Here is a 57,671-nt window from a genome sequence, read left to right as displayed (position 1 = left end):
GGTTGCTCCGGTTGCAGCATAGGCTACTCCATAAGCCCGGCCGATCATATAGTAGCCTCCAACACCATCGCTTAATTCAAAGGAACCGTCTTCATTCTTCCAGATAATGATGTAAGTCATATCTTCATAGGCAGAATCTGATACGCCATTTCGAATAACCGTGGATACATATACTCCTGAGATATCATCTACCAGGTTGCCTGTATTTGCTACAATCACTCTTCGGGACGCGGATGCAGGATATCCATCTACATTAGTTGCGGAATACTCTATGTTGTAAATGTCGATTACATCGGTATTCAATGGTTGTCCGGTGAATAGTCCGTAGGATGTAGTAGTGACTGGTGTGGGGCTGCCATTTTCCGTAGCTGTAGCTCCGGGTTCAATATATTCCTCGCCTACTTCCAAAAAGATGTCTTGATCTCCTTCCAGTTCAATAACAGCAAAGTTCGTTATGTCTGATACGCCGCCTGTACTTTCGCTTTCACATCCGGTGAGAGCAAGTATTGTGATCAGGCATATATATATAATTCTACTTTTCATCATTTTTAGCTTTTAATTATCCCACCAAACCGGCACAGTGAGTTCCACTGACTGGTCAGGTGCGTTTTGATTTCGGGTTAATTCATCATTTGGCCAGGGGAGTCTTTTAGGGAAAACACCTCCGGTAAAGCCGTTGACAGAATAGGCAAATTGACCGGCTACATAATTTTCATCAGATTGATCAACGCTGGAGGTCATCGGTATTCCGGTTCTGTTATGTTCGAAAAATGATTCAAAACCATTCCCGGGGAAGCTCGCTAACCATTTCTGCGTTATAATGGCGGTAATCTGATCGTCCATGCTACCTCCGTCAGGAAATGCATAGGCGCCGCCTGATGCGATCATGTCCGTTGCATCTACACCCCATTTTTCAAAATTGGCCATCAGTGCCGCATCATACATTGCCTTAGCTCCGGCTCCTCCACTGTATCTCACCAAGGCTTCTGCCTGCATGAGCATGCTGTGTTCAGCAGAGATGAAATAAACCGGAGTGGTGGCCGAAAGATTCACAACAGAAATTGAGTTGGGAGCGGTGGTACTTTGATAATCGCCCTGATCAAGAGGATTTCCCGCTCCATAATATGCGTCCAGTCTCGGATCATTATTCGTTGACATGTAAGAATACATAGTTGTGCTCGCACGAAGATTTGTCGCTGTATTCAGCTGTCTGCGATCACTCTCGTAGAGTGGATTGGAGCGATTCGCTTCATCGATGAACTGCGTCATAGCAGCATCTTCCATAAGGAAGTTGTTATTGGTCGATTGAATACCGCTTTGAGCCACTCCGGGTCTGATCTCGGTTTGACGAAGGAAGATTTTCAGTTTCAAAGTATTCGCGAACTGCACCCACTTTGACATATCGCCTCCGAAGATGAAGTCATCGTTTAGAGGAGGGTTGCCTTCCGAGGCGCTGAGATTGCGTGATAAAGCACTATTGAGATCTGAGATCATCAGATCATAAACTTCTTCCCCGGAATTGAATGCGGGGGCAAAGTTGGTGATATCATTGGCTTCTGAGTAAGGAATCTGGTCGTACCAGTCTGCCAGAATCTGAGAAGCATAAACTTCAAGGCAGGTGGCGACGAGATAATAGTTCCAGTTGCTTGTCTCCTCGGCTATTCTCTTTATGTTTCTGATGTCGCCCAGTGCATCATACATATTGTTCCATGCGCCCTGATAACTCGAAGGGTTAACCTGGTAGGAATCGATGTTTCTGTATTGGTTCGCAGCGTTACTCTGTGTCCAGAATTGAGACCACATACCGCCGATGATCGCGAATTCAGCACCTTGTGCTCCGGCTACTCCGGCAATGGCAGCTGGGAGTTCTGTTGCCGGTTCTATGCCATCAGGTGAAAGTAAATCCGGATCTCTATTGATATCCATTTTATTCTCACAGGATGAGAACAGGAGTATCACAAATAGTATCGTCAGATATATATAATTTTTCATTGTTCTTGTTTTTGATGAGTTAGAATGACAATTTTAAGGATGCTCCATAGGTTCTCTGAGCCGGGTTAGCGGCAAATTCACCGAATTCACTCTGAAGATCACTACCGAAAGTGGTAACCTCAGGATCTACATAAGGATTATCTGCCGGTGTCCAGAGAGCAAGATTCTTACCATATATACTAATGGAAGCACTGCTGAGACCTAGAGATTCAACGAATTCATAGGGAACATTGTATGAAAGTGAAACATCTCTTAAGCGAACAAAGGTCTTGTCGATCATGTGGGTATATTCGATCGCCGGATGGCTACCGGTTCCCCAGAAATTGGTCACCTGATCATAAGCTACAGCAGTAGTGTTTTCAGAATAGGTGCCATCCCCGTTATCAACGACTGAATTCGGAATAATGAACGGATTTCTGTCATTATAAACCGTATTAGGAGCATTACCCACAAACTCCATCAAACGCTTCGTATAAGAATACATTTTTCCTCCTTCCTTCCAATCGACACTGAAAGAAAGATTGAAATTCTTGAAGGTAAAGGAGTTTCTGAAACCCATCACGAAATCTCTCTGAGACGTTCCCAGATATTGCTCTTCATCCGATTGAGTGTAGAATCCGGTATTCGGATCTACGATATACTGACCTTCATCATTCGTTGCAGGACCGCGGAATCGGAATACACCAAGTGGCTGTCCTTCTTCAGCATTGAAAGTGATATTGTATGCTGAGTTGATCACGAATCGGTCGGTACCTCTAAGGTCTGTGATCTCATTCTCATTCTTGGTGAATGTATAATCAAATTGCCATTTAAATCCATCGGTTCGTATCGGAGTAATTCCCAAAACCAACTCAATACCTTTATTATTTACATCGGCATAGTTACCGGTGATGTTGAGATAACCGGTTGACCGTGGCAGCAATTGATCCATTAAAAGGTCTTTCGTATCCCGGTTATAATAGGAGGCATCTAATGTGATTCTGCGGTTGAACAGGTTCGCTTCAACCCCGATCTCATATTCGGTGGTGATCTCCGGTTTCAATTCACTGTTTCCGAGTAGTGAACTCAATTCAAAAGAGTTTACACCGCCCAGAGGCATATTGATCTGTCCGAAATAAGCTCCTGCGACCCCTTGTACAAGTGTTGATTCTGTACGGTAGGGTTGTGTGTCATTACCAACTCTGGAAATACCTCCCCGAAGTTTCAGGAAAGTTGCACCAGAATCCAAAAGGATCGCACTACCGGTTGCGGAAGGATAAAAATATGAGTTCTTACCGATCGGAAGGGTAGAGGTCCAGTCATTTCTGGCGGTAAGGGTTAGGAAGTATCTGTCCATGAACCCAAGTGTTGCAGTAGCATACAGACCTAATGTTCTTCTAAGTGAGTTGGATTGAGTGACTACCGGTGTTGTGGCACTGTTACTGAGCTCATAGTAATTCGGAATATCGAGGTCGGTAACAGAAGCACTGAGTTCGTCAAATGATCTTTGGTTGTAGTTCATACCGACCGCCGCACTTAAATTAAAGAGCTCTGTAAAATCATGATCATAATTAATTGTAAGGAAGGTGTCGTATTGTCTGCGTTCAATCTGATACTCCGTAACACCCCCAAATACTTCCTGTGTGCCCAGAAGGTCCTGCGGAGAGCCGGGAAGATATTCTACGATGGCACCCCAGCTTTTACGTTTAAGGTTTTCGATGTCAGCACCGATCTGCCAGACGGCTGAGATATCATCGGTGAAATTGTAGGAGAAATTAAGGTTTCCAAAAACACGGTTACTTCGAATTTTGGTTCCATTCTCATTGAGAACCCAGTAGGGGTTGGATGCATAAGGTGTATAAAAGTAACTGTTGTTGTTGAATGGATTATTGATATAATCTTCCATGTCGATGATGCTCACATCGACTGGTACTTGCAGTAATTCCTGCATAAATGTATTACCCTCTCCGGCCGCATCACCTTGCCCGGTATTTACTGCATTCTGGTCACGGGTGATATAATTGGCACTGACGCGAACGGCAAATTTTTCATTGTGTATTCCGGAATTTAAGTTGAACGCTTTCCTGTCGTACTTATCTGCATCCGTCGGAATTACACCATCACTGTTCGTATTGGTAAAGGTCAGGGAGAAATCAGAGTTTTCACTACCCCCACTGATACGGAAGGAATTGGTGTATATATTTCCGATCTCATAGAAATCCTTTACATTATCAGAAAGGGCAACATAGGGTTTTACCTGTTGCGAGTTATTGTATATCTGCCCCCATGGTCTTACCTGACCGGTAAAGGCAGGACCCCATGAACCATTTTCATTACTGGCGCCGAGTCCGCCAGTCGGTAGCGAAGAATACCCTACTCCGTTCCAACCTTCACCAAATGTTGTCTGTTGTTCCGGAACTCTTGAGACCTGGAGATAGTCAAGAGAGGAGGTGAAGTCGACTCTGATCTTTGCGGCGTCTTTACCTTTTTTTGTAGTAATAATGATTACCCCGTTTGCTGCTCTGGAGCCGTAGAGAGCTGTTGCAGAGGCTCCTTTAAGAACGGTCATGGATTCAATACTGTTAGGGTCGAGATCATTAATACCGGAACCGGCATCGAATGTTCGGTCGACAGCAGCGCCGCTGGAGCTGTTGGAAGCATTTGTGATCGGGGTACCGTCAATCACATATAAAGGTGAATTTGAACCGGTAATAGAGGAAAATCCTCTGACGATCACTTTGGAAGAAGCCCCTGGTTGTGCAGGTGCTGTGATATCTACCCCGGCCACTTTACCGGAAAGGGACTCAAAAGGGTTGGTATTGGTAACTTCCGTGAGGTCTTCACTGCTAAGGTTAACGGATGCATATCCTTGTGAACGGGGAGTAGCCTTAGTACCGAGTATATTACCCGTTACTACCACTTCTTCCAGTGCCTGGGCATCCTGAAAGAGTTGTACATTGATGACATCCTGAGCACCAACGGTACGTTCTTCTGTTTTCTGGCCTACATAGGAATAAACCAATACGTCACCTACAGCAGCGTCGATAGAATAATTACCGTCAAAATCTGTTTGGGTACCCGTAGAGGTTCCTTTGATAAGGATGTTGGCCCCCGGTAATGGAATGTTACTGTCGTCAGTAACGATACCGGTGATGGTTTTTGTTTGTGCGTACGTAGTATGCACTATTAACACTAGTAGCAGTGTTAATAATCCACTAAAACTCGTTCTCATTGTTAAAATATTTGAATTAGCTATTCATAAATTTCCTAATAAGATGTTAACAATGCAACTTTTTTTAGCTAAAATATAAGGTTAACTAACAGATATACAGGGTTTTATAGGACTGGGATTACATAGCGGGGTTTATTTGCTAGTTATATATGTAAATTTCCTTCCGGTGTATAAAGCACACTAAATCAAAGAATTATGATAATTATTGAATTTTTGAGGCTAACATTAAGTTTTGGGGAAGAAATGCATAGATAATGGTGTTGGATCGCTGTAAAAATGAAAGATTGAGTTGGTTTATAAGCATAGTGTGGGATATATAGAAATAATGATTTACTATAGGATTAAAGGGTATTGCTAATAGGCTACCTATTGATCTCCGGTGATTCAGTATTTAGAAAGCGGATAGGATAATTTTTAAAAGGTCTCTGGAATGAATTTAATTATTGGAAATTTATTTTTTTTCAACTCCCTTGAAAATTAATCAATTAAGGTTTGATTTCTTGATAAATATTTCTACCTTTGCCACCCTCAAAATGACGTGTGCAGATTTGTGAAGTGCCGTCATGCTCACAGAATCAGTGGGTTGAGATTAAAATTAAATTATTTATTGTAAAGTAAATTATGCCAACAATTTCACAATTAGTACGAAAAGGAAGAGCCACGATTACTAAGAAGAGTAAATCGGCTGCTTTGGATTCGTGTCCTCAGAGAAGAGGGGTTTGTACGCGTGTTTACACCACTACACCTAAGAAGCCAAACTCTGCTATGCGTAAAGTAGCAAGGGTTCGTCTTACCAACGGTAAAGAGGTAAACGCATACATCCCTGGAGAAGGTCACAACCTCCAAGAGCACTCGATAGTATTAGTAAGAGGCGGAAGGGTAAAAGATTTACCGGGAGTTAGATACCACATCGTTCGTGGTGCGCTGGATACCGCAGGGGTTCAGGGTAGAACACAACGTAGGTCTAAGTACGGTGCTAAACGCCCTAAAAAGTAATTAAAACTTTTAAAGACAAGACATGAGAAAAAGACAGGCTAAAAAAAGACCTCTTTTGCCGGATCCAAGGTTTAACGATCAGCTGGTAACGCGTTTCGTTAACATGATGATGTGGGATGGTAAGAAGTCGGTTGCATTTAAAGTGTTTTACGATGCTATTGACATCGTGGAAGAGAAAAAGCAGGATGAAGAAAAAACTGCCCTTGAAATTTGGAAAGATGCCTTATCTAACGTTATGCCTCACGTAGAAGTGAGAAGTCGTCGCGTTGGTGGTGCAACCTTTCAGATTCCTATGCAGATCAGACCTGACAGAAAAGTATCTATGGCTATGAAATGGCTTATCAGTTATTCCCGTAAGCGTAATGAAAAGTCTATGGCGCTGCGCCTTGCAAATGAGGTTCTAGCTGCTGCCAAGGAAGAAGGTGCTGCTGTTAAGAAGCGTGTGGATACACACAAGATGGCTGAAGCTAACAAAGCATTCTCTCATTTTAGATTTTAACCGATAACCGAGACTTTTAAAAATGGCACAAAGAGATTTAAAATACACTAGAAATATTGGAATTGCAGCGCATATCGATGCCGGTAAAACCACGACTACTGAGCGTGTCCTTTTCTATACAGGGATGAGCCACAAGATCGGGGAGGTGCACGACGGTGCTGCTACAATGGACTGGATGGAGCAAGAGCAGGAGCGTGGTATTACCATTACTTCGGCTGCTACCACCTGTACCTGGAAATTCCCAATGGAAAAAGGACAGCCGCTTCCTGATGCTAAAGATTATCACTTTAACATCATCGATACTCCCGGACACGTTGACTTTACCGTAGAGGTAAACCGTTCCTTGAGAGTACTTGACGGTTTGGTTTTCCTTTTCAGTGCGGTTGACGGGGTTGAGCCTCAGTCGGAGACCAACTGGCGTCTGGCTGACAACTATAAAGTACCACGTATCGGTTTCGTTAATAAAATGGACCGTCAGGGGGCGAACTTCCTGAACGTTTGTAATCAGGTTATCGAGATGTTAGGTTCGAAGGCAGTGCCGATCGTACTTCCTATCGGAGATGAAGCTGATTTCAGAGGTATTGTTGACCTTGTTAAGAACAGAGCCATTGTATGGCATGAGGATAACTTCGGATCTACTTTTGATGAGGTAGATATTCCTGCTGATATGCAAGAAGAGGTTGATATGTACAGAGCTCAGCTTATCGAGGCTGTTGCTGAGTACGATGAAAGCCTTATGGAGAAGTTTTTCGAAGATGAAGATTCGATTACTGAAGATGAGATTCATGCTGCGCTTAGAGCTGCTGTAACGGATATCGCTATCATTCCTATGGTATGTGGTTCATCTTTCAAAAATAAAGGGGTTCAGTTCCTTTTAGACTGTGTATGTCGTTACCTTCCTTCTCCTGTTGATAAGGAAGCTATCGTAGGTACAGATCCTGATACTGAGCAGGAGATTTCACGTAAGCCGAATGTAGAGGCTCCTTTCTCTGCGCTTGCGTTTAAGATCGCAACCGATCCGTTTGTTGGTCGTCTTGCATTCTTCCGTGCATATTCAGGTCACCTTGATGCTGGTTCTTATGTGTTGAACACTCGTTCAGGTAAGAAAGAGCGTATTTCAAGAATCTATCAGATGCACTCCAATAAGCAGAATGCTATCGATTTTATCGAAGCGGGAGATATCGGAGCTGCTGTAGGATTTAAAGATATTAAGACCGGTGATACCCTTTGTGATGAGAAGCACCCTATCGTACTGGAGAGTATGGTGTTCCCTGATCCTGTAATCGGTATTGCTGTAGAGCCTAAGACTAAGGCTGACGTTGATAAATTAGGTATGGCGCTTGCTAAGCTTGCTGAAGAGGATCCGACCTTCCAGGTTAAGACCGATGAGGCTTCAGGGCAAACGATCATCTCTGGTATGGGTGAGCTTCACCTTGATATTATCGTTGACCGTCTTAAGCGTGAGTTTAAAGTAGATGTTAACCAGGGACAACCTCAGGTTGAGTACAAGGAAGCTCTTACTGCTAAGGCAGATCACAGAGAGGTTTACAAAAAGCAAACCGGTGGTCGTGGTAAATTCGCGGATATCGTGTTTACTATGGAGCCTGCTGAAGAAGGTAAGGTTGGACTTGAATTCGTTAATGAGATTAAAGGTGGTAACATTCCTAGAGAATTCGTTCCTTCTGTAGAGAAAGGATTCAGAGAGGCTATGAAGAATGGTCCTTTGGCAGGATTCGAAATGGATGCCATGAAGATTACCCTGAAAGATGGTTCGTTCCACGCGGTCGATTCAGATCAGCTATCGTTCGAACTTGCTGCGAAATTGGGTTATAAAGTTGCTGCAAAAGCTGCGAGAGCAGTATTGATGGAGCCTATCATGAAACTGGAAGTTCTTACTCCGGAAGAAAACATGGGTGATATCGTGGGTGACCTTAACCGTCGTCGTGGTCAGGTTAACAACATGAGTGACCGTGCCGGTTCTAAAGTGATCAAGGCTGAAGTGCCACTTTCTGAAATGTTCGGATATGTTACTTCCCTGAGAACGCTTTCTTCTGGTAGGGCTACTTCTACAATGGAATTCTCTCACTATGCGGAAACTCCTTCAAATATTGCTGAAGAGGTTATTAAAGCAGCAAAAGGGGTTAATGCTTAAATCTTAAGAAAATGAGTCAAAAGATCAGAATAAAACTAAAATCATACGATCATAACCTCGTGGATAAGTCTGCTGAGAAGATCGTTAAAACAGTGAAAACCACTGGTGCAGTTGTAACCGGACCAATTCCGTTACCAACGCACAAGAAAATCTTTACTGTACTTCGTTCTCCTCACGTAAACAAGAAGTCGAGAGAACAGTTTCAATTGAGTTCTTATAAAAGACTTCTTGATATCTATTCTTCTTCATCAAAGACTATCGATGCGTTGATGAAGCTGGAGCTTCCAAGTGGAGTTGAGGTAGAGATCAAAGTTTAATGATACACCGGGACTGAAAAGTCCGGGTTACATGTCCGGAGCGTTTCGCGAAGGAAAAACGGAAAAAATACATTCAGGGTTGAAGTATTTTTGACCCTGAATTTTTTTGAATAAAGAAGTATTTAGTAACAAACCGATCTGGCCGATAATCGGATCAGGTCATTAAATTAAATTAAAATGTCTGGGTTAATTGGAAAGAAAATTGGTATGACCAGCATCTTTGATGAGAACGGAAAGAACATTCCGTGTACTGTAATTGAGGCAGGGCCATGCGTAGTTACCCAAGTCAGAACCATGGAGGTTGACGGGTATGAAGCTCTTCAACTTGGTTTCGATGACAAGGCAGAAAAACGTGCTAATAAGGCTGAATTAGGCCATGCAAAGAAAGCAGGGGTTTCTCCTAAGAAAAAAGTTGTCGAATTCAAGGAGTTTGTTGGAGAGTATAAATTAGGAGATACAGTAACTGTTGAGGAATTTGTTGCTGGAGAATTTGTGGATGTAACCGGTACTTCAAAAGGTAAAGGTTTTCAGGGTGTTGTTAAGCGTCACGGTTTTGGTGGTGTTGGACAGGCTACTCACGGTCAACATAACCGTTTGAGAGCTCCCGGATCTATCGGTGCTGCATCTTATCCTGCTCGTGTATTCAAAGGAATGAGAATGGCTGGGCAAATGGGTGCAGAGAAAGTAACAGTACAAAACCTAAGAGTATTGAAAGTGGTTCCTGAGAAAAACCTTATCGTTGTTAAAGGTTGTGTTCCAGGTCACAAAAATGCTTATGTAATCATTCAGAAGTAATGGAAGTAGCAGTATTAGATATTAAAGGAAAAGAAACCGGAAGAAAGGTAACACTTTCTGACGCGGTTTTTAGTGTAGAGCCTAGCAAGCACGCGGTTTACCTGGATGTTAAACAATATCTTGCTAATCAGCGTCAGGGTACTCACAAATCCAAAGAAAGAGCAGAGATCGCGGGAAGTACCCGTAAGATCAAGAAGCAAAAGGGAACCGGTACTGCGAGAGCGGGAAGTATCAAATCTCCGGTTTTCAAAGGAGGTGGTAGAATTTTTGGTCCAAGACCAAAAGACTACACTCAGAAATTGAATAAAAACCTTAAGAAGTTAGCTAGAAAATCGGCACTTACTTTAAAAGCGAAAGACAATTCAATAGTTGTGGTAGAAGACTTCAACTTCGAAGCGCCAAAAACTAAAGATTTCGCTTCTGTGCTGAAAGCCTTAGGGTTAGAAAGCAAAAAATCACTGTTTGTCTTGGGTGATTCAAATAATAACGTATATTTGTCGTCGCGCAATTTGAAGGGGTCTGAAGTCGTAACTGCCTCAGAATTAAACACTTACAAAATTGTAAACGCAAATAATATAGTGCTTTTAGAGGGTTCTCTGGAGCGTATTGAGTCGAATTTAAGTAAATAAGAAACCGATGAGTGTGTTAATTAAGCCTATTATTACGGAAAAAGCAACCGCTGACAGCGAGTTGAACAATCGTTATGGTTTCATCGTTGATTCTAATGCTAACAAGCTGCAGATCAAGGATGCTGTTGAAGCTGCATACGGGGTTTCTGTTGAAAAGGTTCGTACTATGAATTACGGTCCTAGAAGAAGTACCCGTTATACAAAAACCGGAATTCAGCATGGAAAGACAAATTCTTTCAAGAAAGCTGTTATTCAGGTTGCAGAAGGAGATATTATTGATTTTTATAGTAATATATAAGTAAAGACAAGAAATGTCAGTTAGAAAATTAAAACCAGTTACTCCTGCACAGCGATTTAGAGTAGTAAACGGATTTGACGCGGTTACTACTGATAAGCCGGAGAAGAGCTTGCTCGCTCCGTTAAAAAAGTCAGGAGGTAGAAACAGTCAAGGAAAGATGACCATGCGATATATCGGTGGTGGTCATAAGAAGAAGTATCGTATTATCGATTTCAAAAGAGTTAAAACAGGAGTTGAAGCTACTATTGAGTCGATTCAGTACGATCCAAACAGAACTGCGTTTATTGCGTTGATCGTTTATACAGACGGAGAAAAGAGTTATGTGATCGCTCAGAATGGTATGCAGGTAGGTCAGACTATCGCATCCGGTAGCGGTGTTGCTCCTGAGATCGGAAACGCAATGCCATTGAGCGAAGTGCCACTTGGTACTATTATATCTTGTATTGAGCTGCGTCCTGGACAGGGTGCGGTTATGGCTCGTTCTGCAGGTGCTTTTGCACAGCTGATGGCAAGAGATGGTAAATATGCTACTATCAAACTTCCTTCAGGTGAAACCAGAATGATCCTTGTAGAGTGTTTAGCAACAATCGGTGCGGTGTCTAACTCAGATCACCAGCTGATCGTTTCAGGTAAAGCAGGTAGAAGCAGATGGTTAGGTAGAAGACCAAGAACAAGACCAGTTGTTATGAACCCTGTTGATCACCCGATGGGTGGTGGTGAAGGTAGAGCTTCCGGAGGTCATCCAAGATCTAGAAACGGAATACCTGCTAAAGGCTTTAGAACAAGAGCTAAAGCGAAAGCTAGTAACAAGTATATAATAGAACGTAGAAAGAAATAAAGATTTAAAAGATGGCACGTTCACTAAAAAAAGGACCTTACGTTCACTATAGTTTAGAGAAAAAAGTTCAACAGAATGTTGAATCTGGTAAGAAGACGGTTATCAAAACCTGGTCCAGAGCATCTATGATTACTCCGGATTTCGTAGGTCAGACCATAGCCGTTCATAATGGCCGCCAATTTGTTCCTGTATATGTTACAGAGAACATGGTAGGGCATAAGTTAGGAGAATTTTCACCAACACGTTCATTCCGTGGGCATGCTGGTGCAAAAAATAAAGGAAAAAAATAATAAGTAGCCATGGGAGTTCGTAAAAAAGAGAAAGCAGAGCAAATGAAAGAGGCCAAGAAGAGCTTGGCGTTTGCAAAGTTGAATAACTGCCCGACTTCACCTCGTAAAATGAGACTTGTAGCTGATCAGGTTAGAGGTCAGAAGGTGGAAAAGGCACTTGCTATTTTGAAATTCAGTCAGAAAGAGGCATCTCGTCGTCTTGAGAAACTGTTGTTATCGGCAATCGCTAACTGGCAGGCTAAGAACGAAGAGGCTAGTCTGGAAGATGCTGATTTATTCGTGAAAGAGATCCGTGTTGACGGTGGAAGTATGTTGAAAAGACTACGTCCAGCTCCACAGGGTCGTGCGCATAGAATTAGAAAACGTTCCAATCATGTAACATTAGTGCTTGGAGCTAACAATAACACTCAAAGTTAATTAGATAAACAGTATGGGACAAAAAACAAATCCAATCGGAAATCGCCTTGGTATCATCAGAGGATGGGAATCTAACTGGTACGGAGGTAATGACTATGGAGATAAACTTGCTGAGGATGATAAGATCAGAAAGTATATCCATGCGCGTCTGTCTAAAGCGAGTGTATCAAGAGTGATCATCGAGCGTACGCTTAAGCTTGTAACCGTTACTATCACCACTGCAAGACCTGGTATCATTATCGGTAAAGGCGGTCAGGAGGTAGACAAGCTGAAAGAAGAGCTTAAAAAGATCACCGACAAGGAAGTACAGATCAATATCTTTGAGATCAAAAGACCAGAACTTGATGCTAACCTTGTTGCAGCAAGCATCGCTCGTCAGATAGAGAACAGAATCTCTTACAGACGTGCAATCAAAATGGCTATCGCTGCTGCGATGAGAATGAACGCCGAAGGTATCAAGGTTATGATCTCAGGACGTTTGAATGGAGCTGAAATGGCGCGTTCAGAGTCTTACAAAGATGGTCGTATTCCATTGTCAACATTCAGAGCTGACATTGATTATGCACTTCACGAAGCTCATACCACTTATGGTAGACTCGGAATTAAAGTGTGGATCATGAAAGGCGAGGTTTACGGTAAACGTGATCTTTCCCCTCTGACAGGAATGTCTAAGAAGCAGGGTAAAGGCGGTAACAATGCCGGTGGAGGAAGAAACAAATCTCGTCGTAGAAAGTAATTTTTTAAATTAAAGAAAAATGTTACAGCCTAAAAGAACAAAATACCGTAAGCAGCAGAAAGGCCGTATGAAAGGTGTTTCTCAGAGAGGACACGAGCTTTCAAACGGTATGTTCGGAATAAAATCACTAGATTCGTCTTTTATCACTTCTCGTCAGATCGAGGCTGCGCGTGTTGCTGCAACTCGTTTTATGAAAAGAGAGGGGCAATTATGGATTAAAATTTTCCCGGACAAACCTATCACTAAAAAGCCTTTAGAGGTGCGTATGGGTAAAGGTAAAGGTGCTCCTGAATATTGGGCAGCAGTTGTTAAACCAGGTCGAATCATGTTTGAAGTAGGTGGTGTGCCACTAGATGTTGCTAAAGAAGCACTTCGTCTAGCAGCTCAGAAACTACCGGTAAAAACCAAATTCGTTGTAGCCAGAGATTACTCAGCTTAATAAAATTGTAAGGTAATGAAACAATCAGAAATCAGAGAATTATCTACAGCTGAACTTCAGGAACAGCTTGGTGTTTATAAGAAACAATACGCAGATCTTAAATTGGCTCATACAATTACGCCATTAGAGAATCCGATTCAACTGAGATCAACCAGAAGAACGGTAGCCAGATTGGCAACAGAGCTTACAAAAAGAGAATTACAATAATTCGATTCTGCTAAGAGATGGAAAACAGAAATTTAAGAAAAGAAAGAATAGGGGTAGTTACCAGTAATAAAATGCAGAAATCAATCGTGGTTTCTGAGGTTAAACGAGTGAAACACCCTATGTACGGTAAGTTCGTGTTGAAAACTAAGAAATATGTTGCACACGACGAAAAAGAAGATTGCAATATTGGAGATACAGTTAGGATTATGGAAACTAAGCCTATGAGTAAAACCAAATGTTGGAGATTAGTTGAAATCATTGAAAGAGCTAAATAATTATGGTACAACAGGAATCTAGATTAAAAGTTGCAGACAACACAGGGGCTAAAGAAGTTTTAGCTATCCGTGTGTTAGGAGGTACTAAAAAGAGATACGCTTCTGTGGGTGACAAGATCGTTGTTACTGTAAAAGATGCCACTCCAAACGGAAACGTTAAGAAAGGACAGGTATCTACCGCAGTGGTTGTTCGTACCAAGAAAGAAGTAAGAAGACCTGACGGATCTTACATTCGTTTTGATGATAATGCTTGTGTACTGCTGAATCCTGCAGGAGAGATGCGCGGAACCCGTGTATTCGGACCTGTTGCGAGAGAGCTTCGTGACAAGCAGTTTATGAAAATTGTATCATTAGCGCCAGAGGTGCTTTAATACAGCGATTAGAGATGATAAAACTAAAGATAAAATCAGGAGATACGGTAAAAGTAATTGCCGGTGATCATAAAGGATCAGAAGGTACAGTACTTCGCGTAGATCGTGAAAAGAACAAAGCGATTGTTGAGGGTGTGAACCTGGTATCTAAGCACGAAAAGCCTAGCGCCAAAAATCCTCAGGGAGGAATCGTTAAGAAAGAAGCTCCTATTCATATCTCTAACCTTTCATTAATCGATCCTAAATCAGGAGAGACTACGAGAGTTGGATATGAAGAGAGAGATGGTAAGAAAGTAAGATTTTCTAAAAAATCTAATGAAGTAATTTAATTATGGCTTACATTCCAAGATTAAAACAAGAATATAAAGAGCGCGTAATCGCTGCTCTTACTGAAGAGTTTGGGTATAGCAACGTAATGCAGGTGCCTAAACTTAAGAAGATTGTAATTAGCCGTGGGGTTGGAGCAGCTGTTGCTGACAAAAAACTGATCGAATATGCAGTTGATGAATTAACTCAGATTTCTGGTCAGAAGGCAGTAGCAACAATTTCTAAAAAGGACGTTGCTTCTTTCAAACTTCGTAAAGGTATGCCGATCGGGGCAAAAGTAACTTTACGCGGAGAAAGAATGTATGAGTTCCTGGACAGATTGATTACTTCAGCTTTACCACGTGTAAGAGATTTTAATGGTATCAAGGCTAATGGTTTTGATGGTAGAGGTAATTATAACCTGGGGGTAACTGAGCAGATCATTTTCCCTGAGATCAATATCGACAAGGTTAACAAAGTTGCCGGTATGGATATTACTTTCGTAACCTCTGCTGACACCGATAAGGAAGCGAAATCATTATTAAGCGAATTAGGATTACCTTTTAAAAAGAATTAAGTATGGCTAAAGAATCAATGAAAGCCCGCGAGGTTAAAAGACAAGAATTGGTAGATAAATATGCTGAGAAGAGAAAGGCTCTAAAAGAGGCTGGAGACTACGAAGCACTACAAAAGCTACCTAAGAATTCTTCACCGGTACGTTTACACAATCGTTGTAAATTAACCGGAAGACCAAGGGGTTATATGCGTACTTTCGGTATCTCTCGTGTAATGTTCAGAGAGATGGCCAACAAAGGTTTGATTCCGGGAGTTAAAAAAGCAAGTTGGTAAAAGTTTAAAAGGATAAAAGATGTATACAGATCCTATAGCAGATTATTTAACAAGGATTAGAAACGCTAACAGCGCTGGCCACAGAGTGGTAGAGATCCCTGCTTCGAACCTTAAGAAAGAGATTACTAAGATCTTATTTGATCAAGGGTATATCTTAAGTTACAAATTCGAAGAAGATACCGTTCAGGGTACTATCAAAATTGCTTTGAAATATGACAAAGCAACAAAAGAGCCTGTGATCAGAAGTATCCAGCGAGTAAGTAAGCCCGGTCTACGTAAGTATATCGGAAAAGATGAATTACCGCGTGTTCTTAACGGACTTGGAATTGCGATCGTTTCAACTTCTCACGGAGTTATGACCAGCAAACAAGCCAAGGCAGAGAACGTTGGAGGTGAAGTGTTGTGTTACGTTTACTAATAATTAAAGACAAAAGGAAATGTCAAGAATTGGTAATAGTCCGATAGTAATTCCAGAAGGAGTTACTGTAGATATTAAAGATGACGAAGTTACCGTAAAAGGTAAACTCGGAGAACTTACCCAGAAGATATCTGATATCAACGTAAAGGTTGAAGAAGGTACTATCGTTCTGGAGCGTTCCTCAGAGAATAAAGATGTTAAGTCAAAGCATGGTCTTTACAGATCGTTGCTTAACAACATGGTTGAAGGTGTTTCAAAAGGCTTCACCAAAGAATTGGAATTGGTAGGTGTTGGTTACAGAGCCAGCAACCAGGGTCAGAAACTTGATATTGCACTGGGATTCTCTCACAATATCGTACTTGATCTTGCACCTGAAGTAAAGGTGGAGACCATATCTGAAAAAGGTAAGAATCCTATCGTAAAACTGACTTCACATGACAAACAATTAGTTGGTCAGGTGGCTGCAAAAATTCGCTCTTTCCGTAAGCCTGAGCCTTACAAAGGAAAAGGTGTGAAATTCGTAGGAGAGCAATTAAGAAGAAAAGCAGGTAAATCAGCTTAATAATTAGCATTATGGCATTATCAAAGACTGAAAGAAGACAGAGAATTAAAAGCAGGATCCGTAAGGTGGTTTCAGGAACTGAAACCAGACCTAGGCTGGCTGTTTACAGAAGTAATAAGGAGATTTATGCTCAGTTGATCGACGATAACGCGGGAGTTACCCTGTTATCTGCATCATCAAGAGATAAAGAGATTAGTGCTGCAACCGGTACCAAGCTCGAGATCGCTGCCCTTGTAGGGAAAGCAATCGGAGAGAAAGCGCTTAAAGCCGGGTATGAAGTTATCAACTTCGACAGAGGTGGTTACTTGTATCATGGTAGAGTTAAATCATTGGCGGAAGGTGCCAGAGAAGCAGGACTTAAATTCTAAGAAATTATGTATCAAGAATATAAAAACGTAGAGTTAGTAAAACCCGGAGGACTTGAGTTGAAAGACCGTCTTGTGGGCGTACAAAGAGTTACTAAAGTTACAAAGGGTGGTAGAGCATTTGGTTTCTCGGCTATCGTTGTAGTTGGTAATGAGGACGGAGTAGTAGGTCACGGACTTGGTAAATCCAAGGAAGTTGCTGACGCTATCTCAAAGGCCGTTGAAGATGCAAAGAAAAACCTGGTACGCATTCCGCTTATCAAAGGTACTTTACCTCATGAACAAAAAGGTAAGTTCGGAGGTGCACGCGTATACCTTCAACCGGCATCTCACGGTACCGGTGTTATCGCAGGTGGTGCCGTTCGTGCGGTACTCGAAGCGGTAGGTGTACATGACGTACTTTCTAAGTCGCAGGGTTCTTCAAATCCTCATAACGTAGTTAAAGCAACATTCGATGCTTTACTTCGATTGAGAGATGCTAGAACTGTTGCTGCTCAGCGAGGAATTTCTTTAGAGAAAGTTTTTAAAGGATAAATCAGGGATAAAATGGGAAAGATTAAAGTTACACAGGTAAAAAGCAACATTAAACGTCCTCAAAATCAGAAGAGAACGTTAGAGGCGCTAGGTCTTACTAAGATTGGCCAGGTGGTGGAACACGAAGCGACACCAAACATCCTTGGTATGGTAAAAAAAGTTGAACACTTAGTTTCTGTAGAAGAAGCTTAATAACAATATAGTTATGAATTTAAGTAACTTACAACCAGCTGAAGGTTCAGTTCATAAGGACGGAAAAAGAGTAGGTAGAGGAGAAGGTTCCGGTAAAGGTGGTACTTCAACAAGAGGTCACAAAGGAGCTAAATCACGCTCAGGATACTCTAAGAAAATCGGATTTGAAGGTGGTCAGATGCCACTTCAAAGACGTGTTCCTAAGTTCGGTTTTAACAACATTAACAGAAAGGAATACGTTGGGATCAATCTGAATAAGTTGCAGGAATTGGTTGACAAAGGGGTAGTTACAGACACTGTTGATTTAGACGTTCTTGTGGCTAACAAACTTGCCAAAACCAGCGACCTTGTGAAGATCCTTGGCGGTGGAGAACTCAAATCTAAATTAAAAGTATCTGTACATAAATTTACTGCAAGCGCTAAAGAGGCTATTGAAGCAGCAGGAGGAGAAGCAGTAAGTTTATAACCCAACTAGAAACCATGAAGAAGTTTATCGAGACATTAAGCAATATCTGGAAGATTGAAGAACTGAAAGGGAGGATCCTTATAACATTAGGACTCCTTCTTGTGTACCGATTCGGTGCTCAGGTCGTACTTCCTGGTATTGATACACAGCAGCTGGCTGAACTTACAAACCGTGCTGATGGAGGTGGATTATTAGGAATATTAAACGCATTTACAGGAGGGGCATTTGCCAATGCTTCTGTTTTTGCACTTGGTATTATGCCTTATATCTCTGCATCTATCGTTGTTCAGCTTATGGGATTGGCCATTCCTTACCTTCAGAAATTACAAAAAGAAGGTGAAAGCGGTCGTAAAACGCTAAATCAGATCACACGTTGGTTAACCATCGGTATCTGTTTGGTACAGGCTCCGGCCTATCTTTACGGATTGGGGGCACTTGGTGTTCCTGACAGTGCTTTTATTTTAGGGAAAGGACTAGATTTTATGATCCCGGCAGTGCTGATCCTCGTAACCGGTACCATCTTCGCGATGTGGCTTGGTGAGAAGATCACCGATAAAGGTATCGGTAACGGTATCTCTTTACTGATCATGGTTGGAATCATCGCTCGTTTACCGATCTCTTTCGCTCAGGAATTCGATTCTGTAGTGAATAGAAATCAAGGTGGACTGATCCTGATTCTTATCGAACTAATTCTTTGGTTCGTGGTTATTTTGGCAAGTATTATGCTTGTTATGGCTACAAGACAAATACCTGTACAATATGCACGTAGAACCGCTTCTGGTGGTTATGAAAAGAATGTGTTCGGGTCTCGTCAGTATATCCCTTTGAAGCTTAACGCTTCAGGAGTTATGCCGATCATCTTTGCTCAGGCGATTATGTTCGCTCCGGGCTATATTGGAACGATCGGTGCTATCAAGGATACTGCTGTCGGACAGTGGCTTCAGGTGAATTTTGGTAATGGTTCCATGTTTGGATTATGGTATAATGTAGTTTTTGCGTTGTTAATCGTTGTATTTACCTATTTTTACACCGCAATTACTGTACCTACCAATAAAATGGCAGATGATCTTAAGAGAAGTGGAGGTTTCATTCCGGGTATTCGTCCTGGAAAGGAAACGTCAGATTACCTTGATAAGGTAATGTCTCTGATCACATTCCCTGGATCATTGTTCCTTGCAATCGTAGCGATTTTTCCTGCGATTGTGGTAAATGTAATGGGTATTCAGCAAGGATGGGCACTGTTCTATGGTGGTACATCACTACTGATCATGGTTGGTGTGGCCATTGATACCATGCAACAGGTGAATTCATATCTGTTGAACAGACATTACGACGGGTTGATGAAAACAGGTAAAAACAGAAAAGTTGTAGCTTAATATGGCAAAACAACAAGCAATAGAACAAGATGGTACGATCATCGAGGCATTATCAAATGCCATGTTCAGGGTAGAATTAGAGAATGGTCATGTTGTAACAGCACATATCTCAGGTAAAATGCGAATGCATTATATCAAACTTCTTCCCGGTGACAGGGTTAAGCTCGAGATGAGTCCGTACGATCTGACGAAAGCAAGAATTACTTATAGATATTAAAGAGATGAAAGTTAGAGCATCACTGAAAAAAAGAAGTCCCGAGTGCAAAATTGTGCGTAGAAAAGGGAGATTGTATGTAATTAATAAAAAGAATCCTAGATTTAAACAAAGACAAGGATAAGTTATGGCTAGAATCGCAGGAGTAGACTTACCAAAGCATAAGAGAGGAGTTATTGGGTTAACTTACATCTTTGGTATAGGAAAAAGTAGAGCTAAAGAAATCTTAGCAGCAGCTCAGGTTAGTGAAGATACTAAAGTATCTGAATGGGCTGATGATGAGATCGCTCGAATTCGTGAAGCTGTCTCTTCATTTAAGATTGAAGGGGAACTTCGTTCAGAGGTTCAATTGAACATCAAACGTTTAATGGATATTGGTTGTCAGAGAGGGATTCGACACAGAGCGGGACTTCCTTTGAGAGGTCAGCGTACCAAGAATAACTCCAGAACAAGAAAAGGTAAAAGAAAAACAGTTGCAAACAAGAAAAAAGCAACTAAATAATACGTAGCTTAATTATTATGGCAAAGTCAAATGCAAAAACTGCTAAAAAGCGCAAAGTTGTAGTTGAATCCGTAGGAGAAGCTCATATCGCTGCATCATTTAACAACGTTATCATCTCGCTTACCAATAAGAAAGGTGATGTTGTTTCTTGGTCATCCGCCGGAAAAATGGGATTCAGAGGTTCTAAAAAGAACACCCCTTATGCTGCACAGGTAGCTGCCGAAGACGCAGCTAAAGTAGCTCATGAAGCAGGCCTGAGAAAAGTTAAGGTGTATGTAAAAGGTCCTGGGTCAGGAAGAGAGTCTGCAATCAGATCTATCCACAATTCAGGTATCGAAGTAACTGAGATCATCGACGTTACTCCACTTCCGCACAACGGTTGTCGTCCACCTAAAAGAAGAAGAGTTTAATTAATTTAATGTTTTTAAGAAGGTAGTTATACGATTATCGAAGGATTTAGCCTTAATTCAATAATCACCTTCATAATAGTTTATAAACATGGCAAGATACAGAGGTCCACAAACTAAGATTGCCCGTAAATTCGGAGAAGCAATTTTCGGAGATGACAAATCTTTCGAAAAAAGAAATTACCCTCCGGGGCAACACGGTAATAACCGTAGAAGAGGTAAAAAGTCTGAGTACGCTATCCAGTTAATGGAAAAACAAAAAGCGAAGTATACTTACGGTATTCTTGAAAAACAGTTCAGAAACCTGTTTGAAAAAGCAAACCGTAAAAAAGGAGTTACCGGTGAGGTACTTCTTCAACTTTGCGAATCACGTCTTGATAACGTAGTTTACCGTATGGGCGTTAGCCCGACAAGAAGAGGAGCGCGTCAGCTTGTTTCTCACCGTCATATTACAGTAAACGGAGAAGTGGTTAATATTCCTTCTTACCAATTGAAGCCAGGTGATGTTGTTGGAGTAAGAGAGAAATCCAAGTCTTTGGAAATTATCGAAAGAGCACTTTCAAACAATAGTAATGTTTACGAATGGATCACTTGGAACAATGAGAAAAAAGAAGGTTCTTTCGTAAATGTTCCGGAACGTATTCAGATCCCGGAAAACATTAAAGAGCAATTAATCGTCGAGTTATACTCTAAATAATAATTAGACAGCAGTCGTACTATGGCAATATTAAATTTTCAGAAGCCCGATAAAGTTATAATGATCGATTCTACCGATTTCGAAGGTAAGTTTGAATTCAGACCTTTGGAACCAGGATACGGATTGACCGTTGGTAACGCATTACGAAGAGTTCTTTTATCTTCACTGGAAGGTTTTGCGATCACTTCTACCCGCATCGATAAAGTTGAGCATGAATTCTCAGCAATCGAAGGTGTTGTAGAAGATGTAACTGAGATCATCCTTAACTTGAAGCAGGTTCGCTTTAAAAGACAGATCGATGATATCGATAACGAAACCGTTTCTATTTCGTTAACAGGTAAGGAACAAATTACTGCTGGTGATTTCCAAAAGTTTATTTCAGGATTTCAAGTCCTGAATCCTGATCTTGTGATCTGTAACCTTGATCCTAAGGTAACCATCAATATGGAGATCACAATCGAAAAGGGTAGAGGTTATGTGCCTGCTGAAGAGAATAAGAAAGCCAATGCTCCTTTGGGAACCATCTTTACCGATGCGATCTATACCCCTATCAAAAATGTTAAGTATAGCATTGAGAACTACAGGGTAGAGCAAAAGACCGACTACGAAAAGCTGGTTTTCGAGATCGTTTCTGATGGATCTATCCATCCAAAAGATGCGCTTACCGAAGCTGCTAAGATTCTTATCCATCACTTTATGCTGTTCTCTGATGAACGCATTACACTGGAAGCGGATGAGATCGCACAAACTGAAACATACGATGAAGAATCATTGCATATGCGTCAGTTGCTTAAGACTAAACTCGTTGACATGGACCTTTCCGTTCGTGCATTGAATTGTCTTAAAGCAGCAGAAGTAGATACTCTTGGAGATCTGGTTTCTTTCAACAAGAACGATTTAATGAAATTCAGAAACTTTGGAAAAAAATCACTTACCGAGTTAGAAGAACTTGTGAACAACAAAGGTCTTAGCTTCGGAATGGATTTGTCAAAGTATAAATTAGATAAAGATTAATTTTCCAGTCGGATCCGAATTGACGGTTTTTACGAAAGGGATTAATTACAGAATAAAATGAGACACGGAAAAAAAATTAACCATTTAGGGAGAAAGACAGCTCACAGAAAGGCGATGCTTGCTAATATGGCTTGTTCCTTAATCGAACATAAGCGTATCAATACGACTCTTGCCAAAGCAAAAGCACTTAAGCAATTTGTGGAGCCACTGGTAACTAAATCTAAAGAAGACAATACACACAACAGAAGAGTTGTTTTCAGCCGTCTTAGAGATAAGGATGCTGTAAGTGAATTGTTCAGAGATGTTGCAGTAAAAGTTGGTGACAGACCAGGAGGATATACCAGAATAATTAAGCTTGGTAACCGTTTGGGAGATAACGCTGAAATGGCACTTATCGAACTTGTAGATTACAATGAGATCTACAATTCTGATAAACCTGCTAAGAAGAAGTCTACCAGACGAAGCAGAAGTAAAAAAGCCGAAACTGTAGTTGAAGCAGAAGCTACTCCTAAAGCAGAAGCTGCAGCAGAAGGTGATAACAAAGAAACATCACAGGAATAGTGAATAGTATTTTTGTAACATATCAAAAAGGATAAACGCTTTAGTTTATCCTTTTTTTTTGTGTTATTTTTGTAAAACTTTAAGCAATAATCGAATGAAGTATAAAGCAAAGAAAAAAGCATTGATTTTACTGGCTGACGGTACGATTTTTTATGGAAAAGCCGTTGGTGAAAAAGAGGGGAGTGCTTTTGGTGAAGTTTGTTTCAATACCGGGATGACCGGATATCAGGAAATCTTTACCGATCCTTCCTATTACGGACAATTAATGGTTACCACGAATGCACATATCGGTAACTATGGTGTGAAAGATGGCGAGGAAGAATCAGATTCGGTTAAAATAGCCGGGCTTATTTGCAAAAACTTTAGCTATACACCTTCAAGAGTTGGCTCTACTGAATCTCTTGAGGAGTATTTGGATAAGAATAACCTGTTTGCGATCTCTGATGTGGATACCCGCGCATTGGTTAGTTATATCCGTGATAATGGTGCTATGAATGCCGTTATCTCCACAGAAGTCGATAACGTCGATGAATTGATGGAACAGCTTAAGGAAACTCCGGATATGGTGGGGCTTGAACTCGCTTCCAAAGTTTCTACTAAAGAGCCATATTTCTTCGGAGATGAGGACGCTCCTATCAAAGTAGCCGCCCTCGATCTCGGTATCAAAAAGAACATTTTAAGAAACCTCGCTAAGAGAGGTTGCTATATTAAGGTATTTCCATACAATGCAACTTTTAAGGATCTCGAAGAATTCCAGCCTGATGGATATTTCCTTTCAAATGGTCCCGGTGACCCGGAACCGCTCGAATGTGCGATAGATCTCGCCAAAGAGATCATCGAGAAGAACCTTCCGGTTTTCGGAATCTGTCTCGGACATCAGATCATCGCATTGTCACAGGGAGTTGCCACCTTTAAGATGTATAACGGTCACCGTGGAATCAACCACCCCGTTATCAATCACCTTACCGGAAACGGTGAGATTACTTCACAAAATCACGGTTTTGCAATCAGCAGAGAAGAAACTGAAGCCAATGAAGACCTTGAAATTACCCATTCACACTTAAATGATAATACGGTGATGGGTATCCGATTGAAAAGCAAGAATTGTTTCTCCGTACAGTATCACCCGGAAGCCGGCCCTGGTCCGAATGATGCTACCTATTTATTCGATCAGTTTATTGAAAATATTAAAAAACAAAAATTAGAATTAGCATGAGTATTATCGTAAGCGTGCATGCACGACAAATTCTGGATTCCCGAGGGAACCCAACCGTAGAAGTGGATGTAGTAACTGAAAACGGAATTTTAGGAAGAGCTGCAGTTCCATCAGGGGCTTCAACAGGAGAACATGAAGCGGTGGAACTTCGTGATGGAGGAAAGGCATTTATGGGGAAAGGAGTAACACAGGCCGTGAATAATGTGAACTCTGTTATCGCTGAGGAAATTATAGGGGCTTCTGTGTTTGAACAGAACCTGATCGACCAAACTATGATCGACCTTGACGGTACACCTAACAAATCTAAACTTGGAGCAAACGCAATTTTAGGAGTTTCTCTGGCCGTTGCTAAAGCTGCAGCAGGAGAATTGGGAATGCCACTTTACCGGTATGTAGGTGGAGTTAGTGCTAATACCCTTCCGGTACCTATGATGAATATCATCAACGGAGGATCGCATTCTGATGCACCTATCGCATTCCAGGAGTTTATGGTGATGCCGGTAAAAGCTAAAAATTTTACTGAAGCTATGCAGATGGGTACTGAGATCTTCCATAACCTTAAGAAAGTTCTTCATGATCGTGGGTTAAGCACAGCGGTTGGAGACGAAGGTGGATTTGCGCCTACTCTTGATGGTACAGAAGATGCTATTGAAACTATCGCAAAGGCTGTAGAGAAAGCAGGTTATAAGTTCGGAGAGGATATTAAGATCGCTCTTGACTGTGCTTCTGCTGAATTCTATGTAGACGGTAAATACGATTATACCAAATTTGAAGGAGATAAAGGTGCTGTGCGTACTTCAGAAGAGCAAGCTTCTTATATCGCTGAACTTTGTGCGAAATATCCAATTGTATCCGTAGAAGATGGAATGGATGAGAATGACTGGGATGGTTGGAAAATACTAAGTGAAAAAATCGGAGATAAAGTACAGCTTGTTGGAGATGATCTTTTTGTTACCAACGTAGAGCGTCTTTCTAAAGGTATCGAGAATGGAATTGCTAATTCGATCCTTATTAAAGTTAATCAGATCGGTACGCTTACAGAAACTATCGCAGCCGTGAATATGGCTAAAAATGCCGGATATACTTCAGTGATGTCTCACCGTTCCGGTGAAACAGAAGACAACACGATCGCTGACCTTGCCGTGGCTCTTAACACCGGGCAGATCAAGACCGGATCAGCTTCAAGAAGTGACCGTATGGCAAAATATAACCAATTACTCAGAATCGAAGAGGAATTGGGAGCTGTTGCTTATTATCCTCAGGAAAAAGCTTTCAAAGTGAAATTCTGAGTTAAGAATAAACATTAAATATTCTGCGGACTATCCTTATAGGGTAGTCCGTTTTTTTTGTAAGAAAAATTATCTTTGATGTAGGTCCGGTTTCCACTGGTCGAATTAACATTCATTTAATAGTGAGGTTTTTTTTAAAATGATTTTAAATTACTAACTTTTATACAGTTAAAAATTCCTCTATAACCTTCAAAATCCGGACTATTGAAAACTAATTTCTTATTTGTTTCAGCAGAAAATGATGGCATTCCAAATTGTAAAGCAGGCGGAATGGGAGATGTGGTAAGAGATATACCCAGGCATATCGCTGCCCAGGGAGATCTTGTTCACGTGATCACACCTGCCTATGGACGTTTACATAAAATGGGAAATCTAATATCCAAACTGAACTTTGTTTACAGAGGTATGGAGCAGGAAGCAGCCATTTATGAAGTTCCGGGTAAAAAGCATTTTGAGGGATTGCGACATTTCGTAATCGATCATCAGGATATTCGTTCCGGGGATATTGCACATATTTATTTTAATGATCCCGAACAACCATTTTTTCAGGATGCCTGTACCTTTTCTCTTTTTTGTATGGCAGTAGCTGAAGCAGTTAAGCAAAATTGTTTTGGAAAGCTTGATATTGTGCATCTTCACGACTGGCACACCAGTCTGTTTTTATATTTGCGTGAATATCATCCTGCATATTCGGGTTTGAAAGAACTTAGGGTCGTGTATTCAATACATAATTTAGCGATACAGGGAATAAGACCGCTGGAAAACAATTATTCTTCCATCAAAGCATTCTATCCTGAACTTGAAAATGATTTTGAAAGGGTTAAGGATCCAAGGTATACCGATTGCATCAATCTTATGGCAGTGGGGATTCGATTCGCGGATGCTGTACATACAGTGTCTCCGTCTTATATGGAAGATGTGCAATTACCCAGTGATCCTCCAACCTTTATCGGTGGAGAAGGCCTTGAGGGTGATCTTAAACAAGCGGCACAGGAACATCGTCTTTTCGGTATACTAAACGGATGTAACTATAAGAACATACGTGTAGCAAAACGCAAACAATTATATAAACATAGTCTGCATGCCATTTTCGCATGGCTGCAGGAGCATAACAAGAAGTATAAGGCAGATTTTCTTGCACATACCGGTAATAAGATTTCTAATCTTATGGAGCAGGGGCCTGCGTTCACCTGTTGTAGTGTGGCACGGTTAACAGAGCAAAAGTTCTTTTTCTTTATGGAAGATCCGGGGATTATGAGAGCAATGCTTGAAAAACTGAAGCAGGTCAACGGTGTCTATATCGTTCTGGGAACAGGTGCTCCGGAGTATGAAGAGCTTTTCAGGGAGATTAGCTATGAATACGAGAATTTCATCTTTATAAACGGACAATCGGAAGATATCATTGATTCGCTATATCTGGAATCAAATCTTTACATTATGCCGAGTCTCTTTGAACCATGTGGAATAAGTCAGATGCTTGCCATGAGAAATGGTCAGCCTTGTTTTGTGCATAATACAGGAGGCTTAAAGGATACGGTAAAACATTTAAAGACCGGCTTTTGCTTTGATGGTCAGAACTTTGAAGAGAAAAAAAACAACCTTGTAGAAGTGTTTTCTAATGCTGTGGATCTCTTCTTTGAAGAAAAAGAGATCTGGAAGCATATTGTGCAAACCTGTAAAAAGCAGAGATTTAGCTGGGAAGATTCAGTGGAGAAATATTATTCACAACTTTATCTTAGAAAACCCGAACCGCCAAAGGAAGTTAGAATACATAATAAACGCCCCGTTAAATCCAAAATACAAAAGGAGAACGTTAACCTTTAGTTTATTTGATTTTTAACAAAATACCAACGCTTTGATTCCCAAAAACAGGGGTCAACAGGCGAGTTTTAATAGTTATTTTCGTAATTTCGCAACACTCGTAAAAAATCAAAAAAACTATAAACACATGTCAGAAAAGGCAACTTTAGAATATAAGGGTAAAAAATATGAATTTCCTGTTGTGGAAGGCACTGAAAATGAGCTGGCTATAGATATTAAGAGTCTGAGAGCCGAGACAGGGATGATTACTTTAGATCCCGGTTATAAAAATACAGGTTCATGTGAAAGTGCCATTACTTACCTTGACGGTGAAGAGGGAATTTTAAGATATCGCGGATATTCTATCGAAGACCTTGCTGAAAAGGCAGATTTCCTGGAAGTCGCATACCTACTGATTTTCGGAGAACTTCCTAACAAACAACAGCTCGATAAATTTCATCACGATATCAAGCTCAATTCTGAGGTTGATGAGGATGTTAAGAAAATCGTCGATAGTTTTCCGAGAACTGCTCACCCGATGGGAGTACTCTCATCACTTACCAGTGCCCTTACCGCTTTTAACCCTTCCTCAGTAGATATTAACTCAGAACAGGACATGTATAATGCGATCGTTAAGATCATGGGTAAATTCCCTGTTCTCGCTGCATGGACTCTGAGAAAAATGAATGCTAAACCTTATGATTACGGTGATTCTTCACTTGGATATGTGGAGAATATGCTGTACATGATGTTCAAAAAGCCGAATGAACAATATAAAATGAATCCTGTTGTGGTCAATGCTTTGGATAAGTTGCTTATCCTTCATGCGGATCATGAGCAGAACTGTTCTACTTCGACCGTTCGTATTGTAGGTTCTTCACATGCTGGTCTTTTTGCTTCCCTGTCTGCGGGTGTTTCCGCATTATGGGGGCCACTACATGGCGGCGCAAACCAGGCAGTTATCGAAATGCTTGAAGGAATTAAGAATGATGGTGGTGATACTGAAAAGTATATGGCCAAAGCGAAAGATAAAGATGATCCATTCCGATTGATGGGCTTCGGACACAGAGTTTATAAAAACTTTGATCCACGCGCCAGAATTATTAAGAAAGCTGCAGATGAAGTACTTGGTGATCTTGGTGTTGAAGATCCGGTGCTCAATATTGCAAAGGGACTTGAAAAGCAGGCATTGGAAGATCCGTATTTCGTAGATAGAAAACTATATCCGAATGTTGATTTCTATTCTGGTATAATCTATAGATCCCTTGGGATTCCAACACAAATGTTTACAGTGATGTTCGCTCTGGGAAGACTTCCCGGGTGGATCGCTCAATGGAGAGAAATGCGTCTTAAGAAAGAACCTATCGGTAGACCAAGACAGGTTTATGTAGGTGAAAATTCAAGACCTTTCGTAGATATCGATAAAAGATAGTCTTACTTGTTAAATATATATAAAGAGCGGGATGTTTGCTAAAAGGAATATCCCGCTTTTTCTATATTTGCTCAAATCTTGATATATGCTCAAGTTAAATGTTAATGACGAGACTTCACGCCTCAGGGCTGTTGTATTAGGGACTGCCCAGAGCAATGGACCAACACCCGGATTTGAAGAGGCTTATGATCCTAAATCCCGAGAACATATATTAGCAGGTACGTATCCGGTAGAAAAAGATATGATTCCTGAGATGGAAGCTTTCAGAGCAGTTCTCGAACGTTATGATGTGAAGGTATTTCGACCAGAGATCATCGAAAATTGTAATCAGATCTTTTCAAGGGATATTGCGATGGTAATTGAAGATAAGATCATCAAGTCAAATATTCTTCCCGATCGTGAGGCCGAACTCGAGGCAATCAGTTATATATTCGAGGAGATCGAACCTAACAAAATCATTACACCTCCGGCCGCAGTTCATATCGAAGGTGGAGATGTAATGCTTCATGATGGTCATATTTTTATAGGCACTTATTCGGGTTCTGATTATCCGAAGTTTATCACAGCCAGAACGAATGTAAGCGCCGTAGATTTTATTCGGGATCTGTTTCCGCATAGGACCGTAAAGAGTTTCGATCTCATTAAGTCCAATACCATCGCAAGAGATAATGCCCTGCATCTTGATTGTTGTTTTCAACCGGTCGGAAAGAATATGGCGATCGTTTACAGGGATGGGTTCATTCATGAGTCAGAATATCTTTATCTGGAGGAACTGTTTGGTAAGGATAACTTATTTCAGATTACCCGGAATGAAATGTACGACATGTTCAGTAATGTGTTTTCCATTTCGACCGAAGTGGTGGTTTCTGAAAAGAATTTTACCCGATTGAACAATTGGTTACGGGAAAGAGGAATGATGGTAGAAGAGATTCCTTATGCGGAGATCGCTAAGCAGGAAGGGTTATTGCGTTGTTCAACAATGCCTTTGATCAGAGATTGATCATTAAAAAATATTAATTTTGTCGAATAGGATTTTCAGTAATGAAACAGAATACAGATACCTTATTAATGATTCGTCCGGTAGGTTTCCGAATGAATGAGCAAACCGCAGTCAATAATTATTTCCAGGAGTCGGGTAACGAATTGCAGGCAACCGTGAATGCGCGGGCGCAGGCTGAATTTGACAATTTCGTTTCACTGCTACGTGATAATGGAGTTGCTGTGATTGTTGCTGATGACACTAAAGAACAGGATACGCCGGATTCCGTATTTCCGAATAACTGGATTAGTTTTCATGAAAACGGTAATGCCGTTGTTTATCCAATGTTTGCAGAAAACAGGAGACTGGAGCGGAGGGAGGATGTGTTAGAATTGATAGAGGAGAATGGATTCGTTATTCAGGATGTCTATGATTATACCGAGGCAGAAGATGAAGGGATCTTTCTGGAAGGTACTGGAAGTATCATTCTTGACAGGGTAAACCGCAAAGCCTATTGTGCGCTGTCTGAACGTGCTGATGAAGATCTTTTTATTGAATTTTGTGAAGATCTTGAGTATTTTCCGGTAATCTTTAATGCGCTTCAAACGGTTGATGGAGCACGTAAGCCTATTTATCATACTAATGTTATGATGAATGTCGGTGAATCATTTGCAGTGGTTTGCCTGGATAGTATCGATGATAAAAAGGAGAAAAAAAACCTTGTTCAGCATCTGAAAATGGATGGTAAGGAGATCATCTCAATTACCGAGGAGCAAATGCATCGCTTTGCCGGTAATATGCTGGAGATTCAAAACAAAGCAAATCAAAAGTTACTGGTGATGAGTGAGGCTGCTTTTCGGTCTCTGAATTCTGATCAGATCAGTAAAATTGAAAATTATGCCCGTATTCTTTATACGCCACTGCCTACTATAGAAAAGTACGGAGGTGGTAGTGCCCGATGTATGATGGCAGAGATCTTTTTGCCAAAGAAATAAGGATTTAGGCCACTCCGTTATGCATATCGCTGAAAATGAGCCAAAAATTGGTTTCGTTGAATAATTTGATTATGTTTATTCCGAACTAAAATTAATTGTAACAATTCATGCTTTCCAAAAAGACCAAATACGGATTAAAAGCTCTTACTTATATAGCCAGGAAGAAATCAAAGGCTCCGGTGCTGATCTCAGAGATTTCTGAAAAAGAAAATATTTCAAAGAAGTTTCTTGAGATCATTTTGTTACAATTGAAGAATACTGGCTTCCTTGGTTCTAAAAAAGGAAAAGGAGGAGGTTATTATCTCATCCGTGAACCAGAGGATATCACTATTGCTTCCCTCATACGTATCCTGGAAGGACCTATAGCCATGCTTCCATGTGTAAGTCTCAACTTTTATGAAAAGTGTGATGATTGTCCTGATGAAATGGAATGTTCACTGAGTAAACTTATGATCGAAGTACGGGATAGTACACTTAAAGTCCTTGAGAATACTACACTTGCAGATCTAACTTCTGAAAAAAACAGCGAATTAATCTAGTAGATTACTAGAGTATTAGTATCTTTGCCCTATAAAACAAAATATAGGTGCAGATATGGATATTCGATCAATTAACAGCAAGCTCAGAACGGCATCTCCGGAAGAGGTCGTAGCATGGGCATTGGCACAGGCTAAGAATCCTGTTGTAACTACTAATTTCCGGCCCTATGAAGCGGCAATTCTGCATCTGGTCTCTGAGCAGTTATCTGATATTCCTGTGATCTGGTGTGATACAGGTTATAATACACCCAATACCTATAACCATGCCCGTAAGACCATCGATCAATTAAAGCTGAATGTTAAATTATTCGTGCCTCAGCAAACGGCTGCATATAGAGATTCCTTATTTCAGGGTATTCCGGGTATTGACGACCCAAACCATAAATTATTTACGGAACAGGTGAAACTCGAGCCATTCAGAAGGGCAATGTCAACCTATAAACCGGATCTATGGTTTACGAATTTAAGAAAGGGACAAACTGCTTTTCGTGATACACTCGATATCGTTTCTTCTGATGCTTCCGGAGTAATAAAGGTAAGTCCGTTCTTTTATGCTACAGATGAGGAACTCGATAACTACTTACTTTCAAATGAACTTGAAAATGAATTTAAGTATTTTGACCCGACTAAAGTGTTGGAAAACAGAGAGTGTGGGCTTCATTTAGGGTAAAAAGTATTTTTATGCAGGCAGTCATTGTGATTTGCTGGATGAAAAAATACAATTTAACATGTTTATTTTCAATTTTTCCGGGGTCAGTAATCAGTGAATGATTCTTATGTGCTTGGAGGCTTAATTTAAATCGGGAAAGTGTGGAAAAAGCAATTAATAATCAATGCCGTTATTCTGATTTTCTTTCTTTTTCGGAAAGATTATCCTACAAAGGGTGCGATGTCGTACGACAATATTTTTAGCATTTAAACCTGATAAGGTGTTGATTTTGTTTTATTCTGTTAAATTTGAGTAGACCTCAATCGTTGCTCGGAATGTTATTTAATTCATTTGAGTTTTTATTCTTTTTCCCTTTAGTGGCTCTTGCATACTTCATTATGCCACATAAGTACAGATGGCTATGGTTATTGCTGTGTAGCTATTATTTTTATATGGCGATGCAACCGAGTCTGATCATTTTACTCATGGCATCGACCTGTCTTGATTATTTCTGTGGGTTGAAGATGCATGAGCATACCGATAACAAGATTCGGAAACGATATCTTTGGATGAGTATCGTCGGGAATTTGGGAATGTTATTCTTTTTTAAGTATTTTATTTTCTTTACCGAAAGTTCAAAGTCATTACTGCACTTTTTTGGTATCGAATTGTTTGGCGAAGGTGGCGATCACGTTTATGTTTTCAATAAGATCCTGTTGCCGATCGGTATTAGTTTCTATACTTTTCAGACCCTTAGCTATAGTATTGATGTATACAGGCGTCAGGTAGAACCCTTGAGACATTTTGGGAAGTATGCACTTTATGTTGCTTTCTTTCCGCAGTTGGTCGCCGGGCCTATTGAAAGGGCAAACAGGTTAATTCCGCAGTTTGAAAAAAGGATGACCCTTGACCTTCAGCGTATTCGAAGAGGTATTGTTCTCATGGCCTGGGGCTTTTTCCTGAAACTGGTTGTAGCTGACCGGGTCGGAGTCTATGTAGATGAAGTATTTTTGGATCCTTCAGTTCATAGAGGGTTACCTTTGCTAATCGGTAGTATATTCTTTGCGTTTCAGATATATTTTGATTTTTCAGCTTATTGTACGATCGCGATCGGTGCGGCACTGGTACTCGGATTTGATCTGATGCAGAACTTTAACCGGCCTTTCTTCGTTAGAAGTTTTGGGGAATTTTGGAGAAAATGGCATATATCACTGATGCAATGGTTTCGTGATTATCTGTACAGGCCATTGGTGCGTAAGCTTAATTTTTCCAGAGGACTTGCCATGATGTTTGTATTTTTCTTTAATGGTCTCTGGCATGGTGCTAACTGGACTTTTATTGTTTGGGGAATCATTTGTGGATTGTTCTTCCTTATTGAAATGGTCACCTGGAAATTTCGATTTAAGGTCTTCAAGGTCTTACGAATACCTGTGGAATCCAGAGGGTTTAAGGTGCTTTGTAATGCAGTGGTGTTTTTAGGACTTTCCTTTTCCCTTATTTTCTTTAGGTCTCCTACAGTGTTGCATGCGTTATTATATATCAGGAATATGTTTAGTCTTGACTCTACCTTTATAAATGTGGTACATGACAGAACTGAACTTGTTCTTTCATTTATGCTTATCATTTTGGTTCAGGTAATTCATTTTTATAAAGGTAATTCGAAAGTTTATGAATTACTGGAGATCAAATCTCCGGCTATACGATGGAGTATCTATATCTCCTTTGTGGTTATCATGGTTTTATTCAGTGTAAATCGTCAAAATAACTTTATTTATTTCCAGTTTTGAAAAGAAAGGTGCTCATATTTCTTTTAAAGGTCGCATTTTTAGCGATACTGCTTATCGGTGTATATCTTTTATCTGCATTAAAGCTTACCAAGAGCTTTGTGAGTGATGATTATTCTAAGTTCACACATAAGGCTGGCAGTATGATTCTTGGTCTCTCCAGGGCTCATTATGCGATGGACCCACAAACGCTGGAAGATAATCTCAAATCTGTGGACTATGCTAAGCCCTTTCTGAATTTTGCATTTGAAAAATCTCAATCCCCCTATGGAGAAGTGTATCTTGAGGCGGTTAAAAAAAAGATAGCGGATTCTGTGACGAATGGAATTTTTATACTTTCGGTTACGCCGGGAAGTTTTTCGGTTTCCAACAGATTGGTAAACGATGAAGATATTCTGGAATTTGATCGTCAAATGATGATTGGGAAAGTTAAAGATCTCAATGAGGATCCTAATCTTGAATACGTCAGAAAGTGTTTTGGCAGGGCGTTATACAAAGGTATATTTCCGCATGAACACCGCTTAACCTCAGTGTTCCATTCCAATGGGTGGGAAGAGTTCAAACTTGAGGGGGGTGGATATACCATTACTCAGGAGGATATTAAATTTTGGCAAAAGGAAACGGTTGAAGGATATACAAAACTAGCAGCTTACATTCCGGAATATAAATCTTCCTATCGAATGGAATGGTTTAAAAAAACTGTTGCTTATTTAAAAACACGGGGTAGGGTCTATATACTGCGCATTCCAATGCATCCTGGAATTCTTGCTCTTGAGGATGGGGTGTGGCCTGAACTGGATACACAGATGGAAGCGATTTCTTCTGAGATGAATGTCCCGTATTTAAATTATGCACGTACCGGTGAAACCTATCAAACCTATGACGGGTCTCATCTTTATTCTCAAAGTGCAAAAAAGCTCTGTACTGAAATTGCCAGAACTATTTCCTCTAATATTCTACAATAGCAGATGTATCTTCAGAATTTTCTGAATCGGAAACTTTGGAGTTCAGTATATCTTCCGTAATGGAAACCTGGTCATCTTTGGTGTATTTAAGTACCAGACGATAGTTTTCGTAATCCTGAGGAATTTTCAGATCTAACTTTTTACCGTGTCCTATAATTTTAAGCGCTAAAGGATTTCCAAAATTATCACACTTGACAAGATTCCATTCGAGTTGTGCTTCTGGAATACGATCGGTATAGGACCATCTTTTCTCATTTTCCTCCTGAATCAATGCGTAATATTCATAGGAGTGTCCAGGATAGAGTAGTGCAGCCGGCTTTAAGATCTTTACTTTTTTCAGCGGTTCAGAAGTGCTGTTTAAATTCAGATAATTATCAATGCTAAAATATTCGTTTTTAAAGTGTCCCTGATGATCAACGATGCCATCGAATGTTACCAGATTACTTTCATGCTGGTCTTGCCAGTTACGAATGATAAAGCTTTGTTTACGATATTTTAAACCTTTTATGTCGGTAAGTAATTGTGGTTCTACATCACCTACCATATAACAAATACCGCGGTTGTTCAGGTACGCCAGATATTCATCCAGGTAAGTCTTTTCTCTGATCGTGATACCTGGAAGTCCGATGCCATTGACCTGTTCTAAGAGTAGTTTTGTATGTTTCAAAGCGAAACGGTTCACTTCAATATCGATAATGACCGGTCTGCTACCATCTATCGCATTGATCTGGTACACCAGGTCATTGAGCCATTTTAAATAAGCTGATTTCGCTTCTTCAGATTTTGGCGACTTGTAGTAGGATTCCATTTTAGTTAGGATATCGTTACCAAGATTCCATGCGATAATGTTCTTTTCATTACGAAGTCGTTTTACCTGAGCAAGCAGATCTTTGGTGTAATTTTCATCCGGATGAAAACCATCTCCGATCTCATCCGGGATCCACAGCCCATAAATGAGCTTCATATTATGAAATTCAGCTGCATTGAACATATTGTAATTATAGACATTACTTCCATAGTATTTAATGGTGTTCAGGCCTAAATCTTTCATTTTACCGATATCCGACATTACCGTTCTCCTGTCCATTACCTGATAGTTCTTATACCAGTTTTGACCCTTTTTATAGCTGATACCAATTATATTCTTATTCAGGGATCTATTTAAAGAAGTGATAGCGGACTGAGATATATTTTGGTCTATAGGTAGCAGGCTTACTCCGTATTGTGTTTCCTCCTGGGTCCACAGTTCCTCTCTGAGATCTTTGGTGTTCGCAATACTCCAGTCTAATCTATTTAACTGAAGTTCGGTTTCCGGTATATTATAATCGATCTTGCTGTCAAAGAAAACAATACCTTTAACTTCAGGGAAATCATTGTAAATATCGCGAAGAGCATTCTGTAGCCATTCCTTTTGATTTGTTTCTATTTTAAGACTTCCGAATTCTGCGAAGATTACGGGTTTTTTAATAGATGCTGCGATCATTGCATTTCGGAGTGGGAGATAAAGTTCTGTTAGGCTATACGATTTTCCGTCGGGGTTGAGTATTCCATAGTTCAAGGCTGTGAAGGCTACATAGTCTACATAGTTATCACCAGGGTAATAGTTATTGATTGCTTTGGGCTTCCATGGACTCCAGATCCATTTTACGTTATGAGCACCATGGTCCCGGAAGAAATCGACCAGGTATTTCCAGGCTTCTTTAAAGGCAGCAGGTGTATTATCACCTGTGGTACTCCATGGATAGGAGGGATTATCGAATTCATGGGCAAAACGTATGTAAACCGGTTCCCTGAAAGTCTTGATTCGTTCACAGAAATCAAGGAGATATTGGTCAAAAACTCCTTTGCTTATATGACTAAAAATTTCTTTTTCGTCTTCCAGTGATGGATATTCTCCTGAATATTTGAAGGTACTGGCCCATGGTTCCCAGGTGATCATCGGGATGACATCTTCCTTTTTGCTGATTTCCAGAATGCGGCCGAGATTTTGTTCATTACCATCTCCCCAGGGTAAGTAATGTGAAATTATATCGAATCTAGTGCTGATATTTAATTCAGCTTTGCGAATGTCTTTTGGGTTGCTGATACCGTTAGATTTGTCGGGTATGTATATTCCCAGCATTTTATCGGGTAAGCTCGGTAGTTCCGGATAGGATTTAACTCCTTCCCATTTCAGGTAATTATCGTAATAAACAAGTCCGAAGGAGGTGAGAAAACTCATGATGAGAACCAGAAAAGCTACCTTTCTTACCTTGCGATATACATCGTGTCTGAATTCCCACAGGATATGTTTGAACATATAGTTTACCTTGAAGATTTTCCTTTTGATGTTGTGTTCTATCTTGTCACGGTCCTGATAGACATGGCTGCCCAGATAGATGCTAAATAGCATAAAGCAGGTGTTGAGGAATGCAAATCCTGACATGAAGATACTGAACGGTGAAAAATCCTTTAATAGTCCAATGATTATAGCGGAAACCGATAGCAGGGCTATGAAGATGTTAGGAGCCAGTAATTTCCAGCTTGTTTTATCATCTCCCGTCTTTGGTGTAGGGAGGTAGGGTACTTTTTTTCTGAAGATCGTATAGACTAAACCTAGGCAAAAAACCCACCAGGCACTGATCTGTAATAAACCTCCGACCACATGAAAACCGCGCTCATTTTCTTCCATGACCCATCGTTGAACAAAAGTTCGGATCAGCATTAAACTGGCGATGAATGGAAAAGTAATGAGTCCGAAGAAAACGATATTGCCTTTCCAGGGTGTTGTTGAAGTCAATAATGCTATGACCGGTAGCAGGAAATTGATGATATATATGATTCCGATGAGATAATGCAGTGGAATGGTTCCGTAATGAATCTTTTGTCTCCAGGTGAAGTGTCTGAAGAGTTTTGGGTACACCGAAACAAGTAACTCAAGGGTTCCTCTGGACCATTTTAATTGTTGCTTGAAATAGGCTGTAAGTGAAGCAGGAACAAGTCCGCGAGCCAGAACTTTAGGAACGTATACCGATTTCCATCCTTTGGCATGCAACTGCATGGCAGTGTGCATATCTTCCGATAAACCTGGAGCATGTCCTCCAATGGAATCCAAAGCGGCTCTTCGGAAAGTGCAATTAGCGCCGATTGCGTTCACAGTGCCGTAGCTGTTCATGGTCATCATCATCGGTCCGTAGAACTGAAAAGTTTGCTGGGCGGCACCTTTGGCTACATAAGATTCATCCAGATTTTTATAAGCCTGAACCACCTGAACATACCCTATCTTTTCATCCTGAAAATAAGGGATTATTGGATCCAGAAAATCAGGTTGAGGTACATGATCCGGATCCAGAATCACACAGATCTCTCCGGTAGCGATCTTTTGAAGTGCATTATTAATATTACCGGCTTTAGCATCGATCCTGTTATCACGACTAATATGTTTGATGCCATGTAATCGGCAAAAATCTTTTAGATAAGGGTCGTTTGCTTCATCGCAAAGGATGGTAGTGTGCGGGTATGAGACATTCTTTATAGCGATCAGTGTTTCCTCGATCATTTCATAAGGCTCCCCCGGGAAATAGGTGGTGAGAAAGTCAACAGTAAAGTTTTTTTCAAGAGTTTTTTCTTCGGGAATTGAAATGCTCCAGTAGTGATACCATTCATATAGAATTCTCAGTGAGGTATATCCCAATGCGATGCAGAGTAATATGTATAAAAATGTATTATCTATATATTTCGGGTTAAAGAACCAATAACCAAAATTGATTAAGCTCAGTACGCCCAGAAAGATCATGATCCTAAGGACAATGATCTCCTTTTTGGTTGGTTTTATAACGCCTTTAATTTTTTGCATTGGGCTGGTTGATTACATAAAATGGTAGATTTGCGGTAGCAAAGGTTCCGTTGTTATCATCGATATAGACGAATAAGCGATAGGGACCTTCCTCATCAGGAGTAATGAATTTTATAAGGTGATCATTTTTATCTACTATAAGATGGTTAAAATTTGCGGGTCGGTCTTCTCTGTCCTTGTCAGCTTTTAATGTATTCCAGACTTCCGGTAGTATTTCCCAGCTTACCTGAATATTGCTACAATCATCTGCACTGAAGTATACGTCTGCAATATTGATGTCATTGTTAAAAAGCAACTGACTTTCCTGAGCTCCTCGTTGATTAAGGAGGATATAGTCGATGCGAGGTGCCAGATTCGGAATACTGGAATCCATTTTAAAAATTCTTTCCAGTTCATAGACCATCTGTGTTTTTGAGCCCTGTTCAGAGAAAAGGCTGAACCAGGTATGGGTACGTTCTTGTTTGTTTCCCCAATAGAATGCAAGACTCCCAAGGCAGTTGTCTGAAAGATTATCGATATAGGTATGATAGCGTTCACTGAATCTTTCTGCCTTCTTTTCGCTTGTCGGTTCTAAAGGAGCTCCCCATCTTGTAAGATCTTCCGTCCAGGGTCCTTCATCACTCCATTCGCTTAAAAGGTAAGGGCCGTCCCAGAGTAATGATATCTTATTTACTTGCTTTTTAAGGGTGTTGATCCCGCCGAAGATATTGATGGATATAAGGTCCAGGTCCGTCTTGTAGTATAAGTTGAGGATATCTCTTTTCCCTGCCTGAGGAATTGTGGTAGTAACAGGATGATCAGGGTCGATCTTATGAATAACGTCGATCAATTCCGAATAAAATGGAACAAATCCTCCTCCGTCACCACTATGGGGAAAATTAATTTCATTGCCGAGTACCCACATTAATACAGCTTCGTTTCCCTTATACCTGTTTATCAACTTTTTCACCATATTGAGTGTCATTTTACGATGCTTTTCGGAAGCATAGTAATTTACAGATGCATTATAGGGAGGAATAGGAATATCGATGATCACTGAGATATTGTTGGCTTTTGCAGTGTTTAATGCAGCATTTAAGTTTAGTGTGTCATACAGTCTGATCGTATTGCCGCCTGCCGCTGCGAGTTCGGGAATATAACGGGCTTGTCCTGCTACTCCCTTAACCTTGAAAGGTTTGTTGTCTTTTATAATTTCAAACCCTGAATCCGACTTTCGGATATGCACCTTTCCTTCCCGGTTGGTATAATCCCTTTCATCACAGGAACTCAACAGAATCAGGATAAAGAGAAATCTCAAAGTGTATATCAGGATTTTTTGGGACATATAAATATGTTCGTAACCAATTGTTATCGTGCTGGTTTTGAAAAATTAAAAATATCCAAAAAATAGGTTATCCCCGGTGTAAATTCTCTGACATTATAAAAAAATAGATAAAATGCATTTTTTGGTCAAAACAGGGAGAAAACTTTCGAAATGGAGAAGTGTTTTTATGTGAAATTTAAGCTCAAAATCGAGAGGTAAATTGATTAAGCAGTAATCAGATCATTCCATATAGCTGAAATGTTCCCATTAGAATATAAAGGTTATTTCAGATCTCCAGAAGTCAAATAGCCCGATTGTCTTTCATTTTTGAGAGTGAGTAACTGACGCAGAAATTTATCGGATGCTTTACCCGGGGCTCTAAGACGAATAAAATGATGATCAATGTGGATACTGTAAGTTTCAGGTGCTGTTTTATACATCGCGAGTTTGTAATAAGGAATGACCAGTGCAAATGTATCCAGCAAGGATCTGAATCTGATCAATATTCCGTTCCTCCGTATTTCAACATTGCAACGGTTTCTGTTATTGTCAAGAATGAGTAGGTGGTAGATAGCTGTACTACATGCGTTTATGTCAAATGGGGGAGAGCCAGTACCGCCCATTTTCAGTCGTTCCATTAGGGAATATGATTTACCAACTTTTTCGTCTATGAGACGGTTGATATCTGGTTCATTATAGGAGACGTTTAAAATCATATTTCTTCTGTTAAATGCTGTAAGCGTTCTCTTCCAATTTGATAACTGATAAAAATGAATCGGGTGTAATCGATAATAAAGCAATATGGCTTCTGAAGTTAATGTTTTTCCTCCTTTTTAAGTGGCTGTCCGGTGTTAAAAATTTTTGTAAATAACTATCTTTGCAACCAAATTTAAGTACATGTTAATTCAGGAAAAGTTAAACACTGCGGTCAAGAAGGCCGTGAAAGAGATTTATCAACTGGAATTGCCTTCGGTTGAAATTCAGGCAACACGAAAGGAATTTGAAGGAGATCTCACGGTAGTGATCTTTCCCATGCTTAAGTTCATCAAGGGTAATCCACAGCAAATAGGGGAAACTCTAGGTACTGTCCTTACAGAGCAGGTTGATGAAGTGACCGGTTTCAATGTGGTCAAGGGGTTTCTGAATCTGGTAATTGCAGATGCCTATTATAAGGATTCTTTTGATGAGATCCGCAATATTTCTGAATATGGTTATGTTGTACCTGAACATGGATCCAAAGCCGTTATGGTTGAATATTCTTCACCTAATACGAATAAACCCCTTCACTTGGGGCATATCAGGAATAATCTTCTCGGGTATTCGGTAGCAGAAATCCTGAAAGCTTCAGGAAAAAGGGTTTACAAAACTCAGATTATCAATGACAGGGGAATACATATTTGTAAATCAATGTTGGCCTGGCAGCGATTTGGGAATGGAGAAACCCCGGAGTCTACAGGTTTAAAAGGAGATAAACTGGTTGGAAATTATTATGTAGCCTTTGATAAGGCATATAAGGCAGAGATCGAAGCGTTAGTCTCCAAAGGTGTCGAGAAGAAAGATGCTGAAAAAGAGGCGCCTATTCTATTAGAGGCGCAGGAAATGTTACGAAAATGGGAGGCAGGTGAACCAGAAGTTATCGGGCTCTGGAAAATGATGAATTCTTGGGTTTATAGGGGCTTCGAAGAAACCTACCGCGAACTCGGCGTTGATTTTGATAAACTGTATTATGAAAGTGATACGTATCTTTTAGGAAAGGATGTGGTTGCTGCCGGGTTGGAAAAAGGGGTCTTTTATAAAAAGGAGGATGGATCTGTATGGATCGATCTTTCAGACGAAGGATTAGATGAAAAGATCGTTCTGCGTGCTGATGGAACGGCAGTGTATATGACTCAGGATATCGGAACTGCGATACAGCGGGTAAAGGATCATCCTGATATTGGAGGAATGGTCTATACGGTTGGTAATGAACAGGATTATCATTTTAAAGTGCTATTTCTTATTTTACAAAAACTCGGATTTGATTGGGCAGAACATCTGTATCATTTGAGTTATGGTATGGTGGATCTTCCTAGTGGTAAGATGAAAAGCCGTGAGGGTACTGTGGTCGATGCGGATGATCTTGTTGAGGAGATGACCGGAACTGCAGCAGAAATATCTGAGGAGCTCGGCAAACTTGAAGGATTTACTGAAGAAGAAAAGAAAGAGCTTTATAAGACGATCGGTCTCGGAGCCCTGAAGTATTATATACTAAAAGTGGATCCGAAGAAGCGAATACTATTTGATCCTAAAGAATCTATAGATTTTCAAGGAAATACAGGGCCGTTCATTCAATATACCTATGCAAGGATTCAATCGATCCTGAGAAAGGCAGACTTCGATTATTCGGACACCGTAACGGCATATACACTTCATGCAAGAGAAAAGGAATTGTTGAAATTGTTACTGCAATTTCCGGAAATAGTGCAACAGGCTGCTATTCAATACAGTCCGGCAGTTATTGCTAATTATGTTTATGAGGTTGTAAAGGAGTTCAACTCTTTCTATCAGAATGTGAGTATACTTGGCGCAGAGCTGGAGGAGGAACGAATATTCAGAGTTCAGTTATCTGAAGTTGTCAGTCAATTGATAGCCAACGCTTTAAGGTTGTTAGGTATCAAAGTGCCTGAAAGGATGTAAGATTATGGCGAAATTAGACGGAGACTACAGGCATAATAACTTTGTTCGCGTTTTAATTTTAAAGCTGTACGAAGGTCTAATTTCTTCGTACTTCGGATACAATTAACTAAATTTGCAACTCCCGATATTTTAGGGAGATAAACCGCTTTAAAGACAGTAAAAATATATGTTTGATAATTTAAGTGAAAAGTTAGATAAGGCCTTTCACGTCCTGAAAGGACATGGTCAGATCACGGAAGTGAACGTTGCGGAAACACTTAAAGAGGTTCGCAGGGCCCTTCTTGACGCTGACGTTAACTTTAAAACGGCTAAAGCATTTACCAATAGTGTAAAGGAGAAGGCGATAGGACAAGATGTACTTTCTTCTCTGAAACCAGGACAATTGATGGTAAAGCTGGTTAAGGATGAACTTACCGAACTGATGGGGGGAGAAACCGCAGGTATCGACCTTTCCGGAAAACCATCGATCATTCTTATGTCTGGTCTTCAGGGTTCTGGTAAAACTACCTTTTCCGGTAAGCTTGCTAACTTTCTGAAAAATAAAAAAACCAAAAAACCACTTCTAGTAGCCTGTGATGTTTATCGTCCGGCTGCGATCGATCAGCTACATGTAGTTGGCGATCAGTTAGGAGTTGAGGTTTATTCAGACCGGGGTAATAATGACCCGGTTGCCATCGCTATAGCAGGTATTAACCATGCAAAGGCCAATGGACATAATGTGGTGATCATCGATACCGCCGGTCGTCTGGCAGTCGATGAGCAGATGATGACAGAAATCGCCAACATTCATAAGGCTATTCAGCCGAATGAGACCTTGTTCGTTGTTGATTCCATGACTGGGCAGGATGCCGTTAATACTGCCAAAGCCTTTAATGATATCCTTAACTTTGATGGTGTTGTATTAACAAAACTGGATGGTGATACCCGTGGTGGTGCAGCCCTCTCCATTAAATCTGTTGTTGATAAACCGATTAAATTTATCGGTACCGGTGAAAAACTGGATGCGATCGACGTATTCCACCCTTCCCGAATGGCAGACAGGATCTTAGGAATGGGGGACGTTGTTTCCCTTGTGGAAAGGGCGCAGGAGCAATTTGATGAAGAGGAAGCCCGTAAACTTCAAAAGAAGATCGCTAAAAATCAATTCGGTTTTGATGACTTCCTGAATCAGATCCAACAGATCAAGAAGATGGGTAGTATGAAAGACCTGCTTGGGATGATTCCGGGAGCCGGAAAAGCGTTGAAGGGTATTGATATTGATGATGATGCTTTCAAAGGTATCGAGGCGATCATTCATTCCATGACACCTGAGGAAAGATCGAATCCGACCATCCTTAACGGAAGTCGAAAAAAGCGTGTGGCTAAAGGTAGCGGGACCAGTATTCAAGAAGTGAATCAATTGCTGAAGCAGTTCAACCAGATGAGCAAAATGATGAAAATGATGCAAGGTGGTGGTGGCCGTAAGATGATGCAGATGATGAACAATATGAAAGGGATGCCTTAATTGCAGCTAATAATTAGAATAGAAGTTAAGAGTTAAATAATTTACAATTAAATAGGGGTAATGGAAATACTAGACGGTAAAAAGATCTCAAATCAGATCAAGGATGAAATTGCTGCCGAAGTGGCTCAGATGAAAGACAGAGGAGAGAAAGTTCCTCATCTTGCAGCTATCCTTGTGGGTAATGATGGTGCAAGTCTTACTTATGTTGGAAGTAAAGTTAAGGCTTGTGAGCGTATCGGATTTGAATCTACCCTCGTGAAAATGCCAAGTACAACGAGTGAACTCGAATTGCTTAAGAAGATCGAGGAATTGAATAAGGATAAGGAAATTGACGGATTTATCGTGCAGCTTCCTCTTCCCAAGCAGATCGATACTCAAAAGGTTCTTCTTGCTGTTGATCCTGATAAGGATGTGGATGGTTTCCATCCGATGAATTTCGGTAAAATGGCGTTGGATATGAGTACTTTTATTCCTGCAACTCCTTTTGGTATTCTCGAATTGCTCGAACGTTATAATGTACAAACACAAGGGAAGCATACTGTAGTGATCGGAAGATCACATATCGTTGGTAGACCTATGAGTATCCTGATGGGAAGAAAAGGATTTCCTGGTAATTCAACAGTTACTCTAACCCATAGTCATACAAAGAATATTGATGAGATTACGCGTCAGGCTGATATCATTATCTCCGCTCTGGGAGTTCCGGGGTTTTTAAAAGGAGATATGGTAAAAGAAGGAGTTGTTGTGATCGACGTGGGGATTACTCGTGTAACTGATGAGACGACCCCAAAAGGGTATCGTATCGTTGGGGATGTTGAATATGAGGAAGTGAGTAAAAAGGCTAGTTACATCACTCCGGTTCCGGGGGGTGTAGGGCCGATGACCATTGCGATGCTTTTAAAGAATACCTTGTTGGCAAGAGAGCGTCACCGTGAAAAAGCTGCCCTATAATTTCCGGTAGTACCATACACTAAATAATAAATGCGGCCTGTTTCATAGTTTTTTATGATGCAGGCCGTATTCGTTTCTGTAAATCTTTACCAAAAGCATAAAGAGACTGATGAGCAACGGACCAAAGATCAATCCTATAAACCCAAAAAGAGGTACTCCAATGATTACCCCGATCAATGTAATCAGGGGGTGAAGATTTGCCAGTTTATTCTGGATAATGATTCTGAAAACATTATCAGTGACACCCACAACAGTGATTCCGTAGATCAGAATTCCGATCGCTTGCCAATTATGGCCCTGTGAAAACAGGAGAATGGTTACCGGTACAATACCCAGAGCTGTCCCTACAAAGGGAATCATAGAACCTACAAAGGTGACTACAAACCAGAAAATTGGGTCGGGTACGCCAAAAATATAATAACCGATCAACGCTACCAACCCCTGGAAAAATGCAACAAGTGGGATTCCGATCGCATTTGATTTTACGATATCATTAACCTCTTTTGAAATCAACTGGATGTTATTATCACTGATCGGCAAATATTTACTCAGTTCCCTTTTCAAACCTTCCATATTCGTAAGCATATAATACAATATGAAATACATGATGCTAATCGCCATCACTACATTGAACGTGGAGCCGACAAGGCTTTGAACATTGTCTGAAACCCAGGATGTCACATCCTGAGAGTTGATGCTGGACATCACATCGATGCCTATATGATGTTCCAGTAATCCGAGTTTTTCTTTGATCACCGCCATGATCTTTTCGGAATTTCGGGCTGCGTCCTTAAGTTTGCTTGCCAACAATTGGATGATCAGCCAAATAGGAATAATGATTACGATTAGTGACGAAATCATAATGATCGTTGCGCCAACCCAGGGTTTCCATCCTTTGGCGAGCATTTTTTTCATAATGCCTCGAAACAACAGGAAAAAAGTTATAGCTCCCAGAATACCGGAAAGGTAGGGGAGCATTTCTTCCAAAATCAGATAACCGAAAATAAGAATAAGTCCGAGCATAAATAGTTGTCGGAGCAATGAGGGGCTAATCAGTCTGCTATTCATATGAGCTTATTAGAAATACTGAATATACAAAAATGTTTGAATGATTGAGGGAAAATAAAGGTAATCAGTGACATACGCATAATTCTTTCCTATGATAACAGGATGAGGATAGGATAAGTATGTTTTGAATTTTATGCCTCTCCGGGTTTGAGAGCCATACGGTCATGGGGTATATTATTGGCAGAAATAGTATCCTTAATCTCAATTCGTGTTCGGGGAAGGCTTTCAGGATAATTCTTTTGAATGAATTCGATCAGTTTTTCCCGGATAAAAACACGCAGATCCCATGCAACAGGAGAATTTCTTGCGCTCATAAGGGAGCGGATCTCAATATAATTCTCTTTGCAGTCGGTCACCTGTAGTACGTCAACGTTACCATCCCAGAGATCTGTGGATTTAAGCAGTCTGGTTTGTTCTTTACGGAGTGCTTCAAAGGAAATACTATAGTCGGTATAGATGAAGACCGTGCCCAGTATATCAGCGCTGGTACGTGTCCAGTTTTGAAATGGTTTTTCGATGAAATAGGTGGTGGGAAGAACCAATCGTCTTTTATCCCATATGCGGACAACTACAAAAGTTAAAGATATTTCTTCTACCCAGCCCCATTCTCCTTCTACCACCAAAACATCATCCAGGCGGATCGGTTGTGAAATTGCGATCTGTAATCCGGCTAGAATTGTTGCAATAGCTTTTTGGGCAGCAAGTCCAAGAATTAAACCCGCAACACCTGCAGAAGCAAATAGGCTTATTCCTATCTTTCTAACTTCATCGAATAACATGAGCGTAATAGCAATGGCCACGATCACAATTATAAAGATGATGATCTTTTCCAGGATATTGAATTGGGTGTATAGCTTACGGGCATCGAGATTATTCTCTGAAGAAAAATCATATTTCTGTAAGTACTGTTTCTTTGTGATCTTGAGAATACCGATCATGCCCCAGGTGACACAGATGATCAATAAGATCGAGCCGAGTTTTTGTGCTAAATAGGCTGTGTTCTCGTTGAAGTTTAAAAAGGTATCAGCTCCTGATTTGATTACTAGTGCTGCTATGAACAGAATTGCTGGAGTGATAAATCTTTTGATATATTTCATACCGGGTGCTTTTGGTTTTACCCGGAATTTTATCACAAAGGCGATCTTCAATTACGTGAATCACTATACTATTCCGGGAGGTTTAGGTCTTTTAATTTACTAAATAATCGATGGATAGGATAATTGTTAACATATCTGTAACCTAAAACGTTGTAATTCAGGTGTTAAATCCCTAAATTATAAGAGTCTCTTAATCAGTGTGTGCCTAGGCGCATTGAAATCTTCACTTTTTAGTTCTCATTTTTTAAATACGATCTTTATATGATAAGGAAGAAAAATATGAATTCCGATCCTTCCCGTGAAATTAAAAATCCGGAAGTACAGTTAGCTGTTGATTCGATGGTGGAAGAGTATGAAATAAAGCTCAGAAGGGAGCTTGACATGAGGAAATCCAAAAGCTATACGGAGATCGAAAGAAGAACTGAGACTTTCTACGATATGTTAATCGAAAATGAGCTTGATGATATTCGTAGGGATGTACAGCAGATCAGGGAAGAGGAAAAGTCTATTGTTGGAATCACATTCTGGATAAGTTTATCGATCGCGGTACTGGTGATCATATTTGCATTATTTTCAGGAGAAAAGCTGGTTGCCGTTGCCGATAACATCTCTTTTTTTATTGCACACAACTTGAGTTGGTTCTATGTGCTACTCGCTTCGGGCTTCTTAATTTTTTTATTTTACCTGGCATTTGGACGATTTGGGAGAGTGGTATTAGGTCCGCCAAATGAACGTCCGGAGTTTTCTGATTTTTCATGGTATTCAATGTTATTCTCTGCAGGAATGGGGGTGGGGATCTTATTTTGGGGAACCGCTGAGCCTATGAGTCATTTTTTACATCCTCCTACGGATATGCCGGTAACTGTTGAGTCTGCAAAATCTGCGATGGCCTACACGGCATTTCATTGGGGGTTTCATGCTTGGGGTGTGTATACAATATGTGCCTTAGGTACGGCCTATTATGGATTTCGTAAGCGAAAGAAGTATTTGATCTCTTCAAGTATATTAGATTTTACAAAGAAGAAATCTTCCCGGAAAATGATAAAAGCAATCGTTGATCTTATTGCAATTCTGGCGGTAGTTTTTGGTGTGAGTGCATCACTGGGGCTTGGCGTATTGCAGATCAGTGGAGGGGTTGATTATGTGTTTGGCTGGGATACTCAGAACTTTGCGGGATATGCTCTTATCACGTTACTGATTACAGTGATTTTTGTGATATCTTCTTCAACAGGATTAGAAAAAGGGATCAGGATTCTTTCAAATCTAAATATGCTTACAGCAATAGCATTATTGATTTTTGTTTTTATCGCAGGAAATTCGCTTTTTGATTTGAAGGTTTTTGTTGATTCGATTGGTCAATATCTACAACGTCTTCCGGAATTTAGCTTTAAAGTAGATCCTTATGAACCGGAATATGAACGTTGGATGGGGAATTGGACTTTGAGTTATTTTACCTGGTGGATGGCCTGGTCTCCATTCGTGGGAATTTTTATAGCCAGGATATCGAAAGGAAGAACTATCAAGGAGCTGATCATTGGTTGTCTTTTTATACCGGTGCTTTTCAGTATCCTCTGGTTCTCTGTGTTCGGAGGATCGGCAATAGCCATGGAATTATTTGGTGACTCTACGATAGGAGAACGTATTGTTTCGAATGTAAATTTAGGAACCTTCGTTTTTCTTGAACAGCTTCCATTTGACAAAGTTACTTCTGTGGTAGCGTTGTTATTGTTATTTACATTTTTGGTCACTTCTGCAGACTCTGCCACTTTTGTAATCAGTATGATGACATCGGAGGGAGATCTCGATCCTAAGCTTAGATTAAAGGTTATTTGGGGAGTGGTTTTGGCAACTTTGAGTTTGCTCTTGCTTGCAGGAGGTGGATTAAAAGCGCTGCAGGCCGCTACACTGATTTTTGCCTTTCCCTTTGCAATTGTCCTGGTGCTAATTGCCAGAACTCTGTATTTCAGGTTGTCGATACAGGTAAAGAAAAGAAGGGAATAAAAAAAGTGCAGCGCGAAATTTGACTTCCGGCTGCACTCACGGTTTGTGTCTATTATTGATTCATCGTCATGAGGAATTCCTCATTATTACGTGTCTGTTTAATTCTGGTTTCCATAAATTCCATGGCTTCAACAGGGTTCATGTCTGAAAGATATTTTCTCATGATCCACATGCGCTGAATTGAATTTTCATCGAGTAACAAGTCATCACGTCTTGTAGAAGAAGAGATGAGGTCAATTGCAGGGAAAATTCTTTTATTCGCAATTCTTCGATCCAATTGTAATTCCATATTACCTGTTCCTTTGAATTCTTCGAAGATAACTTCGTCCATTTTTGAACCGGTTTCAGTAAGCGCTGTTGCAATTATGGTAAGAGAGCCTCCGCCTTCAATATTTCTGGCTGCTCCGAAGAAACGTTTAGGCTTATGAAGAGCATTTGCATCAACACCACCACTTAACACTTTTCCACTTGCAGGTTGTACTGTGTTATAGGCTCTTGCCAGACGAGTGATCGAATCGAGCAGGATCACTACATCATGCCCGCATTCTACCAGTCTTTTTGCTTTTTCAAGTACGATATTAGCTACTTTAACGTGACGATCAGCGGGTTCATCAAAGGTAGATGCGATAACTTCTCCACGAACATTTCGCTGCATATCAGTAACCTCCTCAGGGCGTTCATCGATCAGAAGGATCAATTGGTATACCTCAGGGTGATTGGCTGCAATGGCATTTGCGATATCTTTGAGAAGCATTGTCTTACCCGTTTTTGGTTGAGAAACGATCATACCACGTTGTCCTTTACCTATAGGGGAAAAAAGATCTACGATACGGGTAGAAAGCGTACTTTGTTTTTCAGCCAACCTGAATTTTTCATTCGGGAAAAGCGGGGTAAGATGTTCAAAGGAAACGCGGTCTCTGACCACTTGCGGATCGAGTCCGTTAATTTGATTCACTTTGATCAGTGGGAAGTATTTTTCGCCTTCTTTTGGAGGACGTACAGTTCCTTTAACGGTATCACCGGTCTTCAATCCGAATAATCTGATCTGAGATTGTGATACATAGATGTCATCCGGAGAAGAAAGGTAATTGTAATCACTACTTCTCAGGAATCCATAACCATCCTGCATGATATCAAGTACACCTTCACTTTCGACAATGCCATCAAACTCAAAATCAGGTTCTCTGTAGCGGTTCTTCTTTTCTTTGTCGAAGTTGTCCTTGTCTTTTGGAGCGTTATTATTATTGTTATTAGTATTCTGATGGCTTTTTTTATTGTGAGTGTTGCGCTGAGTATTGCTGTTTTGCTCTTTTTTGCGCGGAGCCTGATTTTGTTCCTCCTGTGCTTTAGGCTGTTCTTTAACAGGTCTTTCCGAAGTCTTTTTCTGTGGTTGTTCCTGCGAAGGGACAGTTGACTTTTCAGGTTGTGGGGTTACGGTTTTTTCGTGGGTAACTTCCTTTTGTACAGGGGTTTGTGGGGCGGGTTTAACAGGGGCTGGTTTGCTGACGCGTGTTCTTTTTCTCTGGGGTGCTTTTGGTTTTGGGCTATCTTTTTTTTCTTCCTCAGCCTCAACAGTATTTTTGCTGACTACTTCGGGACTAGCCGCCTGAACATCCAGGATTTGGTATATTAGATCGTTCTTTTTCAACGACTTGTATTTAGGAATACCCGCGGATTTAGCAAGTTCCTGTAATTCAGCAAGTTTCTTTGCTTTTAAATCTGAAATTTCAAACATTTATCAAATAATAAATTATTGTTCTAGAGGTAAAAAAATGAATGTTTCTTTGAATTTTATCTAAGAAGTACAAACAAACGTAGTAAAGTACTCGTTTCGAATTGACTACGCAATATTACAAATTTATTTTAAAAAACAGTCATCTTTTTTGGAAAAGAACGTTATTTTTGCCATCAGGAAAAGTTAAAGTGTTACAGCGAATTCAAAGCATATATATGTTTCTTGTGGTCATCCTGAATGGCGTGTTGCCTTTTTGGGTGTATCTTTGGACTGATGCTTTAGGTGAGGCGGTTTATGCAGATGATGACATGGTATATTCAGCATTGTTCATCTGTTCGGCGGTAATGGCATTTCTAACTATATTCCTTTTTAAGAATAGAAAACGACAATTTGTTTTGAACAGATTGAATATCATATTAAACTTTGTTTTACTAGGATTTTTCGTTTATCGGTCGCTAATCTTATCCGGAGAAACCAATGCGGTTTCTGAGAAGGGTATTGGGATGCTTCTTCCAATTGTTTCTATCGTTTTTTTAGTTCTGGCCAATAAAGCCATTAAAAAGGACGAAGATCTTGTAAAATCTGTTGATCGGTTACGATAAACCTAACATCTTAGTATATTAGTGCGTTGAAAACCCGGGGTTGTTCCCGGGTTTTTTTTGTGTTCTGTTTTTTAGTTTTTCACTTCCATGGGAAATGCATCTAATGGAGCTACAAAGGCGATGTAAAGGATGCAGGGACCTGCATCACCACATTCCGCGGTATGTGGTTTTTTGGAAGGGCCATAGGCATAATAGCCAGGTTTTAACGTGCTGGGTTCTTCGCCTTCATATTGCACGGTTAGTTCTCCGCTAATCAAAACCATTCGCTCCTGACTGTTGTGCCAGTGATTTGGTGCTTTTGAATTTGCAGGCATCTTGAAGAGTACATCTATGTTCTTGTCTTCTGGATTTCCCTGCAAAAAGGCTAGTTGAATTCCTTCAGGCATAAAGTCCGGACCCGGGTGCCATTGAATACTTGGGTCATTGAGAATATCGATCACAATTGAATTTTCGGAGGTCTCACTACTGGAATTGTTTTCCGATTGGGCGTGAGCTGAGATCGTTGAGAGCAGGAAAAAAAAGAAAAGGAGCGTAGCTGGTAATTTCATTTTAAATGATGACATAACTACTGCTTTTAAGGGTTAGTTGAAAATTAAGTTGTTTGTTTGGGGGGATAAAGGTGGGGGGGTGTCTATTAAAGATACGAATTTAATTCCAGACGTGATATAATGTGCTTGTATATAGCTATTTGGTTAACCTGAAAGATTGCGGTTAATCAAGCTGTATTCTTGTGGTTTGCAATAAGGATAAAAAAAAAGGCTTCGGTTGATTTCCGAAGCCTCTCAATTTTACTATTATTTGTATTCTGAAACGTAATGTAATTTTACATTAGGATATTTTTGTTGCGTCATCTGAATGGAGAACGATGAATCAGCCAGAAAAACGAGTTGTCCTTGTTTGTCTCTGGCCAGAAATTTTGATTTTACTCTTTTAAACTCTTCAAACTCTTCACTTTTAGGATCTGTGGGTTCCACCCAGCAAGCTTTGTGAATAGGGAAGTTCTCGTAGGTACATTTGGCACCATATTCATGCTCCAGTCGGTATTGAATTACTTCATATTGCAGGGCTCCCACCGTTCCAATGATCTTGCGACCGTTGAGTTCCAGCGTGAACAGCTGGGCTACTCCTTCATCCATCAGCTGAGAAATTCCTTTATCCAGCTGCTTGGCTTTCATAGGGTCTGCATTATTGATATAGCGGAAATGTTCCGGAGAGAAGCTTGGGATTCCACGGAAATTCAATATTTCACCCTCTGTAAGTGTATCTCCGATCTTAAAGTTTCCAGTGTCATGTAATCCAACGATATCTCCGGCATAAGAAATATCGACGATCTCCTTCTTTTCCGCAAAAAAGGCATTCGGACTCGAAAACTTTAATTTTTTATTGTGTCTTACATGAAGGTAAGGGGTGTTTCTTTCAAACGTCCCAGAGACGATCTTGATGAAAGCTAGCCGGTCTCTATGCTTGGGGTCCATATTTGCGTGGATCTTGAACACAAATCCGGAGAATGTATCTTCATCCGGTTTAACCAGTCGCTCCTCCGCCTTTTTTGGACGAGGTGTCGGTGCTATTTCCACAAAACAATCGAGTAGCTCTCTAACTCCGAAGTTATTTAATGCAGATCCGAAGAAAACCGGCTGTAAGGTTCCGTTCAGATATGCATCGCGATCGAAATCGGGGTAAACTTCATATACGAGCTCTAAATTATCCCGCAGTTCATCGGCTGCATCCTGACCGATTATTTTTTCCAGTTCCGGACTATTAATATCATCAAAAGCGATAGTTTCTTCTATATTCTTTTTACTGTCACCACTGAAAAGATTGATGTTCTTTTCCCAGATATTATAAATTCCTTTAAAGTCGAATCCCATTCCTATAGGGAAGCTCAACGGAGTAACAGTAAGTCCGAGTTTTTGTTCGACTTCATCCAGAAGGTCGAAAGCATCTTTTCCTTCACGATCGAGTTTATTTATAAATACGATCATTGGGATATTGCGCATTCGACAAACTTCCACCAGTTTTTCAGTCTGTTCCTCAACCCCTTTTGCAACGTCGATAACTACGATTACACTATCGACTGCAGTAAGAGTTCTGAAGGTGTCTTCCGCAAAATCCTTGTGTCCTGGAGTGTCCAGAATATTGATCTTCTTATCGTAATAATTAAAAGCAAGAACCGAGGTGGCTACGGAAATCCCACGTTGTCTCTCGATTTCCATGAAATCGGAAGTAGCTCCTTTTTTTATCTTATTGCTTTTAACAGCCCCAGCTTCCTGAATGGCACCTCCAAAAAGGAGTAGTTTTTCAGTTAAGGTTGTCTTCCCGGCATCTGGGTGAGATATAATTCCAAAGGTTCTTCTTTTTGCTATTTCTTTCGTTAAACTCATCAGGGTACTAATATTTGGCGCAAAGATATCATTTATGATTCACTGAATCTTAGTAAAAAGCAAAAATCACAGGCTGGTTTTGGATGTCTTTTATTGTGATGATAAGTTCGATTTATTTCGCAAAAATGAAAGATGTAGATATGGTTGACGAGCATAGGAGTTTAGCTTGTTTTAGGAGGGGTCTTTCTGGTTAGATTAGAGTCTTGCTAAAAAGTGCATTTCATCGAAAAAATTTTACACGTCAACGGTAAAGCAGGGAATGTGTCTCAATATTGGTGATTGATCTGTATTAAATAACTGTAAGAAAAATACGCCACCACTTATAAGTGTTGGGCTACTACAAGGTTGAACATCAGTTTATTAAACAACATCGATAACATATATGGTATCAATTATAAGGTGTTTTACAACATTTTATGTGTTAGAAAGTAGAACTGTCTTACTTTTAGACTGTTATATTAAAATTGTAAAAAACAGCCAAATTTTAGCCATATGATTTTCTGATACTAAATACTGTTTAGTATGTTTTTTATCGATGAAAAAATGCGCTATATCAAATAAAGATTACGGGATTACATCATCTGTATATCTTTGAATCAAATTATTAATTAACATAATTTTAACAAGAATTTACCAACCCCAAAGATGTCCCAAACATCTCAAAAGAACCTGCTAACTATGGATAAGAATTACTTCTTTCTTATTATTCTGTCTTTCTTTCCGGCTTTAATATTAGCCCAGTCTATTGGAGATTATGGGGTGATCAGTAATGGTGATTGGAGTGATCCGGATACCTGGGGCATTTGGAATGGTAGTCAGTTCATAAATGATGGTACCTATCCTGGTGAAGAGGGAGGGACTTACGATGTTTATATAATCGGCAACCATACGGTGAATCTGGATATTTCAGTTAACGGAAGTTTTAATTCATTGATCATTGGTGACGAAGATGGTTCTTTGGATCTTCTCAATATTGTAGGTAATAACGTCTCAAGATATCTGAATACTAAAACTATCCATGTTAAAACCGATGGTCAGATAAAATGGGAAAATAAAACGGACCTTTCGCTTCCTGCTTATGTGAATATCATTCTGGATGATGATAACGGGTTTTATAATGATACCGCTTGTAATGTCAACCGGACAATCACCATAGGCGGAGAGGTTTATGCAGTTTGTAATGGTAGTGGAGCTCAGAGTTTTGAAGATATCAATACTGGTGGAGGTGTTGATTTTAGTCCCCAATTGTCTATTGATAAAGTGAGTATTACTTCTGGTTATTCTGCAGTGGGTGATGTTATCGATTATCAAATTACAGTAACGAATACAGGGCTTTCAGATCTGGAAGATGTTCGCGTAAATGACCCCTTGATCGGACTAAATACTATCATAAGCAATTTAAACTCCGGTGTCACCTCTGGCACCTATACAGGGCAGTATACTATTACACAGGCGGATATTGACCGAGGTTACGTTTCTAATACGGCCTATGCTACTTTCGGTGGAAATGTCGTGAGTTCTTCCGATGGATATGATGTTATTATGTCGTTGTATCCGATCAAAGTGATTCCAAGTACTACTAATTGTACTAATGGTTACAATTATAATGTCGAATTAGCCTATACATTTCTAATCGTTGGAAATCCTCCTTCAAACCTTTATACCCTGCAGGGAAATTTAAACTGTGGTGGTCAAAGTACATTCTTTGATCTGCCAAATGCAGGTGGTTCCGGGACAACCGTTACTGTGGGAAATCAATGGAGAAGTGCTTCAGATTGTAATACGGTAACTCCTCAAGATCTTGATTGTGAAATATTCGATGTTCAGATCCAGGGACCGGGATTGAATTATACGAATGTACAGGTGGATGGTGTAAGTGGGGTCTATTTCGTGAAAGCAGAAGATACAGAGATCGTGTATATGACAGAAGTGTTCGATACGGTGATATCGAATCGAAATAAAACATATAGAGTAAATAAAGATTAAAACAAACAACAACTAATAACCAAATCAAGCTTAACCGAATCTACAATGAAAAAACTACTACTATTGGTATTTTTCTTAACCTGTGCATCAATTTCTTACGGACAGGTTATTGTGACTTTGGAAGATCAATGTAATTGTGAGATCCTAAGTGGAACAGATGTGACTACCCCTGGAGTTTCAACTCCTGCAGGTGTGGAAATTGGAGATATTTATGTGAATACAACTTCAGGGACTCTATTCTATTGGGATGGTAATACCTGGGAATTGACTCAAGGTATTAAGATATCTTCTGTAAATGATAATGGAGATGGCACTTTTACATTTATATATAGTGATGGTACAAATTTTACCACTCCTAATATGAAAGGTGGGAAAGGTGACAAAGGAGATCAGGGTCCTGCGGGTCCAACCGGAGCCCAAGGTCCACAAGGAGAGCAAGGTGTTCAAGGAGAAAAAGGAGATAAAGGTGACCAAGGTGAAGTAGGTCCACAGGGTGTTCAGGGTGAAACCGGTGCACAGGGTCCTCAAGGAGAAGCAGGTCCGCAAGGTGTTCAGGGTGAAACCGGTGCACAGGGTCCTCAAGGAGAAGCAGGTCCGCAAGGTGTTCAGGGTGAAACCGGAGCCCAAGGTCCTCAGGGAGAAACTGGTGCCACTGGTGCTCAAGGAGAAAAAGGAGATAAAGGTGACCAAGGTGACGTAGGTCCACAGGGTGTTCAGGGTGAAACCGGAGCACAAGGTCCTCAAGGTGAAGCAGGTCCACAGGGTGTTCAGGGTGAAACCGGAGCACAGGGTCCACAAGGAGAAGCAGGTCCACAAGGTGTTCAGGGTGAAACTGGAGCACAAGGTCCGCAAGGCGAAGTTGGTCCGCAGGGTGTTCAGGGAGAAACTGGAGCCCAAGGTCTTCAAGGCGAAGCAGGTCCACAAGGAATTCAAGGAGAAAAAGGAGATAAAGGTGACCAAGGCGAAGCAGGTCCTCAGGGTGAAACTGGGGCACAGGGTCCTCAAGGAGAAGTAGGTCCGCAGGGTGTTCAGGGAGAAACCGGAGCACAGGGTCCACAAGGAGAAGCAGGTCCACAAGGTGTTCAGGGTGAAACCGGAGCACAGGGTCCTCAAGGCGAAGCAGGTCCTCAGGGAGAAACTGGTGCCACTGGTGCTCAAGGAGAAGTAGGTCCGCAGGGTGTTCAAGGTGAAACTGGAGCACAAGGTCCTCAAGGAGAAGCAGGTCCACAAGGAATTCAAGGAGAAAAAGGAGATAAAGGTGACCAAGGCGAAGCAGGTCCACAGGGTGTTCAGGGTGAAACCGGAGCCCAAGGTCCTCAGGGAGAAACTGGTGCCACTGGTGCTCAAGGAGAAAAAGGAGATAAAGGTGACCAAGGTGAAGTAGGTCCACAGGGTGTTCAGGGTGAAACCGGAGCACAGGGTCCACAAGGAGAAGCAGGTCCACAAGGTGTTCAGGGAGAAACAGGTCCACAGGGTGTTCAAGGTGAAACTGGAGCACAAGGTCCTCAAGGCGAAGTTGGTCCGCAGGGTGTTCAGGGAGAAACTGGAGCCCAAGGTCTTCAAGGCGAAGCAGGTCCACAAGGAATTCAAGGAGAAAAAGGAGATAAAGGAGACCAAGGAGAAGCAGGTCCACAAGGTGTTCAGGGTGAAACCGGAGCCCAAGGTCCTCAAGGAGAAGTTGGTCCGCAGGGTCCTCAAGGAGAAGCAGGTCCGCAAGGTGTTCAGGGTGAAACCGGAGCTCAAGGTCCTCAGGGAGAAACAGGCCCACAAGGTGTTCAAGGTGAAACTGGAGCTCAAGGACCACAAGGAATTCAAGGAGAAAAAGGTGACCAGGGAGATCAAGGAGAAAAAGGAGATAAAGGTGACCAAGGCGAAGCAGGTCCACAGGGTGTTCAAGGTGAAACTGGAGCACAAGGTCCTCAAGGAGAAGTAGGTCCACAGGGTGTTCAGGGAGAA

The 57,671-nt window shown here is 40.7% G+C and carries 60 protein-coding genes (1 of these 60 running past the window's edge); 49 read left to right on the top strand and 11 right to left on the bottom strand.

What is annotated here, in order from left to right:
• The 3 genes in view from DMZ48_RS06900 to DMZ48_RS06890 are tightly spaced (at most 19 nt apart) and all read right to left on the bottom strand, a layout consistent with a single transcriptional unit that may run on beyond the window.
• A protein-coding gene (locus DMZ48_RS06900; protein WP_143954397.1) for a BT_2262 family domain-containing protein crosses the window boundary here: on the bottom strand, positions 1–546 show its 5' portion. The gene continues 180 nt to the left of window position 1, outside the view; 546 of the gene's 726 nt are visible here — the first part of the coding sequence; it begins with the start codon at positions 544–546; its stop codon lies off the left edge, out of view.
• A 9-nt stretch (positions 547–555) separates the two neighbouring features.
• Complete coding sequence (locus DMZ48_RS06895) at positions 556–1,992, bottom strand: SusD/RagB family nutrient-binding outer membrane lipoprotein (protein WP_143954396.1); 1,437 nt, start codon at positions 1,990–1,992, stop codon at positions 556–558.
• 19 nt (positions 1,993–2,011) lie between these two features.
• The gene (locus DMZ48_RS06890) at positions 2,012–5,203 is read right to left on the bottom strand and encodes a SusC/RagA family TonB-linked outer membrane protein (protein ID WP_143954395.1); all 3,192 of its coding nucleotides are present in this window, start codon (positions 5,201–5,203) and stop codon (positions 2,012–2,014) included.
• Positions 5,204–5,824: 621 nt separating this feature from the next.
• Between DMZ48_RS06890 and rpsL the strand changes: the two genes are divergently transcribed.
• The 42 genes from rpsL (at position 5,825) to DMZ48_RS06680 (ending at position 34,573) form a co-directional block, all read left to right on the top strand.
• Positions 5,825–6,199: a 30S ribosomal protein S12 gene (gene rpsL / locus DMZ48_RS06885; protein WP_143954394.1), complete on the top strand. Its 375-nt coding sequence runs from the start codon at positions 5,825–5,827 to the stop codon at positions 6,197–6,199.
• A 22-nt stretch (positions 6,200–6,221) separates the two neighbouring features.
• Positions 6,222–6,698, top strand: a complete 477-nt coding sequence (rpsG, locus tag DMZ48_RS06880; protein ID WP_143954393.1) for a 30S ribosomal protein S7 — start codon at positions 6,222–6,224, stop codon at positions 6,696–6,698.
• 22 nt (positions 6,699–6,720) lie between these two features.
• A complete protein-coding gene (fusA, locus tag DMZ48_RS06875) occupies positions 6,721–8,850 on the top strand; it encodes an elongation factor G (protein ID WP_143954392.1) in 2,130 nt (709 codons plus the stop codon).
• Positions 8,851–8,861: 11 nt separating this feature from the next.
• Complete coding sequence (gene rpsJ / locus DMZ48_RS06870) at positions 8,862–9,167, top strand: 30S ribosomal protein S10 (protein ID WP_007094989.1); 306 nt, start codon at positions 8,862–8,864, stop codon at positions 9,165–9,167.
• A 177-nt stretch (positions 9,168–9,344) separates the two neighbouring features.
• Entirely contained in the window at positions 9,345–9,962 is a 618-nt protein-coding gene (gene rplC, locus DMZ48_RS06865; RefSeq protein WP_143954391.1) for a 50S ribosomal protein L3, read from the top strand.
• Positions 9,962–10,591 (top strand): 50S ribosomal protein L4, encoded by a 630-nt coding sequence (gene rplD, locus DMZ48_RS06860; RefSeq protein ID WP_143954390.1) that lies wholly within the window; start codon positions 9,962–9,964, stop codon positions 10,589–10,591. The genes rplC and rplD overlap by 1 nt, the downstream gene beginning before the upstream one ends.
• 7 nt (positions 10,592–10,598) lie before the next feature.
• Positions 10,599–10,889, top strand: coding sequence for a 50S ribosomal protein L23 (gene rplW / locus DMZ48_RS06855; RefSeq protein ID WP_143954389.1), 291 nt, complete (start codon positions 10,599–10,601; stop codon positions 10,887–10,889).
• Positions 10,890–10,902: 13 nt separating this feature from the next.
• Positions 10,903–11,727, top strand: coding sequence for a 50S ribosomal protein L2 (rplB, locus tag DMZ48_RS06850; protein WP_143954388.1), 825 nt, complete (start codon positions 10,903–10,905; stop codon positions 11,725–11,727).
• A gap of 11 nt (positions 11,728–11,738) precedes the next feature.
• Positions 11,739–12,017 (top strand): 30S ribosomal protein S19, encoded by a 279-nt coding sequence (gene rpsS / locus DMZ48_RS06845; protein WP_008613595.1) that lies wholly within the window; start codon positions 11,739–11,741, stop codon positions 12,015–12,017.
• 9 nt (positions 12,018–12,026) lie between these two features.
• Positions 12,027–12,434 (top strand): 50S ribosomal protein L22, encoded by a 408-nt coding sequence (gene rplV, locus DMZ48_RS06840; protein ID WP_143954387.1) that lies wholly within the window; start codon positions 12,027–12,029, stop codon positions 12,432–12,434.
• Positions 12,435–12,447: 13 nt separating this feature from the next.
• The gene (rpsC, locus tag DMZ48_RS06835; protein ID WP_143954386.1) at positions 12,448–13,170 is read left to right on the top strand and encodes a 30S ribosomal protein S3; all 723 of its coding nucleotides are present in this window, start codon (positions 12,448–12,450) and stop codon (positions 13,168–13,170) included.
• 19 nt (positions 13,171–13,189) lie between these two features.
• Positions 13,190–13,609 carry a 50S ribosomal protein L16 gene (rplP, locus tag DMZ48_RS06830; protein ID WP_143954385.1) on the top strand — a complete coding sequence of 140 codons (420 nt, stop codon included), beginning with the start codon at positions 13,190–13,192 and terminating at the stop codon, positions 13,607–13,609.
• Positions 13,610–13,624: 15 nt separating this feature from the next.
• On the top strand, positions 13,625–13,816 hold the full coding sequence (rpmC, locus tag DMZ48_RS06825; RefSeq protein ID WP_143954384.1) for a 50S ribosomal protein L29: 192 nt from the start codon (positions 13,625–13,627) through the stop codon (positions 13,814–13,816).
• A 17-nt stretch (positions 13,817–13,833) separates the two neighbouring features.
• Positions 13,834–14,091, top strand: a complete 258-nt coding sequence (gene rpsQ / locus DMZ48_RS06820) for a 30S ribosomal protein S17 (protein ID WP_143954383.1) — start codon at positions 13,834–13,836, stop codon at positions 14,089–14,091.
• Positions 14,092–14,093: 2 nt separating this feature from the next.
• Positions 14,094–14,462, top strand: coding sequence for a 50S ribosomal protein L14 (gene rplN, locus DMZ48_RS06815; RefSeq protein ID WP_143954382.1), 369 nt, complete (start codon positions 14,094–14,096; stop codon positions 14,460–14,462).
• A 14-nt stretch (positions 14,463–14,476) separates the two neighbouring features.
• Positions 14,477–14,791 carry a 50S ribosomal protein L24 gene (rplX, locus tag DMZ48_RS06810; RefSeq protein ID WP_199287947.1) on the top strand — a complete coding sequence of 105 codons (315 nt, stop codon included), beginning with the start codon at positions 14,477–14,479 and terminating at the stop codon, positions 14,789–14,791.
• A 2-nt stretch (positions 14,792–14,793) separates the two neighbouring features.
• Positions 14,794–15,345 (top strand): 50S ribosomal protein L5, encoded by a 552-nt coding sequence (gene rplE, locus DMZ48_RS06805; RefSeq protein ID WP_143954381.1) that lies wholly within the window; start codon positions 14,794–14,796, stop codon positions 15,343–15,345.
• Between the two features lie 2 nt (positions 15,346–15,347).
• Entirely contained in the window at positions 15,348–15,617 is a 270-nt protein-coding gene (gene rpsN / locus DMZ48_RS06800) for a 30S ribosomal protein S14 (protein ID WP_143954380.1), read from the top strand.
• Positions 15,618–15,636: 19 nt separating this feature from the next.
• Positions 15,637–16,035, top strand: a complete 399-nt coding sequence (gene rpsH / locus DMZ48_RS06795) for a 30S ribosomal protein S8 (RefSeq protein WP_143954379.1) — start codon at positions 15,637–15,639, stop codon at positions 16,033–16,035.
• A gap of 19 nt (positions 16,036–16,054) precedes the next feature.
• Positions 16,055–16,597, top strand: a complete 543-nt coding sequence (gene rplF, locus DMZ48_RS06790) for a 50S ribosomal protein L6 (protein WP_143954378.1) — start codon at positions 16,055–16,057, stop codon at positions 16,595–16,597.
• Positions 16,598–16,608: 11 nt separating this feature from the next.
• Positions 16,609–16,965: a 50S ribosomal protein L18 gene (gene rplR / locus DMZ48_RS06785; RefSeq protein ID WP_143954377.1), complete on the top strand. Its 357-nt coding sequence runs from the start codon at positions 16,609–16,611 to the stop codon at positions 16,963–16,965.
• 6 nt (positions 16,966–16,971) lie between these two features.
• Entirely contained in the window at positions 16,972–17,496 is a 525-nt protein-coding gene (gene rpsE, locus DMZ48_RS06780) for a 30S ribosomal protein S5 (RefSeq protein ID WP_143954376.1), read from the top strand.
• Positions 17,497–17,508: 12 nt separating this feature from the next.
• Positions 17,509–17,688: a 50S ribosomal protein L30 gene (gene rpmD / locus DMZ48_RS06775; RefSeq protein WP_143954375.1), complete on the top strand. Its 180-nt coding sequence runs from the start codon at positions 17,509–17,511 to the stop codon at positions 17,686–17,688.
• Between the two features lie 13 nt (positions 17,689–17,701).
• Complete coding sequence (gene rplO, locus DMZ48_RS06770; RefSeq protein WP_143954374.1) at positions 17,702–18,154, top strand: 50S ribosomal protein L15; 453 nt, start codon at positions 17,702–17,704, stop codon at positions 18,152–18,154.
• 14 nt (positions 18,155–18,168) lie between these two features.
• Entirely contained in the window at positions 18,169–19,530 is a 1,362-nt protein-coding gene (gene secY / locus DMZ48_RS06765) for a preprotein translocase subunit SecY (protein ID WP_143954373.1), read from the top strand.
• Between the two features lies 1 nt (position 19,531).
• Entirely contained in the window at positions 19,532–19,747 is a 216-nt protein-coding gene (gene infA, locus DMZ48_RS06760; RefSeq protein ID WP_143954372.1) for a translation initiation factor IF-1, read from the top strand.
• A gap of 4 nt (positions 19,748–19,751) precedes the next feature.
• Positions 19,752–19,868 (top strand): type B 50S ribosomal protein L36, encoded by a 117-nt coding sequence (gene ykgO / locus DMZ48_RS06755; RefSeq protein WP_074978891.1) that lies wholly within the window; start codon positions 19,752–19,754, stop codon positions 19,866–19,868.
• Between the two features lie 3 nt (positions 19,869–19,871).
• Complete coding sequence (rpsM, locus tag DMZ48_RS06750; protein WP_143954371.1) at positions 19,872–20,246, top strand: 30S ribosomal protein S13; 375 nt, start codon at positions 19,872–19,874, stop codon at positions 20,244–20,246.
• 17 nt (positions 20,247–20,263) lie between these two features.
• Complete coding sequence (gene rpsK, locus DMZ48_RS06745; protein ID WP_143954370.1) at positions 20,264–20,656, top strand: 30S ribosomal protein S11; 393 nt, start codon at positions 20,264–20,266, stop codon at positions 20,654–20,656.
• A gap of 88 nt (positions 20,657–20,744) precedes the next feature.
• A complete protein-coding gene (gene rpsD, locus DMZ48_RS06740) occupies positions 20,745–21,350 on the top strand; it encodes a 30S ribosomal protein S4 (RefSeq protein WP_143954369.1) in 606 nt (201 codons plus the stop codon).
• Between the two features lie 21 nt (positions 21,351–21,371).
• Positions 21,372–22,364, top strand: a complete 993-nt coding sequence (locus DMZ48_RS06735) for a DNA-directed RNA polymerase subunit alpha (RefSeq protein WP_143954368.1) — start codon at positions 21,372–21,374, stop codon at positions 22,362–22,364.
• 57 nt (positions 22,365–22,421) lie between these two features.
• Complete coding sequence (gene rplQ, locus DMZ48_RS06730; protein ID WP_143954367.1) at positions 22,422–22,925, top strand: 50S ribosomal protein L17; 504 nt, start codon at positions 22,422–22,424, stop codon at positions 22,923–22,925.
• A 94-nt stretch (positions 22,926–23,019) separates the two neighbouring features.
• Positions 23,020–24,141 carry a glutamine-hydrolyzing carbamoyl-phosphate synthase small subunit gene (gene carA, locus DMZ48_RS06725; protein ID WP_143954366.1) on the top strand — a complete coding sequence of 374 codons (1,122 nt, stop codon included), beginning with the start codon at positions 23,020–23,022 and terminating at the stop codon, positions 24,139–24,141.
• On the top strand, positions 24,138–25,430 hold the full coding sequence (gene eno, locus DMZ48_RS06720; RefSeq protein ID WP_143954365.1) for a phosphopyruvate hydratase: 1,293 nt from the start codon (positions 24,138–24,140) through the stop codon (positions 25,428–25,430). Before carA ends, eno begins: the two co-directional genes overlap by 4 nt.
• Before the next feature lie 204 nt (positions 25,431–25,634).
• A complete protein-coding gene (locus tag DMZ48_RS06715) occupies positions 25,635–27,254 on the top strand; it encodes a glycogen synthase (RefSeq protein WP_143954364.1) in 1,620 nt (539 codons plus the stop codon).
• A gap of 124 nt (positions 27,255–27,378) precedes the next feature.
• A complete protein-coding gene (locus DMZ48_RS06710; protein WP_143954363.1) occupies positions 27,379–28,662 on the top strand; it encodes a citrate synthase in 1,284 nt (427 codons plus the stop codon).
• Between the two features lie 85 nt (positions 28,663–28,747).
• Complete coding sequence (locus tag DMZ48_RS06705) at positions 28,748–29,662, top strand: dimethylarginine dimethylaminohydrolase family protein (protein WP_143954362.1); 915 nt, start codon at positions 28,748–28,750, stop codon at positions 29,660–29,662.
• A gap of 41 nt (positions 29,663–29,703) precedes the next feature.
• The gene (gene ctlX, locus DMZ48_RS06700) at positions 29,704–30,636 is read left to right on the top strand and encodes a citrulline utilization hydrolase CtlX (protein WP_143954361.1); all 933 of its coding nucleotides are present in this window, start codon (positions 29,704–29,706) and stop codon (positions 30,634–30,636) included.
• Positions 30,637–30,743: 107 nt separating this feature from the next.
• The gene (locus tag DMZ48_RS06695; RefSeq protein ID WP_143954360.1) at positions 30,744–31,175 is read left to right on the top strand and encodes an RrF2 family transcriptional regulator; all 432 of its coding nucleotides are present in this window, start codon (positions 30,744–30,746) and stop codon (positions 31,173–31,175) included.
• A 55-nt stretch (positions 31,176–31,230) separates the two neighbouring features.
• A complete protein-coding gene (locus DMZ48_RS06690; RefSeq protein WP_143954359.1) occupies positions 31,231–31,845 on the top strand; it encodes a phosphoadenosine phosphosulfate reductase domain-containing protein in 615 nt (204 codons plus the stop codon).
• A gap of 314 nt (positions 31,846–32,159) precedes the next feature.
• Positions 32,160–33,611 (top strand): MBOAT family O-acyltransferase, encoded by a 1,452-nt coding sequence (locus DMZ48_RS06685; protein ID WP_143954358.1) that lies wholly within the window; start codon positions 32,160–32,162, stop codon positions 33,609–33,611.
• A complete protein-coding gene (locus DMZ48_RS06680; RefSeq protein WP_143954357.1) occupies positions 33,608–34,573 on the top strand; it encodes a hypothetical protein in 966 nt (321 codons plus the stop codon). The genes DMZ48_RS06685 and DMZ48_RS06680 overlap by 4 nt, the downstream gene beginning before the upstream one ends.
• Here DMZ48_RS06680 and DMZ48_RS06675 read toward each other — a convergent pair.
• The 3 genes from DMZ48_RS06675 to DMZ48_RS06665 all read right to left on the bottom strand — a co-directional run bounded on the left by DMZ48_RS06675 (position 34,557) and on the right by DMZ48_RS06665 (position 40,427).
• Entirely contained in the window at positions 34,557–38,408 is a 3,852-nt protein-coding gene (locus tag DMZ48_RS06675; protein WP_143954356.1) for a glycosyltransferase, read from the bottom strand. The two genes, DMZ48_RS06680 and DMZ48_RS06675, sit on opposite strands and share 17 nt — an antisense overlap.
• A complete protein-coding gene (locus DMZ48_RS06670) occupies positions 38,395–39,732 on the bottom strand; it encodes a cellulase family glycosylhydrolase (protein WP_143954355.1) in 1,338 nt (445 codons plus the stop codon). The genes DMZ48_RS06675 and DMZ48_RS06670 overlap by 14 nt, the downstream gene beginning before the upstream one ends.
• 260 nt (positions 39,733–39,992) lie before the next feature.
• Positions 39,993–40,427 (bottom strand): hypothetical protein, encoded by a 435-nt coding sequence (locus DMZ48_RS06665; RefSeq protein ID WP_143954354.1) that lies wholly within the window; start codon positions 40,425–40,427, stop codon positions 39,993–39,995.
• 181 nt (positions 40,428–40,608) lie between these two features.
• Between DMZ48_RS06665 and argS the strand changes: the two genes are divergently transcribed.
• From argS to folD, 3 genes are all read left to right on the top strand, one after another.
• The gene (gene argS, locus DMZ48_RS06660; RefSeq protein WP_143954353.1) at positions 40,609–42,387 is read left to right on the top strand and encodes an arginine--tRNA ligase; all 1,779 of its coding nucleotides are present in this window, start codon (positions 40,609–40,611) and stop codon (positions 42,385–42,387) included.
• 166 nt (positions 42,388–42,553) lie between these two features.
• Positions 42,554–43,891 (top strand): signal recognition particle protein, encoded by a 1,338-nt coding sequence (gene ffh / locus DMZ48_RS06655; RefSeq protein ID WP_143954352.1) that lies wholly within the window; start codon positions 42,554–42,556, stop codon positions 43,889–43,891.
• Between the two features lie 60 nt (positions 43,892–43,951).
• Positions 43,952–44,842: a bifunctional methylenetetrahydrofolate dehydrogenase/methenyltetrahydrofolate cyclohydrolase FolD gene (gene folD / locus DMZ48_RS06650; RefSeq protein ID WP_143954351.1), complete on the top strand. Its 891-nt coding sequence runs from the start codon at positions 43,952–43,954 to the stop codon at positions 44,840–44,842.
• 42 nt (positions 44,843–44,884) lie between these two features.
• Here folD and DMZ48_RS06645 read toward each other — a convergent pair whose 3' ends face one another.
• Both DMZ48_RS06645 and DMZ48_RS06640 read right to left on the bottom strand, forming a co-directional pair.
• A complete protein-coding gene (locus DMZ48_RS06645) occupies positions 44,885–45,910 on the bottom strand; it encodes an AI-2E family transporter (protein WP_143954350.1) in 1,026 nt (341 codons plus the stop codon).
• A gap of 131 nt (positions 45,911–46,041) precedes the next feature.
• Positions 46,042–47,007, bottom strand: a complete 966-nt coding sequence (locus DMZ48_RS06640; protein ID WP_143954349.1) for a mechanosensitive ion channel family protein — start codon at positions 47,005–47,007, stop codon at positions 46,042–46,044.
• Positions 47,008–47,268: 261 nt separating this feature from the next.
• Here DMZ48_RS06640 and DMZ48_RS06635 point away from each other — a divergent pair, with 261 nt between their 5' ends.
• Positions 47,269–49,008 carry a BCCT family transporter gene (locus tag DMZ48_RS06635; protein WP_143954348.1) on the top strand — a complete coding sequence of 580 codons (1,740 nt, stop codon included), beginning with the start codon at positions 47,269–47,271 and terminating at the stop codon, positions 49,006–49,008.
• Between the two features lie 52 nt (positions 49,009–49,060).
• On the opposite strand, the gene rho is transcribed toward DMZ48_RS06635, so the two are convergent.
• On the bottom strand, positions 49,061–50,743 hold the full coding sequence (gene rho / locus DMZ48_RS06630; protein ID WP_143954347.1) for a transcription termination factor Rho: 1,683 nt from the start codon (positions 50,741–50,743) through the stop codon (positions 49,061–49,063).
• A gap of 188 nt (positions 50,744–50,931) precedes the next feature.
• On the opposite strand from rho, the gene DMZ48_RS06625 reads away from it, so the two are divergent.
• Complete coding sequence (locus tag DMZ48_RS06625; RefSeq protein ID WP_143954648.1) at positions 50,932–51,345, top strand: DUF4293 domain-containing protein; 414 nt, start codon at positions 50,932–50,934, stop codon at positions 51,343–51,345.
• A 71-nt stretch (positions 51,346–51,416) separates the two neighbouring features.
• On the opposite strand, the gene DMZ48_RS06620 is transcribed toward DMZ48_RS06625, so the two are convergent.
• Both DMZ48_RS06620 and DMZ48_RS06615 read right to left on the bottom strand, forming a co-directional pair.
• Entirely contained in the window at positions 51,417–51,908 is a 492-nt protein-coding gene (locus DMZ48_RS06620) for a DUF4437 domain-containing protein (RefSeq protein WP_242009143.1), read from the bottom strand.
• 231 nt (positions 51,909–52,139) lie between these two features.
• Positions 52,140–53,729, bottom strand: coding sequence for a peptide chain release factor 3 (locus DMZ48_RS06615; RefSeq protein WP_143954346.1), 1,590 nt, complete (start codon positions 53,727–53,729; stop codon positions 52,140–52,142).
• Positions 53,730–54,374: 645 nt separating this feature from the next.
• Between DMZ48_RS06615 and DMZ48_RS06610 the strand changes: the two genes are divergently transcribed.
• Together DMZ48_RS06610 and DMZ48_RS06605 are read left to right on the top strand one after the other, a co-directional pair.
• Positions 54,375–55,715, top strand: coding sequence for a DUF7507 domain-containing protein (locus tag DMZ48_RS06610; RefSeq protein ID WP_143954345.1), 1,341 nt, complete (start codon positions 54,375–54,377; stop codon positions 55,713–55,715).
• Between the two features lie 45 nt (positions 55,716–55,760).
• On the top strand, positions 55,761–57,671 hold a 1,911-nt coding region (locus tag DMZ48_RS06605), incomplete at its 3' end, for a collagen-like domain-containing protein (protein WP_199287946.1).

This window comes from Robertkochia solimangrovi (assembly GCF_007279655.1).
Lineage (GTDB): Bacteria > Bacteroidota > Bacteroidia > Flavobacteriales > Flavobacteriaceae > Robertkochia > Robertkochia solimangrovi.
This window is presented reverse-complemented; position numbering and strand designations above follow the sequence as displayed.

Bases quoted from the DNA above. Each gene is read 5' to 3' on its own strand.
- DMZ48_RS06895 (WP_143954396.1), bottom strand. From the start codon at position 1,992: ATGAAAAATTATATATATCTGACGATACTATTTGTGATACTCCTGTTC.
- DMZ48_RS06890 (WP_143954395.1), bottom strand. From the start codon at position 5,203: ATGAGAACGAGTTTTAGTGGATTATTAACACTGCTACTAGTGTTAATA.
- rpsL (WP_143954394.1), top strand. From the start codon at position 5,825: ATGCCAACAATTTCACAATTAGTACGAAAAGGAAGAGCCACGATTACT.
- rpsG (WP_143954393.1), top strand. From the start codon at position 6,222: ATGAGAAAAAGACAGGCTAAAAAAAGACCTCTTTTGCCGGATCCAAGG.
- fusA (WP_143954392.1), top strand. From the start codon at position 6,721: ATGGCACAAAGAGATTTAAAATACACTAGAAATATTGGAATTGCAGCG.
- rpsJ (WP_007094989.1), top strand. From the start codon at position 8,862: ATGAGTCAAAAGATCAGAATAAAACTAAAATCATACGATCATAACCTC.
- rplC (WP_143954391.1), top strand. From the start codon at position 9,345: ATGTCTGGGTTAATTGGAAAGAAAATTGGTATGACCAGCATCTTTGAT.
- rplD (WP_143954390.1), top strand. From the start codon at position 9,962: ATGGAAGTAGCAGTATTAGATATTAAAGGAAAAGAAACCGGAAGAAAG.
- rplW (WP_143954389.1), top strand. From the start codon at position 10,599: ATGAGTGTGTTAATTAAGCCTATTATTACGGAAAAAGCAACCGCTGAC.
- rplB (WP_143954388.1), top strand. From the start codon at position 10,903: ATGTCAGTTAGAAAATTAAAACCAGTTACTCCTGCACAGCGATTTAGA.
- rpsS (WP_008613595.1), top strand. From the start codon at position 11,739: ATGGCACGTTCACTAAAAAAAGGACCTTACGTTCACTATAGTTTAGAG.
- rplV (WP_143954387.1), top strand. From the start codon at position 12,027: ATGGGAGTTCGTAAAAAAGAGAAAGCAGAGCAAATGAAAGAGGCCAAG.
- rpsC (WP_143954386.1), top strand. From the start codon at position 12,448: ATGGGACAAAAAACAAATCCAATCGGAAATCGCCTTGGTATCATCAGA.
- rplP (WP_143954385.1), top strand. From the start codon at position 13,190: ATGTTACAGCCTAAAAGAACAAAATACCGTAAGCAGCAGAAAGGCCGT.
- rpmC (WP_143954384.1), top strand. From the start codon at position 13,625: ATGAAACAATCAGAAATCAGAGAATTATCTACAGCTGAACTTCAGGAA.
- rpsQ (WP_143954383.1), top strand. From the start codon at position 13,834: ATGGAAAACAGAAATTTAAGAAAAGAAAGAATAGGGGTAGTTACCAGT.
- rplN (WP_143954382.1), top strand. From the start codon at position 14,094: ATGGTACAACAGGAATCTAGATTAAAAGTTGCAGACAACACAGGGGCT.
- rplX (WP_199287947.1), top strand. From the start codon at position 14,477: ATGATAAAACTAAAGATAAAATCAGGAGATACGGTAAAAGTAATTGCC.
- rplE (WP_143954381.1), top strand. From the start codon at position 14,794: ATGGCTTACATTCCAAGATTAAAACAAGAATATAAAGAGCGCGTAATC.
- rpsN (WP_143954380.1), top strand. From the start codon at position 15,348: ATGGCTAAAGAATCAATGAAAGCCCGCGAGGTTAAAAGACAAGAATTG.
- rpsH (WP_143954379.1), top strand. From the start codon at position 15,637: ATGTATACAGATCCTATAGCAGATTATTTAACAAGGATTAGAAACGCT.
- rplF (WP_143954378.1), top strand. From the start codon at position 16,055: ATGTCAAGAATTGGTAATAGTCCGATAGTAATTCCAGAAGGAGTTACT.
- rplR (WP_143954377.1), top strand. From the start codon at position 16,609: ATGGCATTATCAAAGACTGAAAGAAGACAGAGAATTAAAAGCAGGATC.
- rpsE (WP_143954376.1), top strand. From the start codon at position 16,972: ATGTATCAAGAATATAAAAACGTAGAGTTAGTAAAACCCGGAGGACTT.
- rpmD (WP_143954375.1), top strand. From the start codon at position 17,509: ATGGGAAAGATTAAAGTTACACAGGTAAAAAGCAACATTAAACGTCCT.
- rplO (WP_143954374.1), top strand. From the start codon at position 17,702: ATGAATTTAAGTAACTTACAACCAGCTGAAGGTTCAGTTCATAAGGAC.
- secY (WP_143954373.1), top strand. From the start codon at position 18,169: ATGAAGAAGTTTATCGAGACATTAAGCAATATCTGGAAGATTGAAGAA.
- infA (WP_143954372.1), top strand. From the start codon at position 19,532: ATGGCAAAACAACAAGCAATAGAACAAGATGGTACGATCATCGAGGCA.
- ykgO (WP_074978891.1), top strand. From the start codon at position 19,752: ATGAAAGTTAGAGCATCACTGAAAAAAAGAAGTCCCGAGTGCAAAATT.
- rpsM (WP_143954371.1), top strand. From the start codon at position 19,872: ATGGCTAGAATCGCAGGAGTAGACTTACCAAAGCATAAGAGAGGAGTT.
- rpsK (WP_143954370.1), top strand. From the start codon at position 20,264: ATGGCAAAGTCAAATGCAAAAACTGCTAAAAAGCGCAAAGTTGTAGTT.
- rpsD (WP_143954369.1), top strand. From the start codon at position 20,745: ATGGCAAGATACAGAGGTCCACAAACTAAGATTGCCCGTAAATTCGGA.
- DMZ48_RS06735 (WP_143954368.1), top strand. From the start codon at position 21,372: ATGGCAATATTAAATTTTCAGAAGCCCGATAAAGTTATAATGATCGAT.
- rplQ (WP_143954367.1), top strand. From the start codon at position 22,422: ATGAGACACGGAAAAAAAATTAACCATTTAGGGAGAAAGACAGCTCAC.
- carA (WP_143954366.1), top strand. From the start codon at position 23,020: ATGAAGTATAAAGCAAAGAAAAAAGCATTGATTTTACTGGCTGACGGT.
- eno (WP_143954365.1), top strand. From the start codon at position 24,138: ATGAGTATTATCGTAAGCGTGCATGCACGACAAATTCTGGATTCCCGA.
- DMZ48_RS06710 (WP_143954363.1), top strand. From the start codon at position 27,379: ATGTCAGAAAAGGCAACTTTAGAATATAAGGGTAAAAAATATGAATTT.
- DMZ48_RS06705 (WP_143954362.1), top strand. From the start codon at position 28,748: ATGCTCAAGTTAAATGTTAATGACGAGACTTCACGCCTCAGGGCTGTT.
- ctlX (WP_143954361.1), top strand. From the start codon at position 29,704: ATGAAACAGAATACAGATACCTTATTAATGATTCGTCCGGTAGGTTTC.
- DMZ48_RS06695 (WP_143954360.1), top strand. From the start codon at position 30,744: ATGCTTTCCAAAAAGACCAAATACGGATTAAAAGCTCTTACTTATATA.
- DMZ48_RS06690 (WP_143954359.1), top strand. From the start codon at position 31,231: ATGGATATTCGATCAATTAACAGCAAGCTCAGAACGGCATCTCCGGAA.
- DMZ48_RS06685 (WP_143954358.1), top strand. From the start codon at position 32,160: ATGTTATTTAATTCATTTGAGTTTTTATTCTTTTTCCCTTTAGTGGCT.
- DMZ48_RS06675 (WP_143954356.1), bottom strand. From the start codon at position 38,408: ATGCAAAAAATTAAAGGCGTTATAAAACCAACCAAAAAGGAGATCATT.
- DMZ48_RS06670 (WP_143954355.1), bottom strand. From the start codon at position 39,732: ATGTCCCAAAAAATCCTGATATACACTTTGAGATTTCTCTTTATCCTG.
- DMZ48_RS06665 (WP_143954354.1), bottom strand. From the start codon at position 40,427: ATGATTTTAAACGTCTCCTATAATGAACCAGATATCAACCGTCTCATA.
- argS (WP_143954353.1), top strand. From the start codon at position 40,609: ATGTTAATTCAGGAAAAGTTAAACACTGCGGTCAAGAAGGCCGTGAAA.
- ffh (WP_143954352.1), top strand. From the start codon at position 42,554: ATGTTTGATAATTTAAGTGAAAAGTTAGATAAGGCCTTTCACGTCCTG.
- folD (WP_143954351.1), top strand. From the start codon at position 43,952: ATGGAAATACTAGACGGTAAAAAGATCTCAAATCAGATCAAGGATGAA.
- DMZ48_RS06645 (WP_143954350.1), bottom strand. From the start codon at position 45,910: ATGAATAGCAGACTGATTAGCCCCTCATTGCTCCGACAACTATTTATG.
- DMZ48_RS06640 (WP_143954349.1), bottom strand. From the start codon at position 47,007: ATGAAATATATCAAAAGATTTATCACTCCAGCAATTCTGTTCATAGCA.
- DMZ48_RS06635 (WP_143954348.1), top strand. From the start codon at position 47,269: ATGATAAGGAAGAAAAATATGAATTCCGATCCTTCCCGTGAAATTAAA.
- rho (WP_143954347.1), bottom strand. From the start codon at position 50,743: ATGTTTGAAATTTCAGATTTAAAAGCAAAGAAACTTGCTGAATTACAG.
- DMZ48_RS06620 (WP_242009143.1), bottom strand. From the start codon at position 51,908: ATGTCATCATTTAAAATGAAATTACCAGCTACGCTCCTTTTCTTTTTT.
- DMZ48_RS06615 (WP_143954346.1), bottom strand. From the start codon at position 53,729: ATGAGTTTAACGAAAGAAATAGCAAAAAGAAGAACCTTTGGAATTATA.
- DMZ48_RS06610 (WP_143954345.1), top strand. From the start codon at position 54,375: ATGTCCCAAACATCTCAAAAGAACCTGCTAACTATGGATAAGAATTAC.